The 54,798-nt window shown below is 57.8% G+C and carries 57 protein-coding genes, 2 tRNA genes and 1 pseudogene (1 of these 60 only partly in view); 29 read left to right on the top strand and 31 right to left on the bottom strand.

Features of this window, described 5'->3' with window-relative positions; translation table 11 throughout:
• On the bottom strand, window positions 1–527 hold the 5' portion of the coding sequence (locus AC2FPW_RS12320) for an NAD(P)/FAD-dependent oxidoreductase (protein ID WP_496813936.1). Its footprint begins 685 nt before the window's first position; only the first 527 of its 1,212 coding nucleotides appear in the window; the start codon lies at window positions 525–527; its stop codon lies off the left edge, out of view.
• A gap of 99 nt (window positions 528–626) precedes the next feature.
• On the opposite strand from AC2FPW_RS12320, the gene AC2FPW_RS12315 reads away from it, so the two are divergent.
• The 4 genes from AC2FPW_RS12315 (at window position 627) to AC2FPW_RS12300 (ending at window position 2,146) form a co-directional block, all read left to right on the top strand.
• Entirely contained in the window at window positions 627–1,112 is a 486-nt protein-coding gene (locus AC2FPW_RS12315; RefSeq protein WP_496813935.1) for a peroxiredoxin, read from the top strand.
• Window positions 1,113–1,215: 103 nt separating this feature from the next.
• Window positions 1,216–1,461: a YMGG-like glycine zipper-containing protein gene (locus AC2FPW_RS12310; protein ID WP_480773090.1), complete on the top strand. Its 246-nt coding sequence runs from the start codon at window positions 1,216–1,218 to the stop codon at window positions 1,459–1,461.
• Between the two features lie 10 nt (window positions 1,462–1,471).
• Window positions 1,472–1,819, top strand: coding sequence for an EF-hand domain-containing protein (locus AC2FPW_RS12305; protein WP_209598445.1), 348 nt, complete (start codon window positions 1,472–1,474; stop codon window positions 1,817–1,819).
• A 15-nt stretch (window positions 1,820–1,834) separates the two neighbouring features.
• The gene (locus AC2FPW_RS12300) at window positions 1,835–2,146 is read left to right on the top strand and encodes a hypothetical protein (RefSeq protein ID WP_496813934.1); all 312 of its coding nucleotides are present in this window, start codon (window positions 1,835–1,837) and stop codon (window positions 2,144–2,146) included.
• Here AC2FPW_RS12300 and AC2FPW_RS12295 read toward each other — a convergent pair.
• Genes AC2FPW_RS12295 through AC2FPW_RS12280 form a run of 4 tightly spaced genes read right to left on the bottom strand, consistent with a single transcriptional unit; the run spans window position 2,143 to window position 4,885 of the window.
• The gene (locus tag AC2FPW_RS12295; RefSeq protein ID WP_209505128.1) at window positions 2,143–2,436 is read right to left on the bottom strand and encodes a 4a-hydroxytetrahydrobiopterin dehydratase; all 294 of its coding nucleotides are present in this window, start codon (window positions 2,434–2,436) and stop codon (window positions 2,143–2,145) included. The genes AC2FPW_RS12300 and AC2FPW_RS12295 overlap by 4 nt on opposite strands.
• Window positions 2,433–3,620, bottom strand: coding sequence for a GNAT family N-acetyltransferase (locus AC2FPW_RS12290; protein WP_496813933.1), 1,188 nt, complete (start codon window positions 3,618–3,620; stop codon window positions 2,433–2,435). The genes AC2FPW_RS12295 and AC2FPW_RS12290 overlap by 4 nt, the downstream gene beginning before the upstream one ends.
• A 45-nt stretch (window positions 3,621–3,665) precedes the next feature.
• Window positions 3,666–4,433 (bottom strand): glycerophosphodiester phosphodiesterase family protein, encoded by a 768-nt coding sequence (locus tag AC2FPW_RS12285; RefSeq protein ID WP_496813932.1) that lies wholly within the window; start codon window positions 4,431–4,433, stop codon window positions 3,666–3,668.
• Complete coding sequence (locus AC2FPW_RS12280; RefSeq protein ID WP_209505131.1) at window positions 4,430–4,885, bottom strand: RidA family protein; 456 nt, start codon at window positions 4,883–4,885, stop codon at window positions 4,430–4,432. Before AC2FPW_RS12280 ends, AC2FPW_RS12285 begins: the two co-directional genes overlap by 4 nt.
• Before the next feature lie 350 nt (window positions 4,886–5,235).
• Here AC2FPW_RS12280 and AC2FPW_RS12275 point away from each other — a divergent pair, with 350 nt between their 5' ends.
• Window positions 5,236–6,006, top strand: a complete 771-nt coding sequence (locus AC2FPW_RS12275) for an MlaA family lipoprotein (protein ID WP_267364637.1) — start codon at window positions 5,236–5,238, stop codon at window positions 6,004–6,006.
• Window positions 5,996–6,595, top strand: a complete 600-nt coding sequence (locus AC2FPW_RS12270) for an MlaC/ttg2D family ABC transporter substrate-binding protein (protein ID WP_496813930.1) — start codon at window positions 5,996–5,998, stop codon at window positions 6,593–6,595. Before AC2FPW_RS12275 ends, AC2FPW_RS12270 begins: the two co-directional genes overlap by 11 nt.
• 101 nt (window positions 6,596–6,696) lie before the next feature.
• Here the strand turns inward: AC2FPW_RS12270 and fliP are convergent, their stop codons facing one another.
• The 4 genes from fliP to fliF are packed head-to-tail and all read right to left on the bottom strand — an operon-like array spanning window position 6,697 to window position 9,887.
• Window positions 6,697–7,428 (bottom strand): flagellar type III secretion system pore protein FliP, encoded by a 732-nt coding sequence (gene fliP / locus AC2FPW_RS12265; protein ID WP_496813929.1) that lies wholly within the window; start codon window positions 7,426–7,428, stop codon window positions 6,697–6,699.
• Window positions 7,428–7,715: a FliM/FliN family flagellar motor switch protein gene (locus tag AC2FPW_RS12260; RefSeq protein ID WP_267364617.1), complete on the bottom strand. Its 288-nt coding sequence runs from the start codon at window positions 7,713–7,715 to the stop codon at window positions 7,428–7,430. Before AC2FPW_RS12260 ends, fliP begins: the two co-directional genes overlap by 1 nt.
• A complete protein-coding gene (locus AC2FPW_RS12255) occupies window positions 7,708–8,304 on the bottom strand; it encodes a FliH/SctL family protein (RefSeq protein ID WP_496813927.1) in 597 nt (198 codons plus the stop codon). The genes AC2FPW_RS12260 and AC2FPW_RS12255 overlap by 8 nt, the downstream gene beginning before the upstream one ends.
• Window positions 8,304–9,887 carry a flagellar basal-body MS-ring/collar protein FliF gene (gene fliF, locus AC2FPW_RS12250; protein ID WP_267364615.1) on the bottom strand — a complete coding sequence of 528 codons (1,584 nt, stop codon included), beginning with the start codon at window positions 9,885–9,887 and terminating at the stop codon, window positions 8,304–8,306. Before fliF ends, AC2FPW_RS12255 begins: the two co-directional genes overlap by 1 nt.
• Before the next feature lie 118 nt (window positions 9,888–10,005).
• On the opposite strand from fliF, the gene AC2FPW_RS12245 reads away from it, so the two are divergent.
• Genes AC2FPW_RS12245 through AC2FPW_RS12225 form a run of 5 tightly spaced genes read left to right on the top strand, consistent with a single transcriptional unit; the run spans window position 10,006 to window position 14,637 of the window.
• The gene (locus AC2FPW_RS12245; RefSeq protein ID WP_496813925.1) at window positions 10,006–10,503 is read left to right on the top strand and encodes a flagellar basal body-associated FliL family protein; all 498 of its coding nucleotides are present in this window, start codon (window positions 10,006–10,008) and stop codon (window positions 10,501–10,503) included.
• 9 nt (window positions 10,504–10,512) lie between these two features.
• Window positions 10,513–10,995, top strand: a complete 483-nt coding sequence (locus AC2FPW_RS12240; protein ID WP_496813923.1) for a hypothetical protein — start codon at window positions 10,513–10,515, stop codon at window positions 10,993–10,995.
• On the top strand, window positions 10,992–11,576 hold the full coding sequence (locus tag AC2FPW_RS12235; protein ID WP_480554364.1) for a MotE family protein: 585 nt from the start codon (window positions 10,992–10,994) through the stop codon (window positions 11,574–11,576). The genes AC2FPW_RS12240 and AC2FPW_RS12235 overlap by 4 nt, the downstream gene beginning before the upstream one ends.
• 47 nt (window positions 11,577–11,623) lie before the next feature.
• The gene (gene motA, locus AC2FPW_RS12230) at window positions 11,624–12,493 is read left to right on the top strand and encodes a flagellar motor stator protein MotA (protein WP_480484555.1); all 870 of its coding nucleotides are present in this window, start codon (window positions 11,624–11,626) and stop codon (window positions 12,491–12,493) included.
• Window positions 12,490–14,637 carry a hypothetical protein gene (locus AC2FPW_RS12225; protein WP_496813922.1) on the top strand — a complete coding sequence of 716 codons (2,148 nt, stop codon included), beginning with the start codon at window positions 12,490–12,492 and terminating at the stop codon, window positions 14,635–14,637. Before motA ends, AC2FPW_RS12225 begins: the two co-directional genes overlap by 4 nt.
• Window positions 14,638–14,695: 58 nt before the next feature.
• Here AC2FPW_RS12225 and AC2FPW_RS12220 read toward each other — a convergent pair whose 3' ends face one another.
• Window positions 14,696–16,063 (bottom strand): MmgE/PrpD family protein, encoded by a 1,368-nt coding sequence (locus tag AC2FPW_RS12220; RefSeq protein WP_496813920.1) that lies wholly within the window; start codon window positions 16,061–16,063, stop codon window positions 14,696–14,698.
• 119 nt (window positions 16,064–16,182) lie between these two features.
• Window positions 16,183–17,637 carry a betaine-aldehyde dehydrogenase gene (betB, locus tag AC2FPW_RS12215; protein WP_496813919.1) on the bottom strand — a complete coding sequence of 485 codons (1,455 nt, stop codon included), beginning with the start codon at window positions 17,635–17,637 and terminating at the stop codon, window positions 16,183–16,185.
• Window positions 17,638–17,824: 187 nt separating this feature from the next.
• On the opposite strand from betB, the gene AC2FPW_RS12210 reads away from it, so the two are divergent.
• A complete protein-coding gene (locus AC2FPW_RS12210; RefSeq protein ID WP_496813918.1) occupies window positions 17,825–18,154 on the top strand; it encodes a hypothetical protein in 330 nt (109 codons plus the stop codon).
• A gap of 3 nt (window positions 18,155–18,157) precedes the next feature.
• Here AC2FPW_RS12210 and AC2FPW_RS12205 read toward each other — a convergent pair whose 3' ends face one another.
• Together AC2FPW_RS12205 and trhO are read right to left on the bottom strand one after the other, a co-directional pair.
• Complete coding sequence (locus AC2FPW_RS12205; RefSeq protein ID WP_480586873.1) at window positions 18,158–18,670, bottom strand: potassium channel family protein; 513 nt, start codon at window positions 18,668–18,670, stop codon at window positions 18,158–18,160.
• Window positions 18,671–18,735: 65 nt separating this feature from the next.
• Window positions 18,736–19,641: an oxygen-dependent tRNA uridine(34) hydroxylase TrhO gene (gene trhO / locus AC2FPW_RS12200; RefSeq protein ID WP_496813917.1), complete on the bottom strand. Its 906-nt coding sequence runs from the start codon at window positions 19,639–19,641 to the stop codon at window positions 18,736–18,738.
• 97 nt (window positions 19,642–19,738) lie between these two features.
• Between trhO and pncA the strand changes: the two genes are divergently transcribed.
• On the top strand, window positions 19,739–20,332 hold the full coding sequence (gene pncA, locus AC2FPW_RS12195) for a bifunctional nicotinamidase/pyrazinamidase (protein ID WP_496813915.1): 594 nt from the start codon (window positions 19,739–19,741) through the stop codon (window positions 20,330–20,332).
• Here pncA and AC2FPW_RS12190 read toward each other — a convergent pair.
• Complete coding sequence (locus tag AC2FPW_RS12190) at window positions 20,329–20,862, bottom strand: hypothetical protein (RefSeq protein WP_496753181.1); 534 nt, start codon at window positions 20,860–20,862, stop codon at window positions 20,329–20,331. The genes pncA and AC2FPW_RS12190 overlap by 4 nt on opposite strands.
• Before the next feature lie 164 nt (window positions 20,863–21,026).
• Here AC2FPW_RS12190 and pncB point away from each other — a divergent pair, with 164 nt between their 5' ends.
• A complete protein-coding gene (gene pncB, locus AC2FPW_RS12185) occupies window positions 21,027–22,319 on the top strand; it encodes a nicotinate phosphoribosyltransferase (protein WP_480484546.1) in 1,293 nt (430 codons plus the stop codon).
• 57 nt (window positions 22,320–22,376) lie between these two features.
• Here pncB and tnpA read toward each other — a convergent pair.
• Both tnpA and AC2FPW_RS12175 read right to left on the bottom strand, forming a co-directional pair.
• Window positions 22,377–22,786, bottom strand: a pseudogene (gene tnpA / locus AC2FPW_RS12180) (IS200/IS605 family transposase); the annotation flags it as partial.
• Window positions 22,787–22,861: 75 nt separating this feature from the next.
• Window positions 22,862–22,937: transfer RNA gene (locus AC2FPW_RS12175), tRNA-Thr, on the bottom strand.
• A 238-nt stretch (window positions 22,938–23,175) separates the two neighbouring features.
• Here AC2FPW_RS12175 and AC2FPW_RS12170 point away from each other — a divergent pair.
• From AC2FPW_RS12170 to arsJ, 3 genes are read left to right on the top strand one after another with little or no spacing between them, the layout of a single operon-like run.
• Window positions 23,176–24,009, top strand: coding sequence for an arsenate reductase/protein-tyrosine-phosphatase family protein (locus AC2FPW_RS12170; RefSeq protein ID WP_496813914.1), 834 nt, complete (start codon window positions 23,176–23,178; stop codon window positions 24,007–24,009).
• Entirely contained in the window at window positions 24,006–25,004 is a 999-nt protein-coding gene (locus AC2FPW_RS12165) for an ArsJ-associated glyceraldehyde-3-phosphate dehydrogenase (RefSeq protein WP_496813913.1), read from the top strand. The genes AC2FPW_RS12170 and AC2FPW_RS12165 overlap by 4 nt, the downstream gene beginning before the upstream one ends.
• A complete protein-coding gene (gene arsJ, locus AC2FPW_RS12160) occupies window positions 25,001–26,266 on the top strand; it encodes an organoarsenical effux MFS transporter ArsJ (RefSeq protein ID WP_496813912.1) in 1,266 nt (421 codons plus the stop codon). Before AC2FPW_RS12165 ends, arsJ begins: the two co-directional genes overlap by 4 nt.
• A gap of 201 nt (window positions 26,267–26,467) precedes the next feature.
• On the opposite strand, the gene AC2FPW_RS12155 is transcribed toward arsJ, so the two are convergent.
• Window positions 26,468–26,544: transfer RNA gene (locus tag AC2FPW_RS12155), tRNA-Arg, on the bottom strand.
• A 115-nt stretch (window positions 26,545–26,659) separates the two neighbouring features.
• Here AC2FPW_RS12155 and AC2FPW_RS12150 point away from each other — a divergent pair.
• The gene (locus AC2FPW_RS12150; RefSeq protein ID WP_267366879.1) at window positions 26,660–27,685 is read left to right on the top strand and encodes a LacI family DNA-binding transcriptional regulator; all 1,026 of its coding nucleotides are present in this window, start codon (window positions 26,660–26,662) and stop codon (window positions 27,683–27,685) included.
• On the top strand, window positions 27,682–28,893 hold the full coding sequence (locus AC2FPW_RS12145) for a winged helix-turn-helix domain-containing protein (RefSeq protein ID WP_496813911.1): 1,212 nt from the start codon (window positions 27,682–27,684) through the stop codon (window positions 28,891–28,893). The genes AC2FPW_RS12150 and AC2FPW_RS12145 overlap by 4 nt, the downstream gene beginning before the upstream one ends.
• A 3-nt stretch (window positions 28,894–28,896) precedes the next feature.
• Here AC2FPW_RS12145 and AC2FPW_RS12140 read toward each other — a convergent pair whose 3' ends face one another.
• Window positions 28,897–29,595: a fumarylacetoacetate hydrolase family protein gene (locus tag AC2FPW_RS12140; RefSeq protein ID WP_496813909.1), complete on the bottom strand. Its 699-nt coding sequence runs from the start codon at window positions 29,593–29,595 to the stop codon at window positions 28,897–28,899.
• 600 nt (window positions 29,596–30,195) lie between these two features.
• Window positions 30,196–30,630 (bottom strand): homoprotocatechuate degradation operon regulator HpaR, encoded by a 435-nt coding sequence (gene hpaR / locus AC2FPW_RS12135; protein WP_267366414.1) that lies wholly within the window; start codon window positions 30,628–30,630, stop codon window positions 30,196–30,198.
• Between the two features lie 189 nt (window positions 30,631–30,819).
• Between hpaR and AC2FPW_RS12130 the strand changes: the two genes are divergently transcribed.
• Window positions 30,820–31,590 (top strand): HpcH/HpaI aldolase family protein, encoded by a 771-nt coding sequence (locus AC2FPW_RS12130; protein ID WP_267366409.1) that lies wholly within the window; start codon window positions 30,820–30,822, stop codon window positions 31,588–31,590.
• Window positions 31,591–31,594: 4 nt separating this feature from the next.
• Here AC2FPW_RS12130 and AC2FPW_RS12125 read toward each other — a convergent pair whose 3' ends face one another.
• Window positions 31,595–32,737, bottom strand: coding sequence for a DUF3095 domain-containing protein (locus AC2FPW_RS12125; protein ID WP_496813907.1), 1,143 nt, complete (start codon window positions 32,735–32,737; stop codon window positions 31,595–31,597).
• A gap of 140 nt (window positions 32,738–32,877) precedes the next feature.
• On the opposite strand from AC2FPW_RS12125, the gene AC2FPW_RS12120 reads away from it, so the two are divergent.
• The 5 genes from AC2FPW_RS12120 to AC2FPW_RS12100 all read left to right on the top strand — a co-directional run bounded on the left by AC2FPW_RS12120 (window position 32,878) and on the right by AC2FPW_RS12100 (window position 38,648).
• On the top strand, window positions 32,878–34,050 hold the full coding sequence (locus AC2FPW_RS12120) for an MFS transporter (protein WP_496813905.1): 1,173 nt from the start codon (window positions 32,878–32,880) through the stop codon (window positions 34,048–34,050).
• Between the two features lie 21 nt (window positions 34,051–34,071).
• Window positions 34,072–35,103, top strand: a complete 1,032-nt coding sequence (locus tag AC2FPW_RS12115; protein WP_496813904.1) for a glycosyltransferase family 4 protein — start codon at window positions 34,072–34,074, stop codon at window positions 35,101–35,103.
• Window positions 35,104–35,206: 103 nt separating this feature from the next.
• Window positions 35,207–36,229, top strand: a complete 1,023-nt coding sequence (locus AC2FPW_RS12110) for an aspartate-semialdehyde dehydrogenase (protein WP_267367255.1) — start codon at window positions 35,207–35,209, stop codon at window positions 36,227–36,229.
• 213 nt (window positions 36,230–36,442) lie between these two features.
• Window positions 36,443–37,384, top strand: a complete 942-nt coding sequence (locus tag AC2FPW_RS12105; protein WP_496813902.1) for a class I SAM-dependent methyltransferase — start codon at window positions 36,443–36,445, stop codon at window positions 37,382–37,384.
• 346 nt (window positions 37,385–37,730) lie between these two features.
• Window positions 37,731–38,648, top strand: a complete 918-nt coding sequence (locus AC2FPW_RS12100; RefSeq protein ID WP_496813901.1) for an endonuclease/exonuclease/phosphatase family protein — start codon at window positions 37,731–37,733, stop codon at window positions 38,646–38,648.
• 267 nt (window positions 38,649–38,915) lie between these two features.
• Here AC2FPW_RS12100 and AC2FPW_RS12095 read toward each other — a convergent pair whose 3' ends face one another.
• The gene (locus AC2FPW_RS12095; protein ID WP_267363919.1) at window positions 38,916–39,566 is read right to left on the bottom strand and encodes a carbonic anhydrase; all 651 of its coding nucleotides are present in this window, start codon (window positions 39,564–39,566) and stop codon (window positions 38,916–38,918) included.
• Window positions 39,567–39,710: 144 nt separating this feature from the next.
• Here AC2FPW_RS12095 and AC2FPW_RS12090 point away from each other — a divergent pair, with 144 nt between their 5' ends.
• The 3 genes from AC2FPW_RS12090 to AC2FPW_RS12080 all read left to right on the top strand — a co-directional run bounded on the left by AC2FPW_RS12090 (window position 39,711) and on the right by AC2FPW_RS12080 (window position 42,280).
• Window positions 39,711–40,100: a hypothetical protein gene (locus AC2FPW_RS12090; RefSeq protein ID WP_480476854.1), complete on the top strand. Its 390-nt coding sequence runs from the start codon at window positions 39,711–39,713 to the stop codon at window positions 40,098–40,100.
• Between the two features lie 63 nt (window positions 40,101–40,163).
• Complete coding sequence (locus AC2FPW_RS12085) at window positions 40,164–41,546, top strand: leucyl aminopeptidase family protein (protein ID WP_496813900.1); 1,383 nt, start codon at window positions 40,164–40,166, stop codon at window positions 41,544–41,546.
• Window positions 41,543–42,280 (top strand): C40 family peptidase, encoded by a 738-nt coding sequence (locus AC2FPW_RS12080; RefSeq protein ID WP_496813898.1) that lies wholly within the window; start codon window positions 41,543–41,545, stop codon window positions 42,278–42,280. The genes AC2FPW_RS12085 and AC2FPW_RS12080 overlap by 4 nt, the downstream gene beginning before the upstream one ends.
• Here the strand turns inward: AC2FPW_RS12080 and AC2FPW_RS12075 are convergent.
• The 10 genes from AC2FPW_RS12075 to AC2FPW_RS12030 form a co-directional block, all read right to left on the bottom strand.
• Window positions 42,277–42,627 (bottom strand): DUF2794 domain-containing protein, encoded by a 351-nt coding sequence (locus tag AC2FPW_RS12075; RefSeq protein WP_209598949.1) that lies wholly within the window; start codon window positions 42,625–42,627, stop codon window positions 42,277–42,279. The two genes, AC2FPW_RS12080 and AC2FPW_RS12075, sit on opposite strands and share 4 nt — an antisense overlap.
• Before the next feature lie 73 nt (window positions 42,628–42,700).
• A complete protein-coding gene (locus AC2FPW_RS12070; protein WP_496813897.1) occupies window positions 42,701–44,365 on the bottom strand; it encodes an ABC transporter permease in 1,665 nt (554 codons plus the stop codon).
• Between the two features lie 122 nt (window positions 44,366–44,487).
• Window positions 44,488–45,705, bottom strand: coding sequence for a phenylacetate--CoA ligase family protein (locus AC2FPW_RS12065; RefSeq protein ID WP_480482433.1), 1,218 nt, complete (start codon window positions 45,703–45,705; stop codon window positions 44,488–44,490).
• Window positions 45,706–45,724: 19 nt separating this feature from the next.
• Window positions 45,725–46,558: an ABC transporter ATP-binding protein gene (locus AC2FPW_RS12060; RefSeq protein WP_480482435.1), complete on the bottom strand. Its 834-nt coding sequence runs from the start codon at window positions 46,556–46,558 to the stop codon at window positions 45,725–45,727.
• A gap of 111 nt (window positions 46,559–46,669) precedes the next feature.
• Window positions 46,670–47,953: an ABC transporter substrate-binding protein gene (locus AC2FPW_RS12055; RefSeq protein WP_267363927.1), complete on the bottom strand. Its 1,284-nt coding sequence runs from the start codon at window positions 47,951–47,953 to the stop codon at window positions 46,670–46,672.
• A 74-nt stretch (window positions 47,954–48,027) separates the two neighbouring features.
• A complete protein-coding gene (locus AC2FPW_RS12050; protein WP_480482437.1) occupies window positions 48,028–49,104 on the bottom strand; it encodes a branched-chain amino acid ABC transporter permease in 1,077 nt (358 codons plus the stop codon).
• Between the two features lie 3 nt (window positions 49,105–49,107).
• Window positions 49,108–49,365, bottom strand: a complete 258-nt coding sequence (locus tag AC2FPW_RS12045) for a hypothetical protein (RefSeq protein ID WP_496813895.1) — start codon at window positions 49,363–49,365, stop codon at window positions 49,108–49,110.
• Between the two features lie 3 nt (window positions 49,366–49,368).
• Complete coding sequence (locus tag AC2FPW_RS12040) at window positions 49,369–50,355, bottom strand: branched-chain amino acid ABC transporter permease (RefSeq protein WP_267363929.1); 987 nt, start codon at window positions 50,353–50,355, stop codon at window positions 49,369–49,371.
• A 29-nt stretch (window positions 50,356–50,384) separates the two neighbouring features.
• Window positions 50,385–51,203: an ABC transporter ATP-binding protein gene (locus tag AC2FPW_RS12035; RefSeq protein ID WP_209506937.1), complete on the bottom strand. Its 819-nt coding sequence runs from the start codon at window positions 51,201–51,203 to the stop codon at window positions 50,385–50,387.
• A gap of 78 nt (window positions 51,204–51,281) precedes the next feature.
• The gene (locus tag AC2FPW_RS12030) at window positions 51,282–53,273 is read right to left on the bottom strand and encodes an AMP-binding protein (protein ID WP_496813894.1); all 1,992 of its coding nucleotides are present in this window, start codon (window positions 53,271–53,273) and stop codon (window positions 51,282–51,284) included.
• A 143-nt stretch (window positions 53,274–53,416) separates the two neighbouring features.
• On the opposite strand from AC2FPW_RS12030, the gene AC2FPW_RS12025 reads away from it, so the two are divergent.
• Window positions 53,417–54,670, top strand: coding sequence for a class I SAM-dependent methyltransferase (locus AC2FPW_RS12025; RefSeq protein ID WP_496813893.1), 1,254 nt, complete (start codon window positions 53,417–53,419; stop codon window positions 54,668–54,670).
• The last annotated feature ends 128 nt before the right edge of the window (window positions 54,671–54,798 follow it).

Raw genomic sequence — 54,798 nt, 5'->3', positions numbered from 1 at the left:
TCGGCCATCTCGACCAGAGTGACCTTGACGCCGCGCTTGGCGCAGACAGCGGCAGCTTCGAGACCGATATACCCGCCGCCCACGATCAGCGCGCGGGCGCCTTCGGTCACTTTGGGCTCCATCTCGTCGATATGGGCCAGATCGCGCACCACATGCACACCGTCCAGATCGCCACCAATCGCGGCAGGCAGGCGGCGCGGGTCCGATCCGGTGGTCAGCGCCAGTTCGTCGTAAGAGATAACCTCATCCCCCAGCATGACCGTTTTGGCCTTGGGGTCGATACCGGTGACGCGCTGACCCAGACGCAGGGTGATGTTGTTTTCCGTATAAAAACTTTCAGGCCGCAGGAACAGACGCTCAAGCTCCATCTCGCCCAGCAGATAGGCTTTGGACAGGGGCGGGCGCTGATAAGGCAGATGCGGCTCGGCCCCGATCAGAGTGATCTCACCCGCAAACCCGTCCTTGCGCAGACGGGCCACCAAAGACGCGCCTGCCTGTCCCGCGCCGATCACGACAATATGGCTCATGCTTTGCCTACCCCGCAGTTTTCAAGTGGTCACCGTGTTCAGACCACCTATATTGCGGCTAAGCCCAATTCTGCAAATCCAAACGACAGGAGCTGAAAAATGATTTCAACAGGAGATACCCTGCCCGAAGCAACGCTGATCCAGATGGGTGCGAACGGGCCGGAAGAGGTGCGGATTTCAGACAAGACCAAAGGCCGCAAGGTGGTGATCTTTGCCGTGCCGGGGGCCTATACCGGCACCTGCACGACCGCCCATGTGCCCAGTTTTATCCGCACGAAGAAACAGTTTGACGCCAAGGGCGTGGACGAGATTCTGTGCCTTTCGGTCAATGATCCGTTTGTGATGCAGGCGTGGGGGCAGTCCACTGGCGCGACCGAGGCGGGGCTGACCATGGTATCGGACGCGGCGGCAGAGTTCACCAAGGCCGTCGGCATGGATTTCGACGCGCCGCCCGTGGGGCTTTTTGCGCGGTCCAAGCGATATGCAATGCTGGTCGAGGATGGCAAAGTCACGGTGCTGAATATGGAAGAAAACCCCGGCGCCTGCGAAATTTCCGCCGGAGAAGGCCTGCTGGATGTGATCTGATTTTGATCGGCCCCGGTCCGACCGGGGCCTTTCGCCGCCAATTTAACTTGAAGCACCGCCCCAGAGCGCGAATACTTGGCCTATTCATACGGGGAGTTTTTTCATGAAACTTAACGCGTTCTTCCTATTACTGTCCGGCGCGGCCCTTTTGGCGGCCTGCGGACCGGCCCCAACCCCGCAACAGCAAGCCGCACGCCAGCACGAAATCGCCTGTCTGGGTGGAACGTTGGGCGGGGCGCTTATCGGGGGCGCGATCGGCAACCAGTTCGGTGGCGGATCGGGCAAGACGATCCTGACCGCGGCGGGCGCTGCCGCTGGCGGCATCGAAGGTCAGAGATTCGCGTGCTGAGGAGGTCGATATGAAACAGTTAAGCCTGGTGGTATTCATGGTGGCTTTGGCCGGTTCGGGTCACGCCGAAAGCGTGGCTGAACTGCACGAAAACGAGTTGAAGGCCATCGACGCCAACAATGACGGGTTCCTGTCCAAAGACGAGTTCGATGCTTTCTCGGATTATGCCTTTCAGGCAATGGACGAAGACAGGAACGGTACTCTGGGTCAGGCCGAGGCCAAACCGTTCATGGACATCAAACTGTTCCGCAACGCTGACCGAAACGGCGACAACGTAATCTCAAGACCTGAATTTGACACCCAGATGGGCGCGGATTTCCAGTCTGCGGATCAGGACGGGAATGGTCAGCTTGATTAATGGCAGGAGCATGAGATGAACAAATGGCTCGGTTTGACAGCGCTGGCGCTGGTTGCGGCCTGTGACGTGCCGCAGGCCCCGTTGGTGACAGGCCCGGACGGGCAGGCCCGCATTCAGATCAACCTGTCTGGCCTGACCTGCTATGAAACCAAGTGTCTGGATATCAACCCGGCCGCGCGCAGTGTGCGCCAGATCGGAAACAAGACCACGGGTATTCCAAGGGCGATTGACGTCAGCGACGGCACTGTCACGCCTGCCGAGTTCCGGAAGATGGGCACTGCCGCATCGCTGGCTGGCGGTGAAGGGTCAGGCCGCAACGACCGCTAACACAGACTGTCCATCTTGCGGGCCAGTTTGGCATCCAGCGAGGACAGGCCGCCCACATCATGGGTCGACAAGACAACCTCGACCGTGCGGTAGACATTGAACCATTCGGGGTGATGGTTCCACTTCTCGGCCCAGATTGCCACCTGTGTCATCCAGCCGAAGGCATGGACAAAATTGTCGAAAATGAAGGTCTTGGTGATCGCATCGCGGCCTTCAACCATGGTCCAACCGTTTTTGAACAGCGGATCCAGCAGCGGGCCACGGGTTTCGGTCGACAAGAGTTCGGTCATTGCTGTTCCTCCGGGTTCGATTTCCTGAACGGGCCGTAATCCGTCAGAATCTCGATCTCTTCTTCCACTGCGTGGCCTTCGGCGTCCAGATATTTCTTGACCGCATCAGCAAAACCTGGATCGCCGACCCAATGCAAGCTATGCGTGCGTGTTGGCAGGTACCCTCGCGCCAGCTTGTGTTCGCCCTGTGCGCCTGCCTCGACCCGGGCCAGACCTTGGGCAATGGCAAAGTCGATTGCCCTATAATAGCACAGTTCGAAATGCAGGCAGGGATGATGTTCGATGCAGCCCCAATAGCGCCCAAAAAGGGTTTCCCGGCCGATAAAGTTCAACGCACCCGCAATGGGAAAGCCATTCCGTTCTGCCATCACAAGGGCCATGTCATCTGCCATCGTGTCCTGAGCAATATCAAAGAACTGCCGCGTCAGGTAGGGTGAGCCCCATTTGCGCGATCCGGTGTCCTGATAGAACCGCCAGAACGCGTCCCAGTGTTCGGGGCGCAGCTGGTCACCGATCAGAGTGTGGATCTCGCCGCCAAACCCACAGGCCTGCGCGCGTTCTTTCCGGATAGTTTTGCGCTTGCGCGACGACAGCGCTCTCAAGAAGTCGTCGAAATCTGAATAGTTATCGTTCAGCCAGTGAAACTGCTGCGATCGGCGCAGCATCAGGCCCATCAGTTTGCCAGCAAGGGCTTCGTCTTCGGTACAGAAGGTCGCGTGAAGGGACGAGACCCGGTTGTCAGCTGCAAGCTGCACCGCCCCCTGAACCAGCGCCGACATGCCGATCCGTTCATAGCCCGGACGCACCAGAAACCGCCGCCCGGTTGCCGGGGTGAACGGCACCGCGATTTGCAGTTTGGGGTAATACCGCCCGCCCGCGCTTTCATAGGCATGGGCCCAGCTGTGATCGAAGATATATTCACCCTGGCTGTGCGATTTGGCATACATCGGGGCCGCCGCGATCAGCATCCCGTCAAGATAGGCGGTCAGGTATTGCGGCTGCCAGCCGGTGCCACGCCCGACCGAGCCGCTGTCCTCCAGCGCAAGCAAAAAGCGATGTGTGGTAAAGGGATCAAACGGCCGCCCGCCATCGGCAGCTTCGGGGCAGGCGCAGGCATCCCACTCTGCCTCTGAAATCTGCGACAGAGCGCCCAGTACCTGAATCTCGATCTGTGCCTGATCCATATGTCCTCCGCGCCTGTCCTTTATCTGTGACCGCACGAAGGGGGTTCAAGTCGAATGCGCAGCCAAATAGCCTTCGAAGGTCACATTGTCGGCAACCTTGCGGGCTTCTGCCTCTTGTTCGGGCGACCGGATTGTCCAACACAGGATCGGCACGCCCCGCGCCTTGAGTTCCGCCACGCGGGGGCGCGACAGGTCTGCGGCTTCGTGGCTGATGAAACTGGCGCCGACACGGTCGAAATCCGGGATATCGCGCAGGTGATCGCAGACGCTTTGCGGCAAAAGCTCGACACTGGGTTCATAGGCGCAGGTCGTGATCCCGCGCGGCAGATGCGGCGCCAGCCGCGCCAGTTCAGCGACCGAGTTGGGATTGAAGGACATCAGAGCCACCGGGCCTTTGTAATCCTGCAACGCGCGTACCGTGTCGCGTTCAAGCGCGCCCACATTCGTGCCCATCGCCCCGTCCTGATCCTTTAATTCGATCAGCAACGGCACCCGGCCCGCGACAATGTCCAGCACATCATCCAGTGTCGGAATGCCTTCTTCCCCATGCAACAGCGGCGTGCCAGAGGCGGCAAGTGCCGTGACCTGCTGAATGGGCCCCGACTGCCCGGTCAGGCGGGTCATGTCATAATCGTGAAAGACCATTGCCTGGTCATCCGATGTCAGCTGAAGATCGATCTCGATCCCGTATCCAGCTTCAATCGCAGCACGAATGGCCGCTCGGCTGTTTTCCGGGCGGTTCTTGGTAATGTCATGCAGCGCCCGATGCGCAATCGGGGCCTGCAAAAACACATCTGGTAGGGGCGGCGTCATTCGATTTCGAAAATGCCTTCGATCTCGACCGCAACACCCAGCGGAAGCGACGCCGCGCTGACGGCGGAACGCGAGTGGCGACCGGCATCGCCCAGCGCCTCGACCAGAAAATCTGACGCGCCGTTGATCACCTGCGGCTGTGCCGTGAAATCAGCGGTCGAGTTCACGAATCCGGTCAGTTTGATCACGCGGACCAGCTTTTCGATATCTCCGCCGCAGGCCGCCTTGACCTGTGCCAGCAGGTTGATCGCGCAGACGCGCGCCGCCGCAGCTCCGGCTTCGACATCCAAGTCATCGCCTAGTTTACCGGTGATCAGCTTATCAGTCTTCGAGATCTGGCCGGATACATACAGGATATTGCCGACACGCACGAAAGGCACATAGTTAGCCGCAGGCGCGGGCGCTTCTTCCAGCGTTACACCGAGGCTTTCAAGTTTGGCAGCGATGCTCATTGCGAGGGTCCTTCCCTAAATTCAACTCTGCGGGACGCTAACCGGGAAGCACGGATTGGGAAAGACGGAAACCGGCAAATTTCGGCCTTCCTGCGATCTGAGCGTATCTTTACTGAAAATTCACTGTTGATCGACGGTCACTTTACCCCACCGTGATGAACAGGTTACACGCAAGGTGTTTCATTTAAGACCTGAAACGACTATGTGACTGCAACTTGTGCCGCTCCGGCACGTGGATTTTGGTGGATTATTGATTGAATGTCCGGCAGGCGCATATGCCGGGCCATTTAGGAGAGACAAAGATCGTGTCGAGCAGATTTCGCCTGAAACACCTTGTTTTACTGTCGCTCATGGCCGTTGTGTCCGCCTGTGCAACCACGCCACCCGAGGGTGCCTCGCGCAGTGACGTGTTTGATCCGTATGAAAATGCGAACCGGGGAATTCACAAGTTCAATCTGGGTGTTGACCGGTTTCTGTTCCGGCCGGCCTCGAAAGGCTATGTCAAAATCGTTCCTGACCCGATGGTCACCAGTTTCAGCACTTTTGCCGAAAACATCTCGCTGCCCGGTCAAGCGGTTGACTACCTGCTTCAGGGCAACCCGAAACAGATGGGCAACGCCCTGCTGCGCTTTGTGATCAACATGACCGTAGGTGGCTTTGGCCTGTCTTCGCCCGCTGATGAGCTGAACCTGCCACCGGTGGACACGGATTTCGGTGAGACCCTGCATGTCTGGGGAGTGGGTGAAGGCGCTTATATCGAGCTGCCATTCTATGGCCCGTCAACCCAAAGGGATGCAATTGGGGTTGTGGTCAACCTGTTCTCGAACCCGATCAATTTCAGCCCGACCCGACCCGCCGACAACCTTGGCGTCTACGCCGAAATCGTGCGGCGCATGGGGGATCGGGGCCGGTTCTCGGATACTGTCGATTCCATTCTTTACGAAAGTGCCGACAGCTATGCGCAGGCCCGCCTGATCTATCTGCAAAACCGCCGCTTCGAACTGGCAAGAGATGATGAAGACGCCTATCTGGACTTGTATTCTGACCCCTATGCCGAAACCGGGACGGACCCGGTCAGGGACCCCTATCTTGACCCCTACGAGGACCCCTATGCCGAATAACGCGTTGAACCGCCGTCATTTTATCGCAACCGGGCTGGCGCTGGCAGTGCTACCCGTACCTGCCTTTTCCCAGACCGAGGCCGCCGCCAAGGCGCTTGTGACCAGCGTGGTTACCGACATCAACCGGGTGATCGAGTCGGGCAAGTCCGAAAAAGCGATGCTGCGCGATTTCGAAAAGATCTTCGCTCAATATGCCGACGTGCCGATCATGGCGCGCTATGCGCTGGGTGCGGATGCCCGCTCAGCCAGCCCGACCCAGCTGAAACAGTTCACCGCTGCCTTTCAGGGTTATATCTCGCGCAAATACGGCCGCCGTTTCCGCGAGTTCATCGGCGGTGAGGTCGATGTTCGCAATGCCCGCAAGATCAAGGCCGGGTTCGAGGTTCGCACGATGGTCAAGCTGCGCGGATCAGCCCCGTTCGATGTGACGTTCCTTGTTTCCGACAAATCCGGCCGCGACAAGTTCTACAACATGTTCATCGAAGGCGTGAATCTGTTGCTGACCGAACGCACCGAGATTGGCGCAATGCTGGATGCCCGCAAAGGCAACCTGAATCAGCTGATCACGGACCTGAAAAAGACGGGTTAAGCCGTTTCCGGCGCAAATGAGCTCGGAAAACGCGTTTTCTGTGCAAATCTGAAGGGCTAGGCTTGTCTGGCCCTTTTTCGTGAGGGTCCCTTTGGAGAGATCTAGGGCATGTAGCTGCGCACCAGCGCGCCTGCGATCAAGGCCCACCCGTCAGCGATCACGAAAAACGCCAGCTTGAACGGCAGTGACACGATGGCAGGTGGCACCATCATCATGCCCATCGACATCAACACCGCTGCAACCACAAGATCGATGATCAGAAAGGGCAGGAAGATCAGGAACCCGATCTGAAAGGCACGCGCGATCTCGGACAGCATGAAAGAGGGCATCAACACCGATAACGGGGCCTGGGCGGACAGCTTGATCGCGTCACCACCGGGGCGCAGGGCCGCCATTGCATAAAACGTATCTGAATCCAGCCGGTTGGCCATGAAGCCGCGAAAAGGCTCTAACGCGCGTTCCAGCGCGGGCTCGACCGCCATGGTTTCTTCCATCATCGGGCGTATTCCTGCGGTCCAGGCCTCGGTGAACACCGGGTCCATGATGAAATAGGTCAGAAACAGCGCAAGACTGACCAAAAGCATATTCGGCGGCGATTGCTGCAGGCCGACACCCTGCCGCAGGATCGACAGAACGGTGATCAAAAACGGGAAACAGGTGATCATGATCGCCAGACCCGGAGCAACGCTGAGCACCGTGATCAACAGGATCAGCTGGATGGTGCGGGCCGAGATCGAACCGCCTTCGCCCAGCGACAGGGTCACATCCTGAGCCGCCGCCAACGACGGCAGTGACACCACTACAGCCAGACCCAGCCAGATCACATAGCGCATCAGCCGATTCCGTTTTGCAGATCCGCAATCTCGGTCAGGCGCACGGCCAGTTGCCCAGCCTGATCGCCCTCCATCTCCTCAAGCACCCCGCGTGCCACCAGCTGATCCCCGACATAAAGGTCGACCGGGTCCTCGATCCGCTTGTCCAGGGTCAGAACCGCGTTCTCACCCATGTTCAGCAAGTCCCGGATCAACGGGCGGGCGCGGCCAACCGAAACGGTCACTTCAATCGGAACCGTTTCGAAAGGATTGGGTTTTTCGGTTTTCGGGAACTGGGTGTCATTCATTGGACAAAGCCTTTCTTGCCTCAAAGACGTATGCGTCAAATGCCTGTTCAATGGTGGACAGCAGGGCCGCGCAATCAATCTCACGCCGGCTTGTGCCGACCTGCAATCGCGCCTGTCCGGGGGCCAGGCCAGGGTCTTCGATGACGCGCGGTGCGGAGTTCAGGGTCTGCGGCAGCAGGGATTGCACGGCTTGCGCGCACCTTTCCGGCACCATGATCTGCATCGGTTGTTCGATTTCGACGCGCGCCATCTCGCAAAGCTGTTCGACGATCCGGGCGGCCAGCCCGCGTTCGACCATGTCAGGCAATACGGTCTGAACCAGGCTTTCGAACATCGGTTCCAGAGACAATGTCATCCGGTTAAGCGCCTCGTGATAGGTGAAGGACATATCCTCAAGCGAACCCGCCAGTTCAGCCGAAACGCGGCCGCGGTTCTGTTCCTGCGCCTGCGCGGCGTCTTCCCACCCCGCGCCGTACCCGCTTTCGAACGCGGCAAGGCGTTGTTCCTCAAGCGCTTCCTCGTCCAGATACAGAACGGCTCCGGCGCTGGTCCGGGTGGTGAAATCCTCAAGCAGATGAGCGATGGACATCACACGCGCTCCTCACCTTCTTCAAGCCAACTGCGCAGGATCTCGACCGTTTCTTCCTGCTTGTCGCCGATCATTGCGCGCAACCGATCAACCGGGTCCCCGATGGCACTGACCCCAAGCACGGGAACGGTCCCTTGTTGGGGCAGCGGCGTGAACTCTGCCGTTCCGTCCGCCGCGATTTCACCGGTCAGGACCGACGGGGGCGGAGCCCTACCCTCCGCAGCTGGCAACAGCGCCGGGACCATCGCAGGTTTCATCAGGATCGGACGGATCACGAACAACGCCAGCACCAGCGACACCAGCGCCAACGCTGCCATCTGGATCAGTGACATGGCGTCCAGATGGATGTTTTGCCAAAGCGAAGAGGAAACCAGCGTGCCTTGTGGCGCGACCGTCGGTAAATCCAGCGATTTCAGAGTGATGACATCCCCGCGCGCGGCGTCAAATCCCACAGCCGAGGCCACCAGCTCTTCAAGTGCGTCGAGTTCCGTCTGCGGCAGCGGTGTGAAGGATTCAGCGCCCGAGGCATCCACCGCCCGCGTTCCGTTGACCAGAACGGCAACCGTCAGGCGTTTGATCGCACCGGGGGCGGTGTGCACCTCCAGCTCGGTTTCGGAAACCTCGTAATTCACCCTCTCACGTGTCTGGGTCGCGGTCGAATTCGATTCGTCCCCCCCCGCGCCATCGCCGTCGGGCAGGTTTGAGGCCACGGTGACATCGGCTGACTGGTTGCGCGCGCTGTCGGAGCGTTCCTCGACATCTGTACTGATCGCCACCCTGCCCTTGGGGTCAAAGCGCCGCTCACGCAGGGATTCTGTCCTGGTTTCAGTATCGACAGAAACCTCGACAACGGCATTTCCCGTACCAACGCGTGCTTCGACCAGACGCAGAACCCGTTCCCGCAACTGCCGGGCTTTGTCATCTGCCGTATCGGCGGCCACGGCGGTGTCCTGCCCGCCAATCACGGACCCGTTCGAATCGATCACTGTCACGCTTTCAGGTGACAGACCACTAACGGCCGAGGCGACAAGAAACCGGATAGCCTTGGCCTGATCGCCGGTGATCTCGCCCCCCGAGGGCACCAGATAGACCGAAGCCGTCGGTGCGACGCTGCGCTGAAACGGATTGGCAGAGCCATTGGCGATATGAACGCGGGCCTGGCTGACATGCGGGCTGCCCACAATTGTGCGCGCCAGTTCACCCTCTTTCGCGCGCCAGTAGGCGGCATCAAACATCTGGGAAGTGGTGCCGAAACCGTTCAGCGAATCAAGCAGTTCGTAGCCCTTGGTGCCGTTGGCAGGCAGGCCTTCGCTGGCCAAAGTCATCCGCAGCTCGTCCCGCTGTGCGCCCGAGACGTAAATTGATCCGCCCCGAATCTCGTAGGCCACGCCACGCTGATCCAGCGCGCGCACGATATCCCCGGCGGCCCCGCTTTCCAGACCCGCGTAAAGCAGGGTCATCGAAGGCGCTGTCGCAAGGCGCGACATTCCGAGGATCCCGAGAAACACCAGCACAACCGCACCGGCAACGACGATTTGTTTACGCCTGTCCAAACTTGCCCAGACAGTTCCGATCTGCTGCACGCTCACCTCCGACTCGCCGACATTCTGCCCGGCGTATCCTCTGTTTGGACGATTGCCCTTAACAATCGGTTAGTCCCTGCAAGGTTATGACAGGACAGAACACAGGAATGAGGACGTCATGACCGACGCAACGGCTGAACAGGCGGAAACCTCGGAAAAGAAGGGGAAAAAAGGAATGATCGTCGGGGTGATTCTGGCCATCGCCGGTGCCGCCGGTGGGTATTTCCTGACCTCATCCGGGCTGCTGCCGCTGGGGAACAAGGCCGAGAAGGCGGAAAGCCATGACTTGGAAAAGGAAGAACCGGCCAAGGCATTGGCGGATGTTGCCTTTCTCGATTTGCCGCCGGTGATCGTTTCGGTGAATTCCGGCGGCGCGCGGCATCTGAAGTTTCACGCACAGCTTGAGGTTAACGCCCCGTACATGACTGACGTGGAAAAAATGCGACCGCGAATCATGGATGTCCTGAACGGGTATCTGCGGGCCGTCGAATTGAAGGATCTTGAGGATTCACTGGCGTTGATGCGCATCCGGGGCCACCTGCTGCGCCGCATCGAGATTGTCGTTGGCGAAGGTCGCGTGCGCGACGTGCTGGTGATGGAATATGTTCTGAACTAGGAGGCGAAATTGGAGCTGATTGCGGATATTTTGCTGGTCGCCGGCGCCATGGGTGCGGGTCTGTATTGTTTTGTGCTGTCGCGCCGTCTCAAGCGTTTTGCCGATCTTGAAAAGGGCGTCGGCGGCGCGGTGGCGGTGCTGTCGACCCAAGCGGAAGAGTTGCGGAAATCACTGGATGATGCGCGCAACGCCTCTGATCAGTCAGGCGACCAGCTTAAGGCGCTGACGGGGCGCGCCGAAACGGTGGCACAGCGGCTGGAACTCATGATGGCGTCAATGCACGACGTCGTGCCCGAAAAAAACACTGATCCCCAACCCGAGGCAAAGGTTTCAGAGACAAGCACCATCACCGAAGTTCCGGAGAGCGTGAAGCACGAAGACAAACCCGAGCCGCCGGCCAGCGAATCCGCTGCGCCCCAAGAACAGGCACGCGCACCTGAAGGGTTGATGTTTTTCCGGCATGACCGCAAGCAAGGCGAGGCGCAGGCATGAGCCGCCCGCGGATCAACACTCCCAACGCGCGGCCCCGCGGAGGGGTGCTTGCCGTGATCTCATTGCTGATGATCGGCTCGGCCGCTATCCGCATCGGGCTGGAAGCCGGACCCGCCTTTGCCAAACCAGCCAAACCTGAGGCGGAACACGATGAACCCGCCCCGTCCGACACCCGTGACATGCAGGTTCTGCTGACCGAGCTTCTGCGCCGGGAAGAGCGTGTCAAACAAAAGGAAGACATGCTGCGCGAGCGGGAAAACGCTCTGGAAATCGCGGGTCAGGCTATCGAGATGCGCATGGCCGCGCTTGAGGAGGCCGAGGAGTCGTTGCGCACCACTCTGGCGCTGGCGGACAGGGCGGCGGAAAACGACCTGACGCGCCTGACCGATGTCTATCAGAACATGAAGCCGAAAGACGCGGCTGCGCTGTTCGAAACCATGGACCCGACCTTTGCCGCCGGGTTTCTGTCACGCATGTCACCGGATGCGGCAGCCGGGGTTCTGGCGGGGCTCAGCCCCGAAGCGGCCTATACGATCAGCGTTGTCATGGCGGGCCGAAACGCCTCGGCCCCTCAGGAATAGTCGCCCGTGTTCCCCGCGGTTGCAACACACATAGCCGGAGATCTCAGATGATTGGAATTGTTGGAATTGTCGTCATTTTCGTGATGGTCTTCGGCGGCTATCTGGCCGCTGGCGGCAAGATGACCATCATTCTAAAGTCGCTTCCGTTTGAAATGATGATGATCGGTGGTGCCGCTGTTGGTGCCTTTTTGATCAGCAACGACATCGGCGGCGTGAAACACACGATCAAGGACATGGGGAAGGTCTTTAAAGGCCCGAAATGGAAGCCCGAGGATTACCGCGACCTGTTGTGCCTGCTGTTTTCCCTCATCCGCATTGCCCGCGCCAATCCGGTAGAGGTGGAACAGCATATCGAAGACCCCGGCAGCTCGGACCTGTTTTCGTCCTACCCCAGAATTCAGGCCGACAAGGAAGCGGTTGATCTGATTTGCGACACGATGCGGTCCGCGGCGATGAATTACGACGATCCGCATCAGGTCGAAGAGGTTCTGGAGAAACGGATGGAAGCGAATTTCCACCATGCCCTGCATTCGAGCCACGCCTTGCAAACCGTGGCCGACGGCCTGCCCGCACTTGGAATTGTCGCCGCCGTTCTGGGGGTAATCAAGACAATGGGGTCCATTGATCAGCCACCGGAAGTTCTGGGAAAACTGATCGGCGGCGCCCTTGTGGGTACGTTTCTGGGTGTCTTTCTGGCCTACGGTCTGGTTGGTCCCTTTGCGGCCAAGCTGAAATCCGTTGTCGAGGAAGACAATCACTTCTATCAGCTGATCAAGGAAGTTCTGGTTGCAAACCTGCACAACCACAATGCTGCCATGTGCATTGAGGTCGGACGCCAGAACACACCAACGCATAACCGCCCTGATTTCTCTGAGCTTGAGGATGCGTTGAAAGAGCTCAAACGGGCCGCGGCATGAGGCAAACCGCGATACTGGTTGCAGCGTTGATCACGCTTGCAACGGCCGCAACCTCTGAAGAGGTGACTGTGCGGTCCGGTGAACATGAGGGCTACACCCGGCTGGTTTTCACCGTTCCACCGGATACGGGCTGGGTTCTGAGCCAACGCAAGAACGGCGCCAAGCTGGCAATTGACCTGAAGGGTGTCACATTTCGGACGGGTTCGGTGTTCGGGCGGTTGACATCAGATCGGCTGGCCGCGCTGTCGCAGGCGCAACCCGGTAGTGCGCTTGAGCTGGAATTCGGGTGCGCCTGCACGGCGTCGGCGTTCCTGTTTCGAAACTCGATGATCGTTTTGGACATTGCACCAGCAATAGCCCTGCCGCCCTTGCTTGCGGAAATCCCTCCGCCGACCCGAAAAAAACCGGCAGCGCCGAAAGCTTCTCCCGCGGAACACAAGCTTCTTTCACAGCTGGACCTGCCGCTTCTGACCGGGAAGACGCACGGGATCAGGGATCAGTTGTCGACCCGTCTGGTGCAAGGGGCGGATCGTGAGCTGCTGGACCTGAATTTGGCACCTGTCGGACCGCGCCGTTCTGCCTCGTCCGAGGCCGTGACGCTGTTACCCGGATTGACATCGAACATCCGCGTGACCTCGGTTCTGGATGATCTGCAGGACATTCTGAACTCTGGTTTGCAGCAGATCGATAACAACCCGGTTTGTATCTCAACGGCTGAACTGGGCTTCACGACATGGTCCGGGACGCGCCCGTTTCCAGAGCAGGTGTCCGCCTTGCGCACCGCCCTATACAAAGAGTTCGACCGTCTTGACGCGGAAAGCGCGCTGAAGCTGGCGAAGCTCTATGCCTATAACGGCTTTGGGGCCGAGGCGCTGAAGGTTTTGCAGTTATTGCCCCCCCCACCTGATGAGGCTGGACGTGTTGAAGGGATTGCACGGCTGGTGGATGAGCGGCCAGCACAGGTTTCAAATCCATTCAGGGGCCAGCAACGGTGCAACAGCGACGTCGCACTTTGGGCCGTGCTATCTGAGGGAAAGCTGGCACCTGATGCACATCTTGAAGCCATCGAACACAGCTTTGCAAAGCTGCCAGAGCATCTTCGCCGCCACCTTGGCGCGCGACTTTCGGATATCCTGACAGACGCGCAGGAACTGGAGGCCGCGCGCAGGATCATGCGTTCGGTCGACCGGGTTGAACAGAAGCCGTCCCCGAACGTCTCGCTGGCCCGGGCTGGCGTCGCCGAAGCCGAAGGCGACAGCGCCCTTGAAGAGGCGCTGCTGACCGAGGTCACGACCTCGGCCGGGGCCAAGTCCGAGGCGCCGGTGGCTTTGGCGCGGCTGGTGGAAAAGCGATGGTCCGACCGCAAGACTGTGTCCTCCAAGGAACTTGAACTGGCCGCGTCTTACGCGATCGAGTTCCGGCGATCTGAACTGGGCCCGATGATGAACCGCACCCATGCGATTGCCCTGGGTCTGAGCCAGGATTTCGACAGCGCATTCGATGTGATCCAGTCTTTGCCAGACGGTTCGGACAGCAACAGCGCTTTCAACCGTCACCTGCAATTGCTGGCAGAGCGCTCAGACGACCTTACCTTTTTGCGTCAGGTCACATTGGTGCAGCAGTCGGGTCGGGCGGCGGCGCTATCCACGGATACCGCGATTACACTTGCCGAACGCCTGGCCGTGCTTGGCTTTGCCGATCAGGCCGTTGCGCTGACAAACAGGCCTGAAGATCAGGCCCGGCGGTCAGAGCGTGCCCGTCTGCGCGCCCGTGCGGCGTTGCTGTCGGACCGCCCGCAACAGGCCATGCTTGAGCTGGCCAATGATACCTCGGACGAGGCGCTCGTCCTGCAGGCGCAGGCGTTGGACAAGGTGCAGGACTATGCGGCGGTGGCCGAACTCATGCAGAGCCGCGGGCAACAGGAAGAAGCAAACCGATACCTATGGCTGGCCGGGTTACCGGAGGAAAGGATTGGGCCCTCTGACGGAAAGTACGCAAGCCTCAACCAAACCTCCGAGGCCCTTTTGGCCCCGCCGGTTCGCGTGTCAGGCAAGCCGTTGGCGGATGCGGGAAGCCTGCTGGAGGACAGTCTGGCAACGCGGCAGAGGATCGTCGAAATGCTGAACACGGTCAGGGTGGAGTGAGGTTTCACAGCCAACCGGTCCAGTTGCCCGGATCGTTGCAGGCGGGTCGGGGCGCGGTTCACGGTTCTGGTGGATCAAAAATCAGCGGTGTCAGGTCTGCATACCGCGCGCTTTTGTCCGGCCAACTAAGTATCACTTGACGGATGCGGTCGGCACGATCTTGTCCAAGCACGGGGGCCGCAAACTGCGTATACTTGGCGATGACATCGTCCCGTGACATGGGGGCCTCGGGGCCGCCGCGGGCATGAATATCCCCGGATTTCAGAACAAGGCCACCCGTTGTCGTGATCGTGACGTCTGCCCAGCGCCCTTCGGGAAACCGGGCGCTGTGGTGTTCGCTTTCCGCGACCGTGATGCGGGACATCAGATTGGCGACCGCAGGATCAGACAGGCCAGACCCTGAGATATGTTCAACGCCGATGCGCCCGTAAACGGCCTGAACTGCCACGGCAAATGGCAGGGAATACTGCGCTTGCGAGGTTGTTTCGGGCAGTTCCGCAAAAAGGCAGGCCGCCTGATGAAAGCTGTTGATATGCAAAGTTTCGATCTGCGCGCTAGTTAGGTCATGCGCGATCATGACAGCGCGCACGCCATCAATCGCGGCATGGGCCCAGCGACAGATCGGATAGGGTTTCACGTATTGATGTTCGACCTGCCAAAAGGTTCCCAGATCCTCCCAGTAGGGTGTGACCTCTTCCGCCTCGATGGTGATGGCGGGCGCGCCGGTAAAGCCGCGTTCGGCCAGAACAGCGGCGGACAGCCCCACCATCGCCCCCCAGCCCGACCCGTCATGCAGCATTGTGGGGTTGGCAATCTCGCGCATCATCTGGCTGCGTGGACCGTGATATTCGGCAATTCCCATCGCCTGCCGCATCTGGTCGGCAGATAATCCGCGCAGGCGCGCCGCCATCGCAACCACGCCCAGCGCGTTCCAGGCACCGGATGTGTGGTAATCGCTGACACTGGCGTGCAGCGATAGGCCCGCGCGCCCGGCCACCTCGTACCCGGTAACGACCGCCGCCAAAGCCTCGGGTCCGGTCAGGTTCGGGCAATGTTCGGCCAGTGCGGTCAGCGTTGGCAACACAACCACCCCGATATGGCCCTTGGTGGGGTTGTATCCGTCGTGACCATCCAGATTGTCGGTCTGCGTGGCGGCGGCATAGGCGGCACCCGCTATGCTGACGGTACGGCCATCGAACAGCATCCGTGCGCCATATGCAGGATCCGTGTTGGCATAAAGCAATGCCGCCGTGTCCCGCGCGATCACGCCTGCCTGCATCGGGCCGGATGCGATCAGGATCCCCATCGTGTCGAGCATCATCAGCGCCGCAGCCTCTAGTGCGCTTTCAGGCATGTCCGAGGCCGCGCGGGTCAGCGTGAAATCGGCAACCCTGGAAAATGTATTTGTCTGCGGGTTATGCGTCATGAGAGCTCTCCTGTCGGGCGGGGCCGGTACAGGAAAGTCAGCCACAGGTAAGGGCGGGCTTGTACTCTGTTCCCGACGCCAAATGTCGGGAACAGAGGAAAACGAACGAAGAAAAGACCCTAGTAAGGGGCTTCGACGTCATTCATGGAAACGTAGACCGTTTTCATTTCCGAAAAATGGTTGATCGCCAGCTTCGAATTCTCGCGCCCGACACCCGACATTTTCGATCCCCCAAACGGGGCTTCGACCGGGGCAAGGTTATAGGTATTGATATAACAGGTTCCCGCCTCGAACCCGGCCACAACACGGTGCGCGCGGGTCAGGTCATTGGTGAACACGCCTGCGGCCAGACCAAATTCAGTGTTATTGGCACGGGCCATGACCTCGGATTCCGTGTCGAAATCCAGCACCGACATGACGGGGCCAAAAATTTCCTCGCGCGCGATGGTCATGTCATCGGTCACATCCGCAAAAACGGTTGGCTGCATGTAGAAACCGTCGCCTTCGATCCGGTTGCCGCCGAAGACCAGCCTTGCGCCCTCGGCCCTGGCTTTGTCGACATAGTTCAGCGCGATGTTCAACTGGTTTTCGCTGACCATCGGGCCAAAGCTGACGTCCTCGTCCATCGGATCACCGATTTTGGCGTTGGCCAGACGTTCGGACAGGCGTTTCAGGAAGGCATCCTTGATACCTTTTTGCACAAAGACGCGGGTACCGTTGGAACAGACCTGGCCCGATGAATAGAAGTTGCCAAGGATCGCGCCGGACACCGCGTTTTCGATGTCAGCATCGTCAAAGACGATCATCGGAGATTTGCCGCCCAGTTCCATGGTCACGTGCTTCATACCGTCAGCTGCCGCGGCATAAACCTTGCGGCCTGTCGGCACCGATCCGGTCAGCGAGACCTTGGCCACACGCGGATCGGTGACCAGCGCGGCGCCTACGTCGCCATAGCCCTGAATCACGTTGTAGACACCCTTGGGCGCACCGGCCTCGACAAGAATCTCGGCCACTTTCAACGCCGAAAGAGGCGTGGTTTCCGAAGGCTTGAAGACCATCGTATTGCCGCAGGCCAGCGCCGGGGCACCTTTCCAGCAGGCAATCTGCGTGGGATAATTCCACGCCCCGATGCCGACGCAAACGCCCAGCGCCTGACGGATGGTGTAAACGAAATCGCCACCGCCCAGCGGAATATGCTCGCCGGTCAGAGAGGCGGCCAACCCGCCGAAATATTCCAGCGCATCCGCACCTGATGTGGCATCTGCCACCGTAGTTTCCTGAATCGGTTTGCCGGTGTCATGGGTTTCCATAACCGACAGGTCATAATTGCGGTCGCGCATTATGTCAGCCGCGCGGCGCAGAATGCGGCCGCGTTCTGTTCCGGTCAGTGCGGCCCAGGCTGCCTGAGCGGTTTTCGCGCTGTTCAAAGCCTTTTCCACAATCGCCGGTGTCGCCGAATGCAGGCGGGCTATCACCTCGCCGGTTGCGGGGTAGATCACGTCAATGGCCGTGCCATCGGTATCCTCGACATAGGCGCCGTCGATGAAATGGCTGGCCTTGGGCTGAAACTTCATACCGTGTCCTTTTCGCTCGACCCCGTCCGGACGGGGCATTTGGTCGTTTGGAATCGGCCCTAAAGGTTATTGACTGGCCAGTCAATAAAATCATCCAAGCGGCAAGATAACGCCTGCCATCGCTCACAAACCTTGAAATTTTTGGTTAATGTTCTATATATGTTCCACATAGTCAGAGGACAAACCGATGACCCAGCACATGCGCCACGTGGCACTGAACGGGCCAAACAACGACTACCATCTGCTTCCGGTAACAGACCGGCAGATGCGATATGCGCGCGCCATTGCCGAGAAATCAGCGCTTGAGATTCCGGTCGAGGCGCAGCGCGACAGGCAGTTGTTGTCCGACTGGATTTCAGCCCACAAACCGCGCGGCACCTCGCAATTCGACGATTACCCGACGGGCAAGCAGGTGGCATTCGCCGAACGGATCTCACGCAGCAAGCGCCGCCCGATCCCGTCCGAGTGTTTTCGGGACAAGAAAATGATGTCCCGCTGGATTGATCACAATAGATAACCCTTACTTAGGGTCTTCTGGCGCATGATTGCGGGTATAAAGCGCAACCGCAGCCGCAACAAACATACCCAGCAGAATGTAACCGGTCACAGCCTCGGACACGGCAAGCCCGCGACACAGGCCGGTCGGGAACATGTCGCCATACCCGACCGTGGTGAAGGTGACATATGAAAAATACAGGACATCCCCCGGACCCTGCGCCCCGACGACACAGTTGTCATTGTACCCAAATGCCCCGTAGACGGCGGCGAACAGGAACGGGACGACCTGGATGAATGACACGCCCATCAGGAACAAAAGCCGTCGCGGCGATTTCACCTGTGTCATGTAGTACCAGGATTGCGACACCAGCCAGATCAGCAGGCCAACCGACGCGATTGTTCCGATCATGTCACCTGCAGCGGTTTCGTTCAGACGCGACAGCCCGAACCAGGCAAGAAAACTTGTCAGAACCAGCCCCAATGCCGCAATCAGGGTCGATTTCCATTCTTCCAAAGTTGTGGGTTTGCGATGCATGAACGCTCTCTCAACCTAGTCTGAGGGTGATCATCCGACCTAAAGCAAGGGCCTGCAACCCGCTTTCAGTCCTGACGCAAATGCGGCTCGCCCCGCTTGCGCGCAAGCACTATCTGTTTTTGCCGTTCACGAAAGCGCATCTTGTCGGCCTCGGAGGTTTCGTCGATGCATTGGTGACAGGACACGCCATGTTCATATTCGGGGCGTTTCATATCCTCGGGCAGGATCGGGCGACGGCAGCCATGGCACAGCTTGTGCGGTCCTTCAACAAGGCCGTGCCCTACCGAGACACGATTGTCGAACACAAAACATTCACCCTGCCACGAGCTGTCTTCGGATGGCATCTCTTCAAGATAGCGCAGGATGCCACCTTTGAGGTGATAGACATTATCGACCCCCTGCCCCAGCAGATAATTGGTGGACTTCTCGCACCGGATACCGCCGGTGCAGAACATGGCAACGCGCTTGTTGTGAAAGCGGTCTTTGTTCGCCTCCCACCAGGCAGGAAATTCGCGGAAGCTGGCTGTTTCAGGGTCTATTGCGCCTTCAAACGTGCCGATCGCCACTTCGTAGTCATTGCGGGTATCGATCACCACGACATCGTCCGAACGGATCAGATCATTCCAGTCCTGCGGATCGACATAGTTGCCGACACGGGCGCGCGGATCGACATCCGGCTGACCCATGGTCACGATCTCTTTCTTCAGGCGCACCTTTATCCTGCCGAAAGGCGGATGGTCCGAGGTCGCCTCTTTCCACTCCAGATCCGAGCAACCGGGCAAGGCCCGGATATGTGCCAATACCGCATCGATCCCGGCGCGTGGACCTGCGATGGTGCCGTTGATACCTTCCTGCGCCAGCAACAGCGTTCCCGTGACGGACTGCGCGCGGCACAGGTCAAGCAACGGTTCGCGCAGTGTGACGGGGTCTGGGAATCGGGTAAAGTGATAGAGGGCAGCGATCGTGTACATATGCGCGATCTACCCCCGCAAACCCGGAGTCGCAAGGGATTGCATTGACGCCCCGGCCCCTGCCCCCTACCGATAAGGCAGTTATACGGAGGCCGCCATGACCCATGCCCTGCTTGTCATCGATGTCCAGAACGATTTCTGCCCGGGCGGTGCCTTGGCAGTGGCCGGAGGAGACGAAATCGTCGCGTCTATCAATACCATGATGGAGGAGTTCGACGCCGTGATCCTGACGCAGGACTGGCATCCGGCGGGGCATTCTTCCTTTGCCGGCTCGCACAAAGGCAAAAACCCGTTCGAGCTGATCGACATGCCTTATGGCCCGCAGGTGCTGTGGCCGGACCATTGCGTTCAGGGCTCAAACGGTGCTGCGTTTCACCCTGAACTGCGCACCGATGGCGATTTGATCCTGCGCAAGGGGTTTCGCAGTGGCATCGACAGTTATTCCGCGTTCTTCGAAAATGACCATCAGACGCCAACAGGCCTGAAAGGCTATCTTGAGACCCGAGGCATCACCCGTTTGACACTGGTTGGATTGGCGACCGATTTCTGCGTTCACTATTCGGCTGTAGACGCTGCCCGGTTGGGCTTTGATGTCACAGTCCGGATGGATGCCTGCCGCGCGATTGACATGGACGGATCGCTGGCTGCCGCCGAGCAGGCCATGCGCGACGCCGGTGTTACGCTGGCCTAAGGTGTTGCCCCGGCAGCTGCCAGCAGCTTGATCGTCACAAACAGAACAACGGCCAGCCCAAACGCCAGCCCGATACGCGCAGAAATTGAACGCCGACGGTCCGAAACAGGCTGCTGTGGCTGTGGCGGCGGTTTTCGCACCTGACGCGTACGCACAATCCCGGCCATGGGCTGCGCCATCCGAATGTAATGCAGAAAATCCCACAGGTTGAATTCGCCGCAATACTCCCCCTGAACGCCGCGCGATTTTATGTTCTCAAACAGAGAACGCAGAATCCTGACCCGGTCCACCTGATCTTCGGCCGGAAACACACCGGGCACGATGCCGCTGTTCCGCGACTCGAGGCTGAACCCGGCATCCAGGAAAATCTTGCGGATTTTCGGCGATGTTCCCCGTAGCGCATCTGCCGTTCTGATGTCACGAAACACCGCACACACCTGGCGTTCCACATCAGAGTCTGACCCCAGCTTCTCCGGGTCAATTTCGTTCAGTGCTACATTAACAATATCAAAATCGTACTCGAGACCCATTCACAAACTCAGTTTCGTCTTTCCATCCCCTTCTCTCACTAACCGGCGAAAACAATGCACAATATGCCCGTATTATGACGTCATGCTGGCATTGTCACCAAATCAGCGACTCTTGCCATTCCCGTTGTCGATTGATCTAACTACGGAAATCGCAGGAGTTCCCCATGGTCGACATCGCGACCCGCGTCTACAATCATAAATGGAAGATTGACCCGATTGTCCGGTCTTTAATCGACACAGACTTCTACAAACTGCTGATGTGCCAGTCAGTGTTTCGAAACAAGCCCCAAACAAATGTGGTGTTTTCCCTGATCAACCGGTCGAATCACGTGCCTTTGGCCCGTTTGATCGATGAAGGCGAGCTGCGGGAACAGCTGGATCATATCCGTTCGCTTAGTCTCAGCCGGGGGGAAAGCACCTGGCTGCGGGGCAACATGTTCTATGGAAAACGCCAGATGTTCCGTTCCGATTTCATGGAATGGTTCGAGAATATGCGCCTGCCGCCCTACCACCTTGAACGCAAAGGCGATCAGTATGAACTGACCTTCGAAGGCAAATGGCACGAGGTCATGTTGTGGGAAATTCCGGCGCTGGCGGTGCTGATGGAACTGCGCTCGCGCGCGGTGTTGAACGACATGCGCCGGTTTGCGCTACAGGTGCTATATGCCCGCGCGATGACCCGCGTATGGGAAAAGATCGAAAAGCTGAGCACGATCAACGGTCTGGGGATTGCCGATTTCGGCACGCGGCGACGGCATTCCTTCCTGTGGCAGGATTGGTGCGTGCAGGCGATGATCGAAGGGCTTGGCCCCGCGTTTACCGGAACCTCAAACTGCCTGATCGCGATGCGGCGTGAGGTTGAGGCCATCGGCACCAACGCGCATGAGCTGCCGATGGTCTATTCCGCGCTGGCCGACACCGATGCCGAACTGGCGCAGGCCCCTTATGACGTTCTCAGCGATTGGCATGACGAACATGACGGCAATCTGCGCATCATTTTGCCCGATACCTACGGCACCAAGGGCTTTCTGGACAACGCACCCGACTGGCTGGCGGGCTGGACCGGTATTCGCATCGACAGCGGTGATCCGGCCACCGCCGCCGAGGTGGCCATCGACTGGTGGAAAGCGCGCGGTGAAGACCCGACCCAGAAACGGATCATTTTCTCGGACGGGTTGGATGTGGACAAAATCCAGGAATTGCATGCGCAGTTTGCTGACCGCACCAAAGTATCCTTTGGCTGGGGTACCTTGCTGACCAACGATTTCCGCGGTCTGGTTCCAAATGACTCGCTGGCACCGTTCTCATTGGTCTGCAAAGCCGTATCCGCCAATGGACGCCCGACGGTAAAGCTGTCGGACAACCCGGAAAAGGCGATGGGCCCGAAGGACCAGATCGAACGCTATAAGCGGGTGTTTGGCGTTGGCGCTCAGGAGGCGATCGAGGTGATTGTCTAAGCCAAGGCACAATATCAAACACTTAACCTCAATTCATATGAAGCCGGGACTAAACAACTACAGACTGGCGTCGGCGGGATCGGCGATATGGTTTTCGAGGTATTGCAGCACGATGTTTTCGGTGATGGCGCCGTTGGTGGTTGAGAAATACCCCGTGCCCCAGAACCGGCGTCCATAGTAGCGGCTGCGTAGCGCGGGAATTTCCCGTTGCACCTTGTGAGACGAACGGCCCTTCATCTTGCGCACCAGACCCGAGATGGCAATCTTCGGCGGCACCGACCCGAACAAATGCACGGGATCGCTCGACAACACCCCGCGCAAGATGTCGACCTCGTTCTCGTGGCAGACCTGACGGACGATGGCGCGCACCCGCAGGCGCACCGCACCGGTCAGCACCTTATAGCGATACTTGGTCGACCAGACGATATGGTGCGGTGATAGAAAACGCAGTGCTTGCCAACATCATAACACGATTCTCCGCATTGAAGCGGGCCCGACCGGAAGTCGAAGGGTTTGCATCAAAGCGTGGATACTGAAACTTGTGGTGCCGCTGAAGGGACTCGAACCCCCGACCCCATCATTACGAATGACGTGCTCTACCAGCTGAGCTACAGCGGCGCCTTGAGTCATCCGAAACTGGTCTCTTCCGGATGAGATGGCTCATTTAAACTGTCAGCCTGAAGCCTGCAAGACCAGTTGTGTCCGTTCGGGCCTTTCCTCTCTTTTCACAAGATGTTGTCGTCGAGGTATTGGGCCAATGATAAATCTAATGGGGCGAGCCTCCAGTTTGTGAAATTTTTGTAACTACGCAAAAGGCGTTTTGACTTCATACCTATAATTCTATATTTCATGAAATATGACAGAAAAGATAACCAACCAGCTGGCCATCCTTGGCCACCCACAACGTATCACCGTTTTTCGCATGTTGATGCGAAGGTACCCCGACACTGTTCCGGCGGGCGAAATGGCGTCGGAATTGGGGATCAAACCCAGCACCTTATCGAACTATCTCAACGCGTTGCAGCGGTCTGGGCTGGTCAAGCAGGAACGCTCCGGGACGTCACTGCTCTATTCGATTGAGATGAAGAACGTGCAGCACATGTTCGATTTCCTGCTCGTGGATTGCTGTCGCGGCCGACCCGATCTTTGCGTGCCCTTGGCGAAAGGACGCGAGCCCATGGCCGACCGAAAGTTCAATGTGTTGTTCATTTGCGTGGGTAATTCTGCCCGGTCGATCTTTGCCGAATCCCTTTTGCGGGATATCGGCGGGGATCGGTTCAATGTGTATTCGGCCGGCATACGACCGTTTTCCGAACTCAACCCGTTTGCAATTCGGGTTCTGCAAGACAAGGGGCACGATACTTCGGCGCTCCGCTCAAAGAATATATCCGAGTTCTCGGGGTCGGGCGCGCCTGAAATGGATTTCGTTTTTACGGTCTGCAATCAGGCTGCAAACGAAGAATGTCCCGCCTGGGAAGGCCAGCCGATCAGCGGTCACTGGGGCATGGCGGATCCAGTCAAGACAGAAGGCTCCGATGCCGAGAAAAGCCTGGCCTTTCAAAACGCGTACGGCGCGCTGAAGCGTCGGATTCAAGCCTTTACATCGCTGCCGGTTGAAAGCCTGGACCGGATCGCACTGCAATCCGCCGTTGATGAAATCGCGCGATCGCCACTTGAGGATGCACCATGACGACTTACGCTTTGAACGGCCTTGGCCGAATGGGGAAACTGGCCCTGAAGCCACTCTTGGAACAGGGGGCAAAGATTGCCTGGATCAACGATGCCGTCGGCGACCCCCAGATGCACGCGCATCTGTTGGAGTTCGACACCGTGCATGGGCGATGGGATGCAGAATTCAGCTTTGATGCCGACAGCCTCACTGTGAATGGAACCCACCTGCCGTTCATCGGCACGAAAGACCAGAACACCCTACCGCTGGACGGCGTCGACGTCGTGATCGACTGTACGGGCGTGTTCAAGACCGAGGCCAAGCTGGCCCCGTATTTTGATGCCGGGGTGAAGAAGGTCGTCGTCTCGGCCCCGGTCAAAGACGGCCCGACGGCCAATATCGTTGTCGGTGTGAATGACGGCACATACGACCCCGCGACCCATAAAATTGTGACAGCGGCCTCTTGCACAACGAATTGCCTGGCGCCGGTGGTCAAGGTGATCCACGAGAATCTGGGAATCCGCCACGGGTCGATGACCACGATCCATGACGTGACCAACACGCAAACGATTGTTGATCGGCCCGCAAAAGACTTACGGCGCGCACGGTCGGCCCTCAACTCACTGATCCCGACGACCACCGGTTCGGCCACCGCCATCACGCTGATCTATCCCGAACTCAAGGGGCGTCTGAATGGTCACGCCGTCAGGGTGCCGCTTTTAAACGCCTCGCTGACCGATTGCGTATTCGAAGTTGAGCGGGCCACCACGGTTGACGAGGTCAACGCCCTCTTCAAAGCAGCGGCTGAGGCTGATCTGAAGGGTATTCTGGGTTATGAGACCCGCCCACTGGTATCCACCGATTACACCAATGACAAACGCTCCTCGATTGTCGATGCGCCCTCGACCATGGTGATAAACGGGACACAGGTGAAAATCTATGCGTGGTACGACAATGAGATGGGCTATGCGCACCGCTTGGTGGATGTGGCGCTGATGGTTGGGTCCTCGCTGTGACCCAGCGGCCCGAAGGACTGTCGGCTTATGTCGCGGTCACGGCGGCTTATTGGGCCTTCATGCTGACTGACGGGGCGCTCAGGATGCTGGTGTTGCTGCACTTTCACACCATGGGATTCTCACCTGTTCAGCTGGCCTATCTGTTTGTGCTTTACGAGATTGCTGGGATCGTCACCAACCTGGCCGCAGGCTGGATTGCCGCCCGGTTCGGGTTGACGTCCACCCTTTATGCAGGATTGGGGCTGCAGGTGGTGGCGTTGCTTGCCATGACGCAGCTTGATCCGCACTGGACCGTTACCGCCTCGGTCAGCTTTGTGATGATGGTGCAGGGGGCAAGCGGAGTGGCCAAGGATCTGGCCAAGATGTCGTCGAAATCATCAGTCAAATTACTGGCCCCGGCCGAGGGCGGAGGGCTGTTTCGGTGGGTCGCGGTGCTGACCGGATCAAAAAACGCCGTCAAAGGGCTGGGTTTCCTGTTGGGCGCGGCCATGCTGGCCACGTTGGGATTCATGACGGCAATTCTGGCCATGGCGGCGGTTCTGGCACTGATCCTGTTCGCAGTTATTCTGTTCATGCCAGCGGGCCTGCCGAAGGGGCGAAAAGGGGCGAAATTCTCGGAAATATTATCAAAATCCGCCAATGTGAACTGGCTATCCGCAGCGCGCGTCTTTCTGTTCGGCGCCCGCGATGTCTGGTTCGTGGTCGGCATCCCGATCTATTTCTACGCCGTCCTGTCGGATGGCAACGACGACAGCAACCGTGCCGCGTTCTTCATGATCGGAACATTCATGGCGCTGTGGGTCATCCTCTATGGCGCAGTGCAGGCCTACGCGCCAAAAATCCTTCGTGCGGCGGATCGAACCGAAGGTGATTTGATCCGCGCGGCACGTAATTGGGCGATTGTCCTTTTCTGCGTTCCTGCGGCTCTAACAATGGCCATATCGCTGTCACATGGGCCTGAAACCTGGTTGACCATAACGCTTGTGGTTGGGCTGCTGATCTTCGGAACAATATTTGCGGTGAATTCATCGCTGCATTCCTATCTGATCCTGGCTTTCACCCGGTCCGAACGTGTGACAATGGACGTCGGATTTTATTACATGGCAAATGCAACAGGCCGGCTGATCGGCACGGTTCTGTCCGGCCTGACTTATCAGATCGGAGGGTTGCCAATGGTCCTCGGCACCGCGACCGTGATGGTTGCCCTTGCTGCGCTGACTTCAGTCAAACTGACAGACCAAACCTCCGACGCACTGACGTAACCGTTTCTAAACGATACCTCATTGACTGAATCGCCCTCGCCATGATTGGTAGCGATCTGATCGGCGGGGCTGCGCAAGGTTATAGAAAATCGAATGGCGCGCATTTTACATGTTTCGGCATTTGCCCTCGCAAAGCTCAGTAAACCATGACGGCACCGCTGGCCGCGGAAACCCGGTATCCGATATATTATCCTGTATTTTTGGTGACCCCGGCAGGATTCGAACCTGCAACCTGCCCCTTAGGAGGGGGCTGCTCTATCCAGTTGAGCCACGGGGCCGTGCCGGGCTCTCTGTAACCGGGATTTTCCGGGTTGTCATCGCCTTTGCACAATTGTTGTACACACCGACCTGTTCACGCTACCATCGGACAAAACAACAACGCAGGTGCCTCCCGTGAACAGTGAAACCAAACGCCCGCTTACCCTTCGTGATGTGTCGGAGGCTTCCGGAGTATCCGAGATGACGGTAAGCCGGGTTCTGCGTAACCGGGGGGATGTGTCTGACGCCACCCGCACCCGCGTTCTGGCCGCCGCCAAGGAGCTTGGCTATGTCCCCAACAAGATCGCGGGCGCATTGGCGTCCAGCCGGGTTAATCTGATCGCGGTGATCATCCCTTCGCTTTCGAATATGGTCTTCCCCGAGGTGATGACAGGCATCAATCAGGTGTTGGAAGACACCGAATTGCAACCGGTGGTCGGGGTAACCGATTATCTGCCCGAAAAAGAGGAGAAAGTGCTGTACGAGATGCTCTCGTGGCGGCCCTCCGGTGTGATCATTGCGGGGCTTGAACATACCGAGGCCGCGCGCGCCATGCTGGATTCGGCAGGTATTCCGGTGGTCGAGATCATGGACACGGATGGCAAGCCGGTGGATGCGATGGTGGGGATCTCACACCGCCGCGCGGGGCGCGAAATGGCACAGGCAATCCTGAAGGCCGGGTATCAGCATATCGGTTTCATGGGCACCAAGATGCCGCTGGATCACCGCGCACGGAAGCGGTTCGAGGGCTTTACCGAAGTGCTGGGCAAGCACGGGATCGAGATCGAGGATCGCGAGTTCTATTCCGGTGGATCGGCCCTGGCCAAAGGGCGCGAGATGACCCAGGCCATGCTGGAACGCTCACCCGAGCTGGATTTCCTGTATTACTCGAACGATATGATCGGGGCCGGTGGCCTGCTGTACCTGCTGGAACAGGGTATCGATATTCCGGGACAGATCGGCCTGGCCGGGTTCAACAATGTCGAGCTTTTGCAGGGCTTGCCCCGAAAACTCGCGACGATGGACGCCTGTCGTCTGGAAATCGGCCGTCAAGCCGCCCAGATCATCGCCGAACGTCTGGAAAATCCTGATACCGAGATCGAGACACGCGTTACTCTGACCCCCACGATCAGTTATGGTGACACGCTGAAACGGCGATGAACACATCCCTGAAAAGGCTCGACAACCGGACGGCCCGGGCGATCTTCATGGACCGGCACGTATTGGGTGAACAACCCTCAGGCTCGGCCAAAGGTTCCGCGCTTCTGGATCTGATCCACCGGCTTGGATTTGTTCAGCTTGATAGCATCAACACCGTTGCCCGTGCCCATGACATGATCCTGTTCTCGCGCAGGCCCGCCTATCGCAGCGCCAATCTTAAAAGGCTCTATGAAAGGGATAATGCGCTTTTCGAACATTGGACGCACGATGCGGCGGTGATTCCGATGAAGTTCTATCAGCATTGGCATCTGCGCTTTCAGCGGGATGCTGATATGTTGAAGGCGCGGTGGAAGAACTGGCGGCGGGATGGGTTCGAACAGCAGTTTGACACAGTCCTGCAACACATCCGCGACCATGGTGCGGTGTCGTCCTCGGATGTTGGCAAGGATGAAAAGAAGGGCTCGGGCGGATGGTGGGACTGGCACCCATCGAAAACCGCGCTGGAATATCTGTGGCGCTCGGGTGCCCTAACCGTCGTCGGTCGGGATGGGTTCCAGAAACGCTATGATCTGACAGAGCGCGTGATTGAAACACATCTCTGTCCCGGCAGCACGCCCTGTGATGCCGAAGCGACCGTGGATTGGCTGTGCAACGCCGCATTGGACCGGCTTGGATTTGCAACATCCGGAGAGTTGGCGGCTTTCTGGGACACCGTCAGCGCGGCTGAGGCAAAAGACTGGTGCGCGGCGTCGCTGGAAAGTGGCGATATTGAAGAAATCGAGGTCACCTGTGCCGATGGGTGCCTGCGCAAGACATACGCCCGCCCAAACCTGATGACCGAAGTACCGCAACCACCAGGCCGCATTCGCGTGCTCAGCCCGTTTGACCCCATGCTGCGCGACCGCCGCCGGGCCGAGCGGCTGTTCGGCTTTCGCTACCGCATCGAGGTTTTCGTCCCCGAGGCCAAACGAACCTATGGATACTACGTTTTTCCGCTGCTCGAGGGCGACCGTATGATTGGCCGTATCGATATGAAAGCCCACCGCGATCGTGACCTGCTGCACGTCAAAGCGCTCTGGCCCGAGCGCGGTGTGCGCTGGTCAGATGCCCGTACCCGACGCCTGAACGCCGAGCTGGACCGGGTGCGGAGACTGGCCGGTGTTGAAAATGTGACTTTCGCCAAGGACTGGCTGAAAGACCCTAAATAGGGTCTATTCTGCGTCGGACAGGGACAATTTGATCGGTTCCAGCCCATCAATCTCACCTGTCAGAACATCCCCTGCAACGACTGGACCAACGCCAGCCGGCGTACCGGTCAGGATTAGGTCACCGGGGCGCAGGTGGTAAAAGCCGGACAGGTGCATGACAATCTCGTCGATCTTCCAGATCAGCTCCTCCAGGGTCGCGTTCTGGCGCAACTCTCCGTTTACGCTTAGCCGAATGCGCTTGTCATCCTCCGGGGTCCAGTCGGCAGCTGGTGTCAACGGCGCAAAGACCGCTCCGTTTTCGACGTCCTTTCCCAGATCCCAGGGCCGCTGCTTGTTGCGCTCGCGGATTTGCAGATCACGGCGCGTCATATCCAGGGCGCAGCCATAGGCATAAACGGCTTCCCACGCCTGCGCACTGGTGGCGCGAAACACGGGCTTTCCAATGGCCAATGCCAATTCCATCTCATGATGGTAATTCTGGGTCCCGGCAGGATAAGGAACCGTCCCACCTGAGAGTACGGCGTTCGGGGCGGATTTGGTGAAGTAGAAAGGTGCCTCGCGATCCACCTCATTCCCCATTTCTGCGGCATGGGCGGCATAATTTCGACCGACGCAGAAGATCCGTCCAATGGGATATCCGGCCGCTGCGCCGACAACGGGGATGGTGATCGGGTCCGGAAGCGAAAACAGGCTGTTTGGCATGATAATCCCTGAAGGTTGCGTAGCTGCCATATTACGTCTGCCAGACCCGCCAGCAAGACCGGAAAACACGCTGTATTTCGCCAATCTCGAAGTGGTGTTTCAGCGTGAAACGGCTCAATTCTGACCTGATTGACTGACGCCGTGTCAAAAATCGGTTTCATCAGTTTCTATGGTCTCACCAGTACACAAACAGGTCGAAACAACTCTTGGCTCAGTCAAAAGCCGGGCTAAATCCTCAGGTGGTCAGGACCGCTCCAATTTCGGTGCGGTGTCATAATTCAGAACAGCAGCTTTGGTAAAGCATTCCACCAAAGTGACGTCGGCAAACCATAGGCTGACCCATTTACCGGTCGGCTAAGCCTAAATCAGTTTCGGAGAGTATAGGTGCAAGGCCCCTCCCCCAAGGGCCGAAAGACCCTGTTCAGAGCCACATCACAGGCTTTTCATATACTCCGAAGCACAGGCCGGACCGTCAGGTTTGACGTAACCGGTCTTGGGCCAGGCACCAACGACCAGTCCGGGTCTGGCCGCCCCGTCGGAGACTCCCCCTACAGTTTCCGGCGGGGTCACTGCCGAAGACATCTCATGCAGTGCCAATGATCAGGATTCGAGGTCCTTCAACTCGTTCAGCAGATCAAGCAGTAACTCATGCTTGTCCGGTCCAAGCTGAGATCGAATACGTTCCGCCTGGGCCGTGCTTGCAGCCAGATTGGCACGAATGATCTGAACCCCTTGTGCGCTGATCTCAACAACCTGACGTCGTCGGTCTGCCGGATGGCTGCGCCGCGTGATCAGTCCGCGGGTCTCCAGCTTTTGCAGAATGCGCGTCAGACTTGGCAGCAACAGGCAGGCGCGATCGGCGATATGGGTCGGCTCTTGCGGGCCTTCTTCATTCAACACCCGCAACACCCGCCACTGCTGTTCCGTGACACCAGCGTCAGCCAGCATTGCTCGAATGGGTCCCATAACCTTTTCCCGCGCCCGCAAAAGCGCAATGGGCAAAGATCGCGACGTCAGAGGGAGATCGTCGGTCATAAGAAAATTATCACCGAAATCCGGGATATAAGCAAGCAACCCGGCACGCTGCAGCAGCACCCCCACCCGAATTTGCACCGTCATGCGGGCCGATTTCAGGCTGGACAATTAGGAACGACCGTTGATGATGCGACCGAGGTCCATTTCATGTCCTTCTCACCTGCTCCGGCTCAAATATGAGGTTTCAGCATGTCAGCCCCAAAGAATATGTTCAAACAGGCTCTAATAAAGGGCGAACAGCAGATTGGTTGCTGGATGAGCTTTGCTGAATCCGTCACCGCCGAGATCATGGGAACCGCGGGTTTCGATTGGCTGGTGATTGATGGAGAACACGCCCCAAATGATATCCGCTCGATCCGGGATCAACTGACAGCTTTGGCCAGCAGCGCATCTCATCCCGTTGTGCGGGTCCCTGTTGGAGAGACCTGGCTGATCAAGATGGTTCTGGATGCTGGTGCCCAGACAGTACTGGTTCCGATTGTCGAAAGCGCCGCGCAAGCGCAGGATCTGGTCCGTGCCTGCCGTTATCCACCGGACGGGGTGCGGGGTGTTGGTGCAGCCGCATCGCGTGCCACGATGTATGGGTCGACAAGCGACTATATCCAGACCGCAGATCAGGAAATCTGCTTGTTGTTGCAGGTGGAAACCCGCGCAGGAGTGGCCGCGTTGGATGACATTCTTCAAGTCGAAGGTGTGGATGGCGTTTTCATTGGCCCCGCTGATCTGTCAACCGACATGGGGTACAAGGGCAACAGCGCCGCACCCGAGGTGCGTGCGGTCATCGCGGACGCCCTGGCCCGGATCAAGGCCGCAGGCAAAGCGCCGGGCATCCTTGCCACCAATGACGAAGCGCGTCAGGCCTATCTGGACATGGGCGCCCAATTTCTGGCGGTCGGTATTGATGTGATGCTGCTGGCACAGGCGGCACGCGCGCTGGCCGCGCAATGGAAACCTTCCTAGACACTCAAGTGCGCATGGCCGCAGCGGCCTGCGCATAGCCGCCCGAGGCTCCATCAACAAAATGCACATGGTCATCCCGGGTGGCCGAGGGGACGATACATGTCATCATCGCCTCGTCCTGTGCGTGCAAACCGTATCTGATTTTCCCACGGCGACGCGCCTCTTCAAGCAGGTGTTCGATTTGGCGCAATGTGTCCGGATCGCAGTCGAGCGTCATTTTCAGCCCGTCATCAAACTTTCGGTAATCGGCATTGCTACTGACCATATGTCTGTAATGGTCCGGCTCAAAGCGTCCCATCCGCAGGCCAGTTTTGAATAATACCGCGATCAACAGGTTTTGAACCAGCAGGACGAGCTTGTGCAAAATCACATGACGTCCGTTGCGCGACACATGTGCGTCGATGTCAAGCCCGGGCGGAGGCCATGTCATGGGCGGACCCTTTTCCGACACCGGATGGCCTGCACGCTCAAGCGCTTCCGACGCAGACAAGACGGATTGCGCAAGATCGGCAAAGTCCCGTTCGGTTGCTGACGGTGTGGGCTGTACGACCAGTGAAACAATCTGACCGTGACGGGCCGGGCTGTTGGACCACCTGCAAGAAAGGCCTGTCAGATCCGGCTGCGCACCTGGCCCTGCGGGTGTTACCATATTTTGCCCGGCTTTCATCCCGGCCTCGGCCCAGGCCAGACCACCGCCGGAAAACATGGCGTAGTCCACTCCGGTAGAGGGTGCATAGCGAGCAACGCGCAGATCCTTACCCGCTTTGCGAATATCAGCCACTGACACCAGCGCCGCCCGTAGTGGCATGGAGAACTCTTCATCTGCCCAGCGCCGCAAATCAGCCAGCGTAGTCCGCGCGGTTTCAGCTTTTCCAGGCGGGACAGCAAACCCCGCCCCATCGCCGCCAAAAACATACGGAAACAACGCGCCGTCCATTGCATTGATCATGGCCGAAATGACCGCAGCGCCCACAGTGTTAACGGTCTTGTACCGGCCCCGCGCAATTTCGCCCGTTGAATCGACAATGTCGGCAACACCCAGAACCCAATCATCGGGCAGTTTTGAAAACTGCGCAGGGTCTGACAGACGGGTAAAATCGCGCTGCAAGGGAAGGTTTTCGTAAAATGCAGACTGGAGGTCTTTCATGCTCCCCCTCGGAATCAATGTTTTGACAAAGATAGCCGGAAGGCGAGCCATGTCCTGACTTTGAAACATAATACACAGGCTTGTGCGTTGCATCACGGCGTGCCAAGCATTTTCCTCGGACGAGCAGGAAAGGGCTGAAGATGCAGGCAGGTTTGGTGGTTTTATGCCTGGGCTATGTGCTCAGCCAATTTTTCCGCGCTTTCCTTGCGGTTCTCAGCCTGGATCTGGAGCGTGACATCAGTGCCATGCCCGAAGATTTGGCCTTTGCTTCCGGTCTTTGGTTTATCGTATTCGCCGTCATGCAGATCCCGGTCGGTTGGGCGCTGGACAGGATTGGCCCACGCCTCACGTCCGCCGCGCTGCTTCTGGTGGGCGGGGCAGGTGGAGCGGCGGTTTTTGCAGCCGCAACAACGCCCCTGCACATCAGCATAGCCATGGGCCTGATCGGTGTCGGGTGCTCTCCGGTCCTAATGGCCTCCTACTATATCTTTGCGCGTGAATACCCCCCGGCGCGGTTTGCCACATTGGCCGCCGTGATGTTGGGCGCAGGGTCCGTTGGAAATCTGGTGGCTTCTTATCCAACCGCACTTGCCGTGGAATGGATGGGGTGGCGCGCAACGATGGTCGGGCTGGCCACAGTGTCCGCCGCAATCGCATTGGGCCTGTGGCTGACAGTTCACGACCCGGCGAAGGTCGAAACAGAACACAAGGGATCCCTGCTGGATCTGCTGAAGGAGCCTGCCCTGTGGCTGATCCTGCCCCTGATGCTGGTTGCCTACGCCCCCTCTGCTGCGCTGCGAGGGCTTTGGGCCGGGCCTTACCTGAACGACGTCTTTGGCTTAAGTGCCACTCAGATCGGCACTGCAACGCTGATCATGGGTGCGGCTATGATTGCGGGCACTTTTGTTTACGGACCGCTGGACCGCGTTTTTGGTACCCGGAAATGGGTGGTTTTCGCTGGCAACGCACTGGGCGCAGCTGCGTTGGGCTTGCTCTGCTTGTTGATCGAGGATGCAACATGGCTGTCTGTCCTGCTGATGGCCGTAATCGGCTTTACCGGTGCCAGCTTTCCGGTCATCATGGCCCATGGCCGGGCCTTCGTGCCTCCGCATCTGGTGGGGCGTGGTGTGACATTGCTGAATCTTTTCGGCATCGGCGGCGTTGGCATTGCTCAATTCGTCACCGGACGTATTCACGCAGCCACCGTGCAAGACGGATCAACGGCACCCTACACCGCAATATTCGGGTTTTTTGCGGTCACCCTTGCCATTGGTTGCGTGATCTATCTATTCAGCCGGGATAGTGTGGATTGACGCTACCATCAGGAGAGCCTGTTGAAAGACCCCATTGTCATAGCCCCAAATCTAAAACGCAGACTTTCGGGCGTAACAGCGACCATCGCACGGCTGGTTCCGCTGCAGGCGCAATGGATCGACATCGCCGCCACTGGACCGGGTCTGCCCGCCGACACGCCGCACATCCCGCTGGGTCGACTGCCTTTCCTGTCGCGTCGTAAAAGGCGGGTCTGGCACGCACGCCGCAACACCGAGATGTTGCTGGGGCTCATCCTGCGCGATGTGTTCCGGTTAAAGCTCAAAATGCTGTTCACAAGCGCGTCCCAAAGGCCGCACACAGGCTATACCAAATGGCTGATCGGAAAGATGGATGCGGTCGTTGCAACCTCGCGCAAAACCGCAGGGTATCTTGAGCGAGACTCGCAGGTGGTGATGCATGGCATCAACCTAGAAGACTTCGTTCCGCCTTCAGACAAGGTCACCGTCCGTGCTCGGCTGGGGCTGCCGGATGGGGTACTGTTAGGGTGTTACGGCCGTATTCGACACCAAAAAGGCACGGATGCCTTTGTCGACGCCATGATTGACGTGTGCGGGCGGTTCGACACAGTGTCAGGCATCGTCATGGGCCGGGCAACCGAGAAACACACCGCATTTCTGGCCGAACTGAAGGATAAGGTCGCAAAGGCTGGCTTGTCGGATCGCATCCTTTTCAAGCCCGAGGTGACCGTAGATCAGATTGCTGAATGGTATCAGGTTCTGGACCTGTTTGTTGCGCCACAAAGGTGGGAGGGATTTGGTTTGACCCCACTCGAAGCAATGGCCTGCGGTGTTCCGGTTGTAGCCACAGATGTCGGTGCGTTCTCCGAGATCATTACTGATCCATCCTCTGGCAAGGTGGTGGCCCCCGATGATGTTCCCGCCTTGGTCGAGGCGATTGCCCAGATGCTGAAATGCAATGATTCCCTGTCACAAGCGGGTCAGGCATCCCGCACCCATGTCGAGCAGAATTTTGACATTCAGGGCGAAGCAAAGACGCTGGTTGCGCTATATGAACGACTTTTGAACGATTGAACCGCTTGAATTCAGCATCAGTCGTTGAAAACCCCGCTGATAGCCCTTTTTTCTTCGCCGCAACGCGGCTATGAACGCGCGTCCTTAACTTTGGAGACATGAAATGGGCTATCGCGTCGTAGTCGTCGGCGCCACGGGCAACGTGGGCCGCGAAATGCTGAACATTCTGGCTGAACGCCAGTTCCCGGTTGATGAACTTGCCGCCCTGGCAAGCCGTCGCTCGCTGGGTACCGAAGTAAGCTTTGGCGACAAGACCCTTACGACCAAAGATCTGGACACGTTCGATTTCACCGGCTGGGACATGGCGTTGTTTGCCGTGGGTTCCGAGGCGACCAAAGTCTACGCCCCCAAGGCAGCTGCGGCAGGTTGTGTGGTGATCGACAACTCGTCGCTCTATCGCTATGACCCGGACATTCCGCTGATCGTGCCGGAATGTAACCCGCAGGCGATCCACGACTACAAGAACAAGAACATCATCGCCAACCCCAACTGCTCGACAGCGCAGATGGTTGTCGCGCTGAAGCCGCTGCATGACCGCGCCAAGATCAAGCGCGTTGTTGTGTCGACCTATCAGTCAGTTTCGGGTGCCGGAAAAGAGGGCATGGATGAGCTTTGGGATCAGACCAAGGCCGTCTACAACCCTACCACCGAGGTCGCCCCGAAGAAGTTCCAGAAACAGATCGCCTTCAACGTCATTCCGCAGATCGACGTCTTCATGGAAGACGGCTCGACCAAGGAAGAGTGGAAGATGGTTGTCGAGACCAAGAAGATCGTCGATCCGTCGATCAAGGTCACTGCAACCTGCGTCCGCGTGCCGGTGTTTGTCGGCCATTCCGAGGCCGTGAATATCGAGTTCGAGGAATTTCTGGACGAAGACGAAGCCCGCGATATCCTGCGCGAAGCGCCCGGCATCATGGTGATCGACAAGCGCGAAGCGGGTGGCTACGTCTCGCCCATCGAATGCGCAGGCGATTTTGCCACATTCATCAGCCGCATCCGCCAGGATTCGACCATCGAGAACGGCCTGAACCTGTGGTGCGTCAGCGACAACCTGCGCAAGGGTGCCGCCCTGAACGCGGTTCAGATCGCCGAACTGCTGGGCCGTGAGGTCCTGAAAAAGGGCTGACAATCCAGCCTTTGCAAAAACTAAAAAAGAAACCCGCTGTTTGATCAGCGGGTTTCTTTTTAGAAAGCCAAACTTGCGGAGCAAGACTGGCTTTGTGCATCAAGCATTTGGAATGTTGATAATATATTCAAACTACAATATTCAACTTTTCTGATCCGATAAAGCGTTGGACTTACTAAAACACTATCTCGGTTAATTAAATGGTGAACCGCCGTGGCTCGAGCCTTTTTCGATAAGCTAGAAGCAATCTTACGTCCAACTCCCAAAATCCGTATCGAAAATTTCGAGCGCGACCCAAAAGTAAGCTACGTCTCATCTAATAGCCCATTGAGCCAAGGCCCGTTAGGTTCAGAAATCGCTCGAACAGGACGCCTAAACTCGAATGAGTTTGCCGCCTGCATTGAAGAACTCAATCTTCCTCATACTCACCATCGCAAGTATTGGGAGCTGGCTTTCATTTTACAAGCTTTGCGCGAACGCGACCTACTCCAGCCCGGAATCAAGGGCTTGGGTTTCGCAGTTGGTAAGGAAAGAATCCCTGCCTACCTCGCAGCGAAGGGCTGCGAAGTTCTAGCGAGTGATCTGGCTGACAACAACAAGGGTAATGAAGGTTGGGAGACAACTGGCCAATGGAGCGCATCAGTCGAAGATTTACTTTTCTCTGAGATCTGCTCAAAGGAATTATTTAAGAAGAGCGTCAAATTTCGCCCCATTGATATGAACGATATTCCCAGCGATATCTCAGGGTACGACTTTACCTGGTCCACGTGTTCTTTCGAGCACTGCGGTTCTCTCGAACTCGGAGTTCGTTTTTTGGAGAAACAGATGGACTGCCTGCGTCCCGGTGGGGTCGCTGTGCATACAACGGAATTCAACCTATCATCAAACACCCGGACGTCAAAAGGCGGAAAGACCGCAATCTATCGCCTACGTGACATTGAAGATGCTGTAAAACGCCTTCAATCCAAAGGACACAAAGTGGAGCCGTTGGATATTCGCTTAGGCGACGATCCACTTGATTTAACCGTGGACAGGCGCAAAGGGGATCCAAGACAGTACTCTGGCACCAAGCACATGCGATTGCTGATGAAGGGTTACGTTACAACTTCTATAGGCTTGATAATCACTAAGTCTACAAAGCCAGTGCTGAGTTAGTTTAAGAAACGCGCAATAAAATTGTGTTGAATAGACCCGAGAATTTTCGGAAACTCGGGTGGCAACCGTTAATCAGAAAGCAAGGACGACAAAACCTTGCATTTGGGCTCGAAGCGGACCTCCGGTAACTTACGCAGACCCACTTTCATCACCCGTTCCTCTCTAGTAGAACCTTTAGGCTCATCAGTCCGGACGAAATGTTCAAATACCGGTCCTGAATTCGGAACATTCCCCCGACCAGTTGACAAATTCAGGCGTGCTTGCCAGCTAAACAAGGACCTGAACGCGACGGATGGGTCATTAAAGACAACAGGTGGTGCCCCGCACACGGCATCAGAGGCAGAGCATGGGAACTTCGACCAAACGCAGAATTGGCAGATACCTGATCATAGGATGTGCAGGCATTCTGATTGGGCTTATCCTCATCGGGTTTACCGGGCAATTCCTGGCGGTGGGAGACTCCTTTGCGCTTTTCCGTCCGCAAGCCGGCGTTCTGCTTTTGCCGTGCGCCGCGATCCTGCTGTATATGCGCGCCAGATACCTTGCTTTGGTGACCCTGGCCTTTGCCGCTGTTGCTGTCGGATCAATCGCAACCAGTTTCGCCGCCCCGCCAAAGGCCTGCGACGGCCCGTGCCTGACCCTGTATCAAAAGAACCTCATGAGCCGGGCGTGGCCCCGGTATTCGCTGGCCGACGACATCATTGCATCCGATGCTCAGATCGTGACGTTGCAGGAAGTCTCGAGTCACAACCGCGAATACATGAGCAACCTGTTCGAGCATTACCCCGAAAAGGTGATCTGTGAGTTTCGTCCCGAACAAAACGTTGCCATCCTGACAACTTTGCCGATTGTCGAAGGGTCCGGGTTCTGCCTGAAAGGTCATGGTCTTGTCGGAATACAAGTCGAAGCCCCGGACGGGTCTTTGGTCTGGATCGTTTCGATCCACCTGAACTGGCCTTTTCCTTATGACCAATCAACCCAAAGCCGGATCATTGCGGAACGCATTGCGGATCTGGATGGCCCGGTTCTGATAGCCGGGGATTTCAACATGGTTCCTTGGGGTGCAAGCGTCCGGCGGATCGCGGCGGCAGCAGACAACCAGAGTTTTGGGGCCGTCCTGAACACTCATGATCTTGGCAGATGGCACCTGCCGTTGCCAATCGACAACCTTTTGTTCCCGAAGGGAACAACCGGAACAGTCGAACTGCGCCCGTTCATGGGATCCGACCATTTCGGCAAGTTCGCGCGGTTTCGTTTGGATTGATCCGCGAGGTCCCCGCTGCCTTGGTGGACATACCAGAACGTATGTCGCGATCCCAAGAAGGGTCTAGGTGTTATTTTCGATCAGCACTTTCAGATTATTCAACCCCCGCTCGTAATCGCCGCCAACCTATTTATCCATCATCACCCCCATCCAGCGGGACATGGGGTTGAGCCCCAGATCGGATTCAAACGTCATGTGTGGAGCATACGAAGTGACGGCTCTGAAACAGAGCCGTATTCCGCATCATTTTTTCACTATGAACTGTCGTCAGACCGGAACGAATTTCTTCTGTATGGGGTCGAAACTCTCTAACCCGCCAGCGCCGATATCGGTCCACAACCCGTGCAGGCTCAGGGTGCCCTGTTCGACCGCTGACGAGATGAACGGGAACGTCATCAGGTTTTCAAGCGACGCAACAACCGACTGGCGTTCCAGCTGCCGGGCTTGTTCGAGGCTGTCTTCGATATCAGCGACAAGTTCGAATTTTGGTTTCAGAATGTCCATCCAGCGACCGACAAAGCTTTCCTTTGCGTCCAGTTGCGGCGCCTGACCCTTGCACATGTCGATACAGCCCTGAACACCACCGCATTGCGAATGGCCAAGAACCATCAGATGCGCAACCTTGAGAGAAGTGACGGCGTACTCGATTGCTGCGCTGGTACCGTGATGATCGCCGTCCGGCGCATAGGGTGGCACCAGATTGGCGATATTGCGGTGGATAAAGAAATCGCCCTGATCCGCACCGAACATCGAGGTCACATGGACCCGGCTGTCGCAGCAGGAAATCACCATCGCCCGGGGCCGCTGCCCTTCATCTGCCAGCCGCTTGAACCAGACCTGGTTTTCCGAATACGTGGTCGCTTTCCAGCCGTGATACCGCGTGACCAGATAGCTCGGCAAAGGTTTGGCAAATTCCATTACGGTGTCCCCGTTCTTGTCGCTGACCGATCCTCTAAACCGAATTCTAGGAAAATTCGAGCAATTATCCGATTTCTCTGCAAGGTTTTGCAAAGGAATTTGCCACCAGTATCAAACCTGCGCCGTGGGGGCGTCAGAAATAGGGTGAATGTGGTGGAAAAAATAATCACGCTTGAACACAAGGAATCCGTCCGTCTGGATTCGGACCAACTAAGTGGCCTTTACCGTCAACTGGGCGACAAGAACGCGCTGGATGTGCTGTGCCGCACCATCGAAGAACTGGCAGTGCGCCTGTCGAACTGCGAACGCTTTTGGCGTCAGCGCGAATGGGCCGACCTGCGCAAATGCGCAAGGTCCCTGGTTGCGATTTCCGAACAGGTCGGGATGACGGTTCTGGCCAGGGTTGCAGGTGACGTGGCGCAGGCCGTCGATGCCGGTGACGCGGTAGCCGCAGGCGCGACGCTGGGACGTCTGATCCGCGTTGGTGAGCGGTCATTGACAGCCGTCTGGGATCAACAGGACCTTTCCGTCTGACAGGGGTTGCGGGCAGAATATGCGCGGCTAGTCTGTGCACAGAAACAATCTATCGAGGCGCCCATGACACTGTCCTTCGCCCCATCCTCTGACCCTTCCGTACCGCTTCATGTGATCGCGCAGCCGGATTTGGACGGCTGGCTTCTGGATCAGCCCGAGCGCGTGCAGTCCTGGGTCGCAGCAAACGGGTTTTCCGGTGCGCTGGGGCAGGTCCTGCTTGTGCCAGCCACGAACGGCGCAATTGAATTCGCGCTGGCCGGTTACGGAACCGAAGAAAAACGTGTGCGCAAACGGTTCCCCCTTGCCGCGGCGGCCATTGCCCTGCCGGAAGGCACCTACGGCATTGCTTCGGGCATTCCTGCGGATTTATTGGAGATGGAGTGTCTTGGCTGGCTGATGACCGCCTATGCTTTTGATCGATACGCGTCCCAGACCGGAGGGTCAGCGGCATTGATTGCGCCTGATGGCATCAACGCCACTCGTATCGAAGCCATGGCAAATGCCGAGGCTCTGACGCGCGATCTGGTCAACACGCCCACTTCGGACATGGGACCGGATCAGTTGCAGCAAGCGGTCGAGGTTCTGGCGGATGAATTCGGCGCGTCTTGCAACGTGATCACCGGCCATGCGCTGCTGGACCAGAATTTTCCCATGATTCACACGGTAGGGCGGGCCGCGGAACAGGCCCCCCGGCTGATCGAGCTGAACTGGGGCACCAGTGGCCCCAGACTGACACTGGTGGGCAAAGGTGTATGTTTCGATACCGGCGGGCTGAACTTAAAGCCGGGCGCATCCATGGGCCTGATGAAAAAAGACATGGGTGGCGCGGCCAATGTGTTGGGACTGGCCCGGATGATCATGGCGCTGAACCTTCCCCTGCAACTGCAGGTTCTGATCCCGGCCGTTGAAAACGCGGTATCAGGCAATGCCTTCCGCCCCGGTGATATCCTGACCTCACGCAAGGGTCTGACCGTTGAAATCAACAACACCGACGCCGAAGGGCGTCTGGTTCTGGCTGATGCGCTGACTTTGGCGGATGAAGGGAATCCCGATCTGGTGATCTCGATGGCGACGCTGACTGGTGCGGCGCGCGTGGCCGTGGGCCCTGATCTGGCACCGTTTTACACCGACGACGAAAGCTGCGCTGTGGCCTTGGCACAAGCGGCCAAAACGTCTGCTGATCCGGTCTGGAGAATGCCCTTTCACACACCCTACGAGGCGATGATCGAACCCGGCATTGCCGATCTGGACAATGCCCCCTCGGGCGGGTTTGCCGGGTCTATCACCGCCGCGCTGTTTCTGCGCCGGTTCGTAGGGTCCAGCCGCTATATCCATTTTGACATCTACGCGTGGCAACCCAGCAATGAACCCGGCCGCACAAAAGGCGGTCTGGGTCAGGGAACACGCGCAGTGCTGTCTGCCTTACCGGAGGTATTGGGATTATGACCAAGCGCCGCGTATCCAAACCGGTCGTCGACCTGCTGAGTGCCCCTGACGGGCCGCGTGACCGGCAATTGCTGCTGGGGGACGCGGTTCATGTCAAAGAAAACCACGGCGGGTGGAGCAGGATCGTCGCAGAAAAAGACGGATATGCTGGTTGGCTGGAAACAGACAACCTGTCCGAGGATATGCCTGCAACGCATTGGATCAACGCGCCCGCAACACATGCCTACGTAGCCCCCGATATCAAAAGCTGCGATCTCTTGTCTCTGAGTTTCGGAAGTAAAATCCATGCGACTGCCGAAACGGATCGGTTTGTACAGACCGAGTTGGGTTTTGTCCCAAAGGTTCACACGGCCCCAATTGCAGAAAAGTCACGTGATCCGGTTGCCGTGGCCGAGCTGTTCCTGGGCACGCCCTATCTGTGGGGCGGAAACAGCCGGTTCGGTATCGATTGCTCGGGGCTTGTTCAGGCCGCGTTGCTGGCCTGCGGTATTCCCTGCCCCGGCGACAGCGGCGATCAAGAACAAGCCTTGGGCGCTGTCCTGTCAGCTGAATCACCTGCGCAGCGTGGGGATTTGTTGTTCTGGAAAGGGCACGTGGCCTGGGTTTCGGGCGACAACATGATTGTACATGCGAACGCCAGCCATATGGCGGTTGTGTACGAGCCAATGGACCGGGCGATTCAGCGCATTCAGGATCAGGGCGACGGGCCTGTTACAGCGCGAAAAAGGCTCTAATCCGGGTTTACGGCCCGGATGAGCTTGCGTTCCAGCACCCGCAGTACCGCGCGCAGATCATGGCCGCGTTTCAGGATGCGGCCATCCATACCTATGACTGAGTACATCCCCTGCCGGGACTTCAGGCGCGGGTGCTTTTCGACGCGGTAGATCGGGTGCTCAGCGGTGCGCCGGAAGATCGAGAATACCGCCATGTCGCGCAGGTTTGAGATACCATAGTCTCGCCACTCTCCGGCGGCGACCATCCGTCCATAAACGGACAGGATTTGCGACATCTCATGCCGGTCAAAGGCCACGGGCATCTGCGCTGCGTTTGCCGAAAACCGGTTGGGAGGCTGCATGTTCATACCGCCAGCCTTGCCGGAAATCATGTTTGAATCAAGCCTGATGCGCTGTTGCCCGGCTTTTACAACACAAGTGTTACCGCCGACCAACCTGACGGCAGATCAGGATTACCGGCAGCAGGCCGACCGCCAGAATGACCAGCGACGGCACGGCGGCGCCCTCAAGCCTCTCATCCGAGGCAAGCCTGTACGCCTGTACGGCCAGTGTGTCGAAGTTGAACGGGCGCATGATCAGGGTGGCAGGCAATTCCTTCATCACGTCCACAAAGACGATCAACAGCGCGGTCAGCAGCGACGGCGTTAAAATGGGCAGGTGAACGCGCCGTAATGTTCCCAGCGGGGTTTGCCCCAACGAGCGGGCCGCGGCATCCATATTGGCATGAACCGTGCTTTGACCCCCCTCATATGCGCTGAGCGCGGCGGCAAGGAATCGCACCATGTAGGCGGCGACCAACAGCCAGATTGAACCGGTAACCAACAACCCCGTGGACACATCGAATGTCTGCCGCATCCAGGCATCCAGCGCGTTGTCAAAGCTGGCGAAAGGTACAATCAAACCGACTGCGATGACGCCACCGGGCACGGCATATCCCAGCCGCGCCATGTAGGCCGTCGCCGACGACGCGCGCCCGGGTCTCAGACGTTGAAAGAACCCGACACAGATCGCCGCAAAGACAGTGACGACCGCGGCCGTGCCAGCAAGGGTCAGCGAGTTCTGGATGAAACCGATATAGCGCCGCGACAGCAGGTTCTGTTCCGATTCCAAACCCATCTCGACCAGTATGATAACGGGCAACAGAAACCCGAAAATAACGGGTATCGTACATAACAGGAATGCCGCGACGGCGCGAAGACCGGTCAGGTGTTCCGCCGGTTGGGCAGCATGTTTCTTTCCGGCCTGATAGTATTTTGCCTTACCGCGCTGGGTGCGTTCGGCCACAGCCATGATCAGTGCAAAGACAAGCAGGCACCAGGCCAGCTGCGCCGCCGCCGCACGGTCGGCCATTGAAAACCAGCTGGTGTAAATCCCGGTCGCAAAGGTCTGCACACCGAAATAAGACACGGTTCCGAAATCGGCGATGGTTTCCATGATGGCCAGTAACACACCACCGGCGATTGCCGGGCGCGCCATCGGCAGCGAGACGCGCCGAAACGCAAGCCATGGATTGTTGCCCAGCGCCCGAGCAGCCAGAAACGCCGAAGCACTTTGTTGCAGGAACGCAGCCCGCGCCAGCAGGTAGACATAAGGGTACAGCACCAGAATCAGCATCATCGCAGCGCCCCCGGTCGAACGGATTTCAGGGAACCAATAGTCGCGCGGCCCCCAACCCGTTACATCCCGCAAAGTGCTTTGAACGATACCCGGATGATCCAGAATAAAGGTGTACGCATAGGCAAGCACATATGCCGGAAAAGCCAAGGGCAAGACCAGCGCGATCTCAAGGATCCTGACACCGGGAAAGCGGGTCATCGTCACCAGCCAGGCAGCGCCCGTGCCGATACTGAACGTACCCGCCGCGACCAGCACCACAAGGATCAGGGTCGTCATAGTATAGCTGGGCAGAACCGTTTCCATCAGGTGCGAGATCGTATCTGTCCCGCCCGTCACTGCCGCCAGAACCACGGCCACCATGGGCAACAGGCATGCGGCAGCCACAAGATAAGCAACTGCGGCCAACAGCCGTGTGCCGCGTACACCGCGATTGCGTGATCCGTTTTCTGAATAGTCGATCTGGGCCATTATCCCGGCTTTTGATTGGCAAAGGCTTAGGGTACGCCTTTAATCGACCAAAATGCTCGGAAACACCAGTGCGTCGGTCAACAAATCTGCGGCACAAACTGCCGCAGACCTGTTATTCACCACTATTCGTAGACGCGCTGATCCTCGATCACCAACCCGTCTTTGGGCAGCGAGCCGGGGGCGACGACTTCGATTGCGCCTTTCAGTTTCAGCACTTCGGCCACCGATCTGGCATATGCCGTATCATCCCCGCCTGTGCTTTCGATCTGGACAGTCATCGAATCCATCTCGCCCTGACGGGTGGCGATAACACGAGCCTTGACGATTTCCTCATGCTTGTCGACCAAAGCGGCAACCTGTTCCGGACGCACGAACATACCTTTGATCTTGGTCGTCTGATCTGCACGCCCCATCCAACCTTTGATCCGGGTGTTCGTGCGACCGCAGGGGGAAATCCCCGGCATCACGGCGGAAAGGTCGCCCGTCGCAAAGCGGATCAGCGGGTAATCGGGGTTGAGTGAGGTCACCACGACCTCACCCACCTCACCCGGTGCCACCGGAGTTCCGGTTCCAGGTGTCACAATCTCGACAATCACGTGCTCGTCGATGATCATCCCGTCGATCGCGGCGCTTTCATAAGCAATATTGCCCAGATCCGCTGTCGCGTAACATTGCAGGCACGAGATACCCCGGTCGGCGTATTCCTGTCGCAGAGACGGGAACAAGGCCCCACCTCCAACGGCGGCTTTCGAGAAATGCAGTGAAACGCCCATCTCATCGGCTTTGTCCAGAATGACCTTCAGGTAATCCGGCGTTCCTGCATAGGCCGTACAGCCAACGTCGCGGGCGGCAGTCACCTGCAACTCGGTTTGTCCGGTTCCTGCGGGCAGAACAGCCGCGCCGACAGCCCGTGCGCCATTTTCAAAGATCATACCGGCTGGGGTTAGGTGATACCCAAAACAGTTCTGGACAATGTCCCCTGCGCCAACACCCGCGGCATTCAGGAAACGGCCCATGCGCCACCAGTCGTGATCAGTGCTGCCCGGCTCATAGATCGGTCCCGGCGACTGGAACACATGATGGAAATGCCGCGCCGGTTTCACTGTAAATCCACCAAACGGGGGGCGTTTGGCCTGTGCTCTGGTCAGGTCCGATTTCCGCAGAACCGGCAATGTCGGCAAATCTTCAACTGATTTTACCTTATTAGTGTCTGATTCTGACAGATGCGACGCAAATCCAGGGGCCGACATCGCGCGTTTGATCTGCTCCACTAGCGCCCTGGCCTGGTCCGAGGCGCGTTCGTCTGCCGAGCGTGTTTCGAGTGCGTCGAAATAGGTCATAGCCATATCCTCCATCCGCTCACAGCCACCTTTTGCGACGACGATAGGACCGCACATCGCGAAAGCTTTTGCGGCCTTCGTCGGACATGCCCAGGTAAAACTCTTTCACATCCGGGTTTTCGCGCAGGTCGGCTGCCGGGCCATCCATCACGACACGCCCGGATTCAAGAATGTAACCGTAATGTGCAAAGCGCAGGGCGACGTTGGTGTTCTGCTCTGCCAGCAGAAAGGACACGCCCTCTTTTTCGTTGAGGTCCTTCACGATACTGAAAATCTCTTCGACCAGCTGCGGAGCAAGACCCATTGAGGGTTCGTCCAGCAAAATCGTCTCGGGCCGCGACATCAAGGCCCGCCCCATGGCAACCATCTGTTGTTCCCCACCCGAAGTATAGCCTGCCTGCGACCGGCGGCGTTCCTTGAGCCGGGGAAAATATGCGTAAACCATCTCAAGATCCCGCTGGACCGCAGCCGCCCCGTCTTTGCGGGTGTAGGCGCCGGTCAGCAAGTTTTCTTCGACGGTCAGGTGCTCGAAACAGTGGCGGCCTTCCATCACCTGAATGACACCCTTTTCAACCAGATCGGCCGGATCGCTTTCATGCACGTTCTGACCGCGATACTTGATCGAACCTTTGGTGACTTCTCCGCGTTCGGAATGCAGCAGGTTCGATACGGCCTTGAGCGTGGTTGTCTTGCCCGCGCCATTGCCGCCCAGCAACGCTGTGATGCCGCCCTTTGGAACGCTCAGGCTGACGCCTTTCAACACGAGGATCACGTGGTTGTAGATCACCTCGATATTATTGACCTCAAGCAGGGTTTCCGCCTGCACGTCAGTGGTTTGTGCCGCATCCAGCATCAGCGCGTTTCCTCATGCCTGCCCGTTCCGGGGCTGTTCGTGAGGAGCGGCAGGTGACCCGCCGCTCCGGTTGTCTGAACGCCCCGGATCACATCCGTGGCGCAACATGCCTTACTCGCAACGTGGCGAGATGCTGTTTTCGGTTGCGTAGGCACCGGAATCTTCTTCGATCAACGCGCCGATAACTTCGGCATCTGTCGGTTTGAAGTCCTGTACCGGGTTCCAGGCGCCAGTCGCCGCATCCCACTGAACAACACCGACAAGGCCGGGGCCGCCGTGGTTTTCGCAAGAGACCGAGAATTCAGGGCCGAACCCGGACATGCCAAGCGCTTCCATCTTGGCGTTGGTCATTTCCAGTGCTTCCATGCCGTCGCGCATCATCGACGCGTCGATATCAGCGGTTCCGTGCATCGCCTGCGCCGTTTTCACAGCCTCGGCTGCCAGCATGGCGGCGTAAAGACCACGGTTGTACTGAACTGTACCCAGCTGATCGCCGGCACCCGCAGCCTTGCCCGAGTCAACGACGTACTTTTTCAGGTCGTCATAGACAGGATAGTCCATGCCAAGGCCGGTAAAGGTCAGCGCCTTGTAACCGGTCGCTTTTTCGCCAGCAGGCTGAACATCGAATTCCGCGCCAGACCACCAGACACCGATGAAGTTTTCCATCGGGAAACGGATGTTGGCGGCTTCCTGAACCGCAACCTGGTTCATTACGCCCCAGCCCCACATGATGACATAGTCAGGCTTTTCGCGGCGAATTTGCAGCCATTGCGACTTCTGCTCCTGTCCTGGGTGATCTACCGGCAGCAAGGACAGCTCATACCCATGCTTTTCAGCCAGAGTTTCCAGCGTCCGGATCGGTTCCTTGCCGTAAGCAGAGTTGTGATAGACCAGCGCAATCTTCTTGCCGCTCAGGTCACCGCCATTTTCATCCAGCAGATAGTTGATCGCGCCGGACGCACCGTTCCAGTAGTTGGCCGGATAGTTGAACACATGGCTGAACACTTTGCCGTTCGCGGCCGAGGTCCGGCCATACCCCATCGTGTGCAACGGAATGCCGTCTGCGGTCACTTTGGGGATCAGCTGATAGGTGATACCGGTCGACAACGGCTGATACACCAGCGCGCCTTCACCTTTGGTGGATTCATAGCATTCCACGCCTTTTTCGGTGTTATACCCGGTTTCGCATTCGATCACGTTTGCTGGTACACCGCCAATGCCACCGTCCCGCTCGTTCAGAAGAGTGAAATAGTCGGCGTAACCGTCCGCGAATGGAATACCACCGGCCGCATAGGGCCCGGTTCGATAGCTGAGCGACGGGAACACAAGATCCGCCATCGCGGGTCCTGCCGCCATCAGGGCGCTCAGCGCCACGGTTGCCAGTTTCTTGTTCATCGGGTGTCTCCTCCCTTGATTGATCCGATATTGAGTTCGGGCTTGATCACCCGTCTTTATGATTGGGCCAGCCCTCAGTGCGGGAACGGCCAGAGTCTGAGTTTCTCTTTCGCCACGCGCCACAACTGTGCAAGACCGTGGGGTTCCAGGATCAGGAACATGATGATCAGCGCGCCCACGATCACCAGCTGAAGATGGGCAACGATATCGGTCGGCCAACCCAGAAGATCGACGCCAACCAGTTTGAGCAGAACCGGCAGCAGCACGAGGAAGGCCGCCCCGGCAAAAGATCCGAAAATCGAGCCTAATCCGCCGATAATCACCATAAACAGCACCAGGAATGACTTCTGAATGCCGAATGCTTCGCCCACCTCGACCGCGCCGAGATAGACGGCAAAGAACAAGGCCCCTGCGATGCCCACAAAGAACGAGCTGACAGCGAAAGCGCTGATCTTGGCTTTCAACGGGTTCACCCCGATGATTTCGGCGGCGATATCCATGTCGCGGATCGCCATCCATGTCCGCCCGGTCGTGCCGCGGGTCAGGTTGCGCGCAATAATCGCGCTGAAGGTCAGGAAGATCAGGCAGAACAGGTAGGTCGCCCAGGCCGGAGCGTTCGGGCCCGAGATGATGATTCCGAACACGTCACGTTCCGGCGCGTTGATCTGACCCGAGGCCGAGTAGTTGTAAAACCACGGCACCCGGTTGAAGAGCCACACCAGAAAGAACTGTGCCGCAAGCGTCGCCACCGCCAGATAGAACCCCTTGATCCGCAGGGAAGGCAGGCCGAACAAGACGCCTACAATCGCTGTGATACCACCAGCCAACAGGACATGAATGAACATGCTGACATCTGGAAATGCGGTCATCAACTTGTAGCAGGCATAAGCACCCACCGCCATGAAACCGCCTGTGCCAAGGCTGACCTGCCCGCAATAGCCCACGAGTATGTTCAGTCCGATCGCCGCGATGGCATAGATCAGAAAGGGCAGCAGCAGGGCGTTTGCCCAATAGTCGTTGATGATGAACGGAATGATCCCAAACGCCACCGCCAGAACGACATAGTACCGGTACCGGTCGAACTTGATCGGGAAAGTCTGGCTGTCATCCACGTAGGAGGTTTTGAAATCTCCGGCCTCACGATAGAACATCTGTTACTTTCCCCATTCTTCCTGCGCCCGGTTTCGGGTCGCGGCGTCCAGCTGGCTGGACCCTTTAGCATATCCGCTCGCCTCAGAGGCGCGCACCAGTTTCAGGTAGGCCAGAACACCCATGATCAGACCGGCAAAGGCCAGGATCGCGGCAATCGTCAGCTGATTGTCAGTCAGGTCATTCGAGGTCAGCGCGATGTAGCCAAAGGCCCAGAACCCCGCCCATGCGATCACATTGATGATGGCGATCAGCTTGGTCATGCGTTACACCCTCTCGATGATCTTCTCGCCGAACAGACCCTGCGGTCTAAACACCAGAAAGATCAGCGCCAGCACATAGGCGAACCAGTTCTCGGTCGCACCGCCGACCAGCGGGCCAACCGAGAATTCGAACAGCTTCTCGCCCACACCGATGATCAGTCCGCCGACGATGGCACCGGGGATCGAGGTGAACCCGCCCAGCATCAACACCGGCAGCGCCTTGAGTGCGATCAGCGACAGCGAGAACTGCACGCCCGATTTGGTGCCCCACATGATCCCCGCGACCAGCGCCACGAACCCGGCCACCGACCAGACCATGACCCAGATGAAGTTGAGCGAGATCCCGACCGAAAGTGCCGCCTGATGGTCATCCGCCACAGCGCGCATGGCCCGGCCCTGTTTTGTGTACTGGCTGAAGGCCACCAGCGCCGCCACCAGAAGCGCCGCAATTACGGTTGCCACGATGTCGAGGTTGTCGATGAAGAAGCCATAGCCAAAGATGTTAAAGGTGACCTCGTCGATCCACAGGTTGATGCCCTGGGGCAGACCCACATCCAGCGTCTTGATCTCGGAGCCCCACATCAGGTCGGCCACGCCTTCAAGGAAATAGGCCAGACCGATCGTGGCCATGAACAGGATGATCGGCTCCTGCCCAACCAGATGCCGCATGACAAAGCGCTGCACACACCAGGCCAGCAGAACCATCACACCCATTGTCAGGATGATCGCCAGCAGGGCGGGGATGTTCCAACCGAAGTTATAGACATGAGTGCCGAAGGTCGCGTTGATCAAATGCGCGAAGGGCACCTGCCCGTTCATGATCCCGACCAGTGTCATCGCCGCAAACAGGGCCATAACCCCTTGCGCGTAATTGAAAATTCCCGAGGCCTTGTAGATCAGCACAAAGCCCAGCGCGACCAGCGCATAAAGCACCCCGGCCATCAGACCGTTAAGGATGACCTCCGTGGCAAAAATTAACTGCTCAGGCATATGTGCCTCCCCGGATATCTGCTTTGGTCTCAGTCATGGCTGACCCCCAGATAGGCGTCGATGACTTCCTGATTGTTGCGCACCTCGTCGGGTGTACCGTCACCAATCTTCTTGCCGTAATCCATCACGACCACGCGGTCGCTCAGGTCCATCACCACGCCCATATCGTGTTCGATCAGGGCGATGGTGGTGCCGAATTCGTCATTCACATCGAGGATAAAGCGGCTCATGTCCTCTTTCTCTTCGACGTTCATGCCCGCCATCGGTTCATCCAGCAGCAAGAGCTTTGGTTCTGCTGCCAGTGCGCGGGCCAGTTCGACGCGTTTTTTCAGGCCATAAGGCAGGCGCGCTACGGGCGTCTTGCGGATATGCTGGATTTCAAGGAAATCGATGATCTTCTCGACCGCCTCACGGTTTTCAACCTCTTCCGCCTCGGCCTTTCCCTTCCACCACGCCTGCTGGAGGATGTTGGTCTGCATGAAGTTCAAGCGCCCGGTCATGACGTTGTCCAAAACACTCATCCCCTCGAACAGCGCGATGTTCTGGAACGTCCGCGCGATTCCCTGCTGCGCCACCTCAAAGGGGCGCATGGGCGGGCGTTTTGATCCGTGGAACCAGACCTCGCCTTCCTGCGGGACATAGAACCCCGAGATAACGTTCAGCATCGACGATTTCCCGGCCCCGTTCGGCCCGATGATGGCGCGAATTTCGCCTTCGCGAATATCGAACGAGATGTCCTTGATCGCCACGACGCCGCCAAAGCGCAGGGTGATGTTCTTCATCTCCATCACCACGCCGCCGATCTTGCGACCGTCTTCGGTGACATATCCTTCGGCGTTATCCAGCATCAGTCACTCCCTGACTTGCGCAAAAACGGGATGGCGGGCGTGGCGATGGCCGCAGGTCGCGCGTTGCTATGGCGGCCCTCATTCCGCTGCCACCTTGTGCTGCGCAACCGGTACAACCGGCGCATCCACGATTTTCAGCGTCGCGCTGATTGATCCCTTGCGCCCATCTTCATAGGTCACTTCGGTCGTGGTCGACACGCTTTCGGATCCGTCATAAAGCGCCGCAATGATGTCGTGGAACTTCTCTTCGACAAACCCGCGCCGCACTTTCCGGGTGCGCGTCATCTCACCATCATCAGCGTCCAGTTCCTTGTGCAGAACGACAAAGCGATGCACCTGGCAACCGGACAGCATTTCATCAGCTGCTACCGATTTGTTGACCTCTTCCACATGCGCCCTGATCGTCTCTAACACACGCGGATGGCCTGCCAGTTCCTGATATGAGGCGTAAGCCACGTTGTTGCGTTCCGCCCAGTTGCCGACCGCTGTCAGGTCGATATTGATGAAGGCGACGCAGCGATCCTTGCCGTTTCCGAACAGAACGACCTCGAGAATATCGGGATAGAATTTCAGTTTGTTCTCGACATATTTCGGCGCAAACATGGACCCGTCGGCCATTTTGCCCACGTCCTTGGCGCGGTCGATGATCCGCAGATGGCCGCTGCTTTCCTCGATGAACCCGGCATCACCCGTTGCCACCCAGCCTTCGGCATCTTTGGTCGATGCCGTGGAATCCGGGTTGTTGTAATATTCGACAAACACGCCGGGTGAGCGGTAATGGATCTCGCCCTTGTCGTCGATCCTGATCTCGACATCCGGCGCGGGCACGCCAACCGTGTCGGCCCGAACCTCGCCATCCGGCTGTACGGTGATGAACACGGTTGCTTCGGTCTGGCCATAAAGCTGTTTCAGGTTGATGCCCAAAGATCTATAGAAATCAAAGATTTCCGGTCCGATCGCTTCACCCGCGGTATAGCCAACCCGGAACCGGCCATAGCCCAGCGTATCCTTGAGCGGCCCGTAGACCAGCAGGTTACCCAGCGCGTATTTCATCCGGTCGCCAAAGCCGACGGGTTTGCCATCCAGCAACTTGCCACCCACCTTTTTGGCATGCGCCATGAAGTGATGGAACATGCGCTGCTTCAGCTTGCTCGCATCCTCCATCCGGATCATTACATTGGTCAGCTGGCTTTCAAACACGCGCGGCGGGGCGAAGAAATAGGTCGGCCCGATTTCGCGCAGATCGGTCATCATCGTGTCGGCGCTTTCCGGGCAGTTCACGCAGAACCCGCACCAATAGGCCTGACCGATGGAAAAGATAAAATCCCCGACCCATGCCATCGGAAGGTAGGAAAGGATATCTTCATCGCGGGTCAAATGGTCGAAAATCGCTGAATTCTTGGCGCTTTCGATCACGTTGCGGTTCGACAGAACCACCCCCTTGGGCTTGCCCGTTGTGCCCGAGGTATAAAGCATGACGCAGGTGTCGTTATAGGTGATCTCAGAGATGCGCTTGTCCAGCTCTGCATCAAACCGCTGATGTCCTGCCTGACCTTCGGCCATGAGGTCTTCCAGCGCGTTCATCTGGCTGTGGTCGTATTTCCGCATCCCCCGCTTGTCGGTGTAGAGGATGTGCTTGATCTGGTGCACTTTTTCCTGAATCTCGATGACCTTGTCGACCTGTTCCTGATCGCCGCAGACGACATATTTCGCGCCGCAATGTTCCATCACATAGGTCATCTCTTCGGCGACTGCGTCCTGATACAGAGGCACCGGAATTGCACCAACCATCTGTGCCGCGACCATGGTCCAGTAATGTGCTGGCCGGTTGCGTCCGATCACGGCAATGTGGTCACCGCGCTCAACGCCAATTTCAAGAAATCCAAGAGCGAGCGCACGAATCTCCTTGGCCGCTTCAGCCCAGGTCCAGCATTGCCAGATCCCAAATTCTTTTTCCCGATAGGCCGGGGCATCCCCGAACTGGGTCGCGTTGCGGTGTAGAAGCGCCGGAAGGGAATGCAACCCTTCGGCGCCCGACTGCGTCTGAGCCAATCTTTTTCTCCTCCCCATCCGGCCTCCTCAAAGCCGGAAATGGCGGATCCGGGAAAGCCCCCGGATGCCAGTGCCCCGATTTGGGACACTCGCACGATCAGCGTCAACTTTTGCCTGATGTTTTCTCAATTCTTACGAATTGTAACAGGTGCAGAGGGGTGATGTTACGTTTTGTACAATATGAACATGTCGGGCTATTGAACGGTTATGCGCTGCACAGGTTGTTATGCGGGTTCGACGAACAGGACGAAAATTGCGAAGAGGCACAACCAGAAGAGAGAGCAACTGCGCCATCTATTAATCTCAGAACGACTCGAAAATTGTCTCTGAAATCACAAACCTGCAACAACCACAGCTTCCGTTTTTCGCCACGGATAGCTGGACATTACCTGCTATCTATTCAAAGTGAGGCGACTTACAATTCATTTGAGGACAGAAGGTTGGGACTCAGGCGATTTTTCAGGCGGCATTTTCGCGCGCAAACTCATACTCCAGCGCAAAATCAGGAATACCAAGCAGGTGCCGGGCACCCTCTTTACAACTATGTTTGCGATTTTCCAGCTTTGGATCTAATTCGTGAGTTCGCCGAACCCAATCCGAAAGCAACGGACGGGGTGGTGACCAACTTTCTTGGCGTCAGAATTGAACCACGCGTGATGTCCAGCATCCTGGAACCCCTGGCAGGCAAGGTAGAACCTATTCCCGATCCGGGCAATTGGCATGCCGACATCGCAGAATGGGCGGCAACACTTCTGTCTGTGAAAGAGGCCTCAGGTACTTACCGGATTATTGAACTTGGTTGCGGTTGGGGATGCTGGCTAAACAATATGGGCTTCGTCGCCAAAAAGAGAGGGTTAAGCGTCGACCTGATCGGTATCGAAGGTGACAGCTCTCATCTGGAAAACGCCGAGCGCACGTTTCAACTGAACGGCTTCAACCCAAGTGAGTACCGCCTTGTCAATGGGGTGGCCGCCAGCAAAGAGGGCATCGCGCTTTTCCCAAAACACGAAGAGGCGCACGAAAACTGGGGCGCAGAGCCGATTTTCTATCCGGACGAAAAGGTTCTGGCCGAATCCCGCGCCAAAGGTGACTATACAGAGCTGAATTGTTATACGCTTGAAACCCTGTCTAATGGCGAAGCTGTCGATCTGCTACACATCGATATTCAGGGCTCGGAGCTGGACTTTGTGCAGAGCAACTTCGACGGCATAGAAAATCTTGTAAAGCGCGTGTTTATCGGAACGCACTCTCGCTATCTTGAAGGCGCTTTGCAGGAGTTTTTCCTGACAAAGGGATGGACGCTCGAAATGGACCGCCCCGTGATTCACAGGTTGATCGAAGGTCGGCCACAGATCGAAATTGATGGCGTGCTGCTGTTCAAAAACCCGAACCACGACAAGCTACCGCTTCATTGACAGAAATGCGGTTTGCGTCTGGCGTTTGGCGCTATTGGTTTCTTGTGACGGTGGGCTCTGTTGCACAAATCGGATTTTGAGCGCAGTTCCCCTTTCCCCGGACGGACTTATCCTACGGGCTCTGTGAC

It is taken from the genome of Ruegeria sp. SATB027 (genome assembly GCF_059613825.1).
The sequence above is the reverse complement of the archived record's forward strand: the minus strand, read 5'-3'. Positions and strand labels throughout refer to the sequence as shown.

What these genes read in the sequence shown, in the direction of transcription:
- AC2FPW_RS12060 (WP_480482435.1), bottom strand. Translation starts at nt 46,558, where the DNA reads ATGCTGGATGCGGCACAAACCACTGACGTGCAGGCGGAAACCCTGCTT.
- AC2FPW_RS12140 (WP_496813909.1), bottom strand. Translation starts at nt 29,595, where the DNA reads ATGCCAAACAGCCTGTTTTCGCTTCCGGACCCGATCACCATCCCCGTT.
- AC2FPW_RS12305 (WP_209598445.1), top strand. Translation starts at nt 1,472, where the DNA reads ATGAAACAGTTAAGCCTGGTGGTATTCATGGTGGCTTTGGCCGGTTCG.
- AC2FPW_RS12245 (WP_496813925.1), top strand. Translation starts at nt 10,006, where the DNA reads ATGACCGACGCAACGGCTGAACAGGCGGAAACCTCGGAAAAGAAGGGG.
- AC2FPW_RS12100 (WP_496813901.1), top strand. Translation starts at nt 37,731, where the DNA reads ATGGGAACTTCGACCAAACGCAGAATTGGCAGATACCTGATCATAGGA.
- AC2FPW_RS12145 (WP_496813911.1), top strand. Translation starts at nt 27,682, where the DNA reads ATGAACACATCCCTGAAAAGGCTCGACAACCGGACGGCCCGGGCGATC.
- AC2FPW_RS12300 (WP_496813934.1), top strand. Translation starts at nt 1,835, where the DNA reads ATGAACAAATGGCTCGGTTTGACAGCGCTGGCGCTGGTTGCGGCCTGT.
- AC2FPW_RS12075 (WP_209598949.1), bottom strand. Translation starts at nt 42,627, where the DNA reads ATGAACATGCAGCCTCCCAACCGGTTTTCGGCAAACGCAGCGCAGATG.
- AC2FPW_RS12210 (WP_496813918.1), top strand. Translation starts at nt 17,825, where the DNA reads ATGACCCAGCACATGCGCCACGTGGCACTGAACGGGCCAAACAACGAC.
- AC2FPW_RS12290 (WP_496813933.1), bottom strand. Translation starts at nt 3,620, where the DNA reads ATGGATCAGGCACAGATCGAGATTCAGGTACTGGGCGCTCTGTCGCAG.
- AC2FPW_RS12170 (WP_496813914.1), top strand. Translation starts at nt 23,176, where the DNA reads ATGACAGAAAAGATAACCAACCAGCTGGCCATCCTTGGCCACCCACAA.
- AC2FPW_RS12280 (WP_209505131.1), bottom strand. Translation starts at nt 4,885, where the DNA reads ATGAGCATCGCTGCCAAACTTGAAAGCCTCGGTGTAACGCTGGAAGAA.
- AC2FPW_RS12050 (WP_480482437.1), bottom strand. Translation starts at nt 49,104, where the DNA reads ATGTTCTATCGTGAGGCCGGAGATTTCAAAACCTCCTACGTGGATGAC.
- AC2FPW_RS12065 (WP_480482433.1), bottom strand. Translation starts at nt 45,705, where the DNA reads ATGACCTATTTCGACGCACTCGAAACACGCTCGGCAGACGAACGCGCC.
- AC2FPW_RS12275 (WP_267364637.1), top strand. Translation starts at nt 5,236, where the DNA reads ATGGCCGTTGTGTCCGCCTGTGCAACCACGCCACCCGAGGGTGCCTCG.
- AC2FPW_RS12045 (WP_496813895.1), bottom strand. Translation starts at nt 49,365, where the DNA reads ATGACCAAGCTGATCGCCATCATCAATGTGATCGCATGGGCGGGGTTC.
- AC2FPW_RS12055 (WP_267363927.1), bottom strand. Translation starts at nt 47,953, where the DNA reads ATGAACAAGAAACTGGCAACCGTGGCGCTGAGCGCCCTGATGGCGGCA.
- AC2FPW_RS12120 (WP_496813905.1), top strand. Translation starts at nt 32,878, where the DNA reads ATGCAGGCAGGTTTGGTGGTTTTATGCCTGGGCTATGTGCTCAGCCAA.
- AC2FPW_RS12270 (WP_496813930.1), top strand. Translation starts at nt 5,996, where the DNA reads ATGCCGAATAACGCGTTGAACCGCCGTCATTTTATCGCAACCGGGCTG.
- betB (WP_496813919.1), bottom strand. Translation starts at nt 17,637, where the DNA reads ATGAAGTTTCAGCCCAAGGCCAGCCATTTCATCGACGGCGCCTATGTC.
- AC2FPW_RS12260 (WP_267364617.1), bottom strand. Translation starts at nt 7,715, where the DNA reads ATGAATGACACCCAGTTCCCGAAAACCGAAAAACCCAATCCTTTCGAA.
- motA (WP_480484555.1), top strand. Translation starts at nt 11,624, where the DNA reads ATGATTGGAATTGTTGGAATTGTCGTCATTTTCGTGATGGTCTTCGGC.
- AC2FPW_RS12095 (WP_267363919.1), bottom strand. Translation starts at nt 39,566, where the DNA reads ATGGAATTTGCCAAACCTTTGCCGAGCTATCTGGTCACGCGGTATCAC.
- AC2FPW_RS12205 (WP_480586873.1), bottom strand. Translation starts at nt 18,670, where the DNA reads ATGCATCGCAAACCCACAACTTTGGAAGAATGGAAATCGACCCTGATT.
- AC2FPW_RS12255 (WP_496813927.1), bottom strand. Translation starts at nt 8,304, where the DNA reads ATGTCCATCGCTCATCTGCTTGAGGATTTCACCACCCGGACCAGCGCC.
- AC2FPW_RS12085 (WP_496813900.1), top strand. Translation starts at nt 40,164, where the DNA reads ATGACACTGTCCTTCGCCCCATCCTCTGACCCTTCCGTACCGCTTCAT.
- AC2FPW_RS12080 (WP_496813898.1), top strand. Translation starts at nt 41,543, where the DNA reads ATGACCAAGCGCCGCGTATCCAAACCGGTCGTCGACCTGCTGAGTGCC.
- AC2FPW_RS12035 (WP_209506937.1), bottom strand. Translation starts at nt 51,203, where the DNA reads ATGCTGGATAACGCCGAAGGATATGTCACCGAAGACGGTCGCAAGATC.
- AC2FPW_RS12220 (WP_496813920.1), bottom strand. Translation starts at nt 16,063, where the DNA reads ATGACGCATAACCCGCAGACAAATACATTTTCCAGGGTTGCCGATTTC.
- trhO (WP_496813917.1), bottom strand. Translation starts at nt 19,641, where the DNA reads ATGTACACGATCGCTGCCCTCTATCACTTTACCCGATTCCCAGACCCC.
- AC2FPW_RS12310 (WP_480773090.1), top strand. Translation starts at nt 1,216, where the DNA reads ATGAAACTTAACGCGTTCTTCCTATTACTGTCCGGCGCGGCCCTTTTG.
- AC2FPW_RS12190 (WP_496753181.1), bottom strand. Translation starts at nt 20,862, where the DNA reads ATGGGTCTCGAGTACGATTTTGATATTGTTAATGTAGCACTGAACGAA.
- AC2FPW_RS12295 (WP_209505128.1), bottom strand. Translation starts at nt 2,436, where the DNA reads ATGACCGAACTCTTGTCGACCGAAACCCGTGGCCCGCTGCTGGATCCG.
- pncA (WP_496813915.1), top strand. Translation starts at nt 19,739, where the DNA reads ATGACCCATGCCCTGCTTGTCATCGATGTCCAGAACGATTTCTGCCCG.
- fliP (WP_496813929.1), bottom strand. Translation starts at nt 7,428, where the DNA reads ATGCGCTATGTGATCTGGCTGGGTCTGGCTGTAGTGGTGTCACTGCCG.
- AC2FPW_RS12285 (WP_496813932.1), bottom strand. Translation starts at nt 4,433, where the DNA reads ATGACGCCGCCCCTACCAGATGTGTTTTTGCAGGCCCCGATTGCGCAT.
- AC2FPW_RS12110 (WP_267367255.1), top strand. Translation starts at nt 35,207, where the DNA reads ATGGGCTATCGCGTCGTAGTCGTCGGCGCCACGGGCAACGTGGGCCGC.
- AC2FPW_RS12165 (WP_496813913.1), top strand. Translation starts at nt 24,006, where the DNA reads ATGACGACTTACGCTTTGAACGGCCTTGGCCGAATGGGGAAACTGGCC.
- AC2FPW_RS12225 (WP_496813922.1), top strand. Translation starts at nt 12,490, where the DNA reads ATGAGGCAAACCGCGATACTGGTTGCAGCGTTGATCACGCTTGCAACG.
- hpaR (WP_267366414.1), bottom strand. Translation starts at nt 30,630, where the DNA reads ATGACCGACGATCTCCCTCTGACGTCGCGATCTTTGCCCATTGCGCTT.
- AC2FPW_RS12130 (WP_267366409.1), top strand. Translation starts at nt 30,820, where the DNA reads ATGTCAGCCCCAAAGAATATGTTCAAACAGGCTCTAATAAAGGGCGAA.
- AC2FPW_RS12030 (WP_496813894.1), bottom strand. Translation starts at nt 53,273, where the DNA reads ATGGGGAGGAGAAAAAGATTGGCTCAGACGCAGTCGGGCGCCGAAGGG.
- AC2FPW_RS12070 (WP_496813897.1), bottom strand. Translation starts at nt 44,365, where the DNA reads ATGGCCCAGATCGACTATTCAGAAAACGGATCACGCAATCGCGGTGTA.
- AC2FPW_RS12125 (WP_496813907.1), bottom strand. Translation starts at nt 32,737, where the DNA reads ATGAAAGACCTCCAGTCTGCATTTTACGAAAACCTTCCCTTGCAGCGC.
- AC2FPW_RS12315 (WP_496813935.1), top strand. Translation starts at nt 627, where the DNA reads ATGATTTCAACAGGAGATACCCTGCCCGAAGCAACGCTGATCCAGATG.
- AC2FPW_RS12235 (WP_480554364.1), top strand. Translation starts at nt 10,992, where the DNA reads ATGAGCCGCCCGCGGATCAACACTCCCAACGCGCGGCCCCGCGGAGGG.
- pncB (WP_480484546.1), top strand. Translation starts at nt 21,027, where the DNA reads ATGGTCGACATCGCGACCCGCGTCTACAATCATAAATGGAAGATTGAC.
- AC2FPW_RS12040 (WP_267363929.1), bottom strand. Translation starts at nt 50,355, where the DNA reads ATGCCTGAGCAGTTAATTTTTGCCACGGAGGTCATCCTTAACGGTCTG.
- AC2FPW_RS12025 (WP_496813893.1), top strand. Translation starts at nt 53,417, where the DNA reads ATGTTACGTTTTGTACAATATGAACATGTCGGGCTATTGAACGGTTAT.